Annotated in this window: 48 protein-coding genes and 13 pseudogenes; 29 read left to right on the forward strand and 32 right to left on the reverse strand. The window is 68.7% G+C overall.

Annotated features, from left to right (window positions below; genetic code table 11):
- Together ACWC09_RS35975 and ACWC09_RS35980 are read right to left on the reverse strand one after the other, a co-directional pair.
- Positions 1 to 639 (reverse strand): annotated as a pseudogene (locus ACWC09_RS35975) (IS256 family transposase); the annotation flags it as partial.
- Positions 640 to 952: 313 nt separating this feature from the next.
- A complete protein-coding gene (locus ACWC09_RS35980; RefSeq protein ID WP_450855208.1) occupies positions 953 to 1366 on the reverse strand; it encodes a helix-turn-helix domain-containing protein in 414 nt (137 codons plus the stop codon).
- A 288-nt stretch (positions 1367 to 1654) separates the two neighbouring features.
- Between ACWC09_RS35980 and ACWC09_RS35985 the strand changes: the two genes are divergently transcribed.
- Entirely contained in the window at positions 1655 to 2065 is a 411-nt protein-coding gene (locus ACWC09_RS35985) for a peptidase inhibitor family I36 protein (RefSeq protein ID WP_450855209.1), read from the forward strand.
- Positions 2066 to 2087: 22 nt separating this feature from the next.
- Positions 2088 to 3008 carry a hypothetical protein gene (locus ACWC09_RS35990; RefSeq protein ID WP_450855210.1) on the forward strand — a complete coding sequence of 307 codons (921 nt, stop codon included), beginning with the start codon at positions 2088 to 2090 and terminating at the stop codon, positions 3006 to 3008.
- A gap of 255 nt (positions 3009 to 3263) precedes the next feature.
- Here ACWC09_RS35990 and ACWC09_RS35995 read toward each other — a convergent pair whose 3' ends face one another.
- Positions 3264 to 3551, reverse strand: coding sequence for a hypothetical protein (locus tag ACWC09_RS35995; protein WP_450855211.1), 288 nt, complete (start codon positions 3549 to 3551; stop codon positions 3264 to 3266).
- Positions 3552 to 3887: 336 nt separating this feature from the next.
- Here ACWC09_RS35995 and ACWC09_RS36000 point away from each other — a divergent pair, with 336 nt between their 5' ends.
- From ACWC09_RS36000 to ACWC09_RS36010, 3 genes are all read left to right on the forward strand, one after another.
- Complete coding sequence (locus tag ACWC09_RS36000; protein WP_450855213.1) at positions 3888 to 4073, forward strand: hypothetical protein; 186 nt, start codon at positions 3888 to 3890, stop codon at positions 4071 to 4073.
- Between the two features lie 648 nt (positions 4074 to 4721).
- Positions 4722 to 4973: a hypothetical protein gene (locus ACWC09_RS36005; RefSeq protein WP_450855214.1), complete on the forward strand. Its 252-nt coding sequence runs from the start codon at positions 4722 to 4724 to the stop codon at positions 4971 to 4973.
- A gap of 143 nt (positions 4974 to 5116) precedes the next feature.
- Positions 5117 to 6328 (forward strand): ISL3 family transposase, encoded by a 1212-nt coding sequence (locus ACWC09_RS36010; RefSeq protein WP_450855216.1) that lies wholly within the window; start codon positions 5117 to 5119, stop codon positions 6326 to 6328.
- 71 nt (positions 6329 to 6399) lie between these two features.
- On the opposite strand, the gene ACWC09_RS36015 is transcribed toward ACWC09_RS36010, so the two are convergent.
- Positions 6400 to 7281 (reverse strand): SDR family oxidoreductase, encoded by an 882-nt coding sequence (locus ACWC09_RS36015; RefSeq protein ID WP_450855218.1) that lies wholly within the window; start codon positions 7279 to 7281, stop codon positions 6400 to 6402.
- 87 nt (positions 7282 to 7368) lie between these two features.
- Here ACWC09_RS36015 and ACWC09_RS36020 point away from each other — a divergent pair, with 87 nt between their 5' ends.
- The 3 genes and pseudogenes from ACWC09_RS36020 to ACWC09_RS36030 all read left to right on the forward strand — a co-directional run bounded on the left by ACWC09_RS36020 (position 7369) and on the right by ACWC09_RS36030 (position 9994).
- Complete coding sequence (locus ACWC09_RS36020; protein WP_450855220.1) at positions 7369 to 7947, forward strand: TetR/AcrR family transcriptional regulator; 579 nt, start codon at positions 7369 to 7371, stop codon at positions 7945 to 7947.
- Positions 7948 to 8293: 346 nt separating this feature from the next.
- Positions 8294 to 8572: a hypothetical protein gene (locus ACWC09_RS36025; RefSeq protein WP_450855221.1), complete on the forward strand. Its 279-nt coding sequence runs from the start codon at positions 8294 to 8296 to the stop codon at positions 8570 to 8572.
- A 784-nt stretch (positions 8573 to 9356) separates the two neighbouring features.
- Positions 9357 to 9994 (forward strand): annotated as a pseudogene (locus ACWC09_RS36030) (HAD family hydrolase).
- Between the two features lie 52 nt (positions 9995 to 10046).
- Here ACWC09_RS36030 and ACWC09_RS36035 read toward each other — a convergent pair.
- The 3 genes and pseudogenes from ACWC09_RS36035 to ACWC09_RS36045 all read right to left on the reverse strand — a co-directional run.
- A pseudogene (locus ACWC09_RS36035) lies at positions 10047 to 10266 on the reverse strand (ATP-binding protein); the annotation flags it as partial.
- Positions 10260 to 10436 carry a hypothetical protein gene (locus ACWC09_RS36040; protein WP_450855223.1) on the reverse strand — a complete coding sequence of 59 codons (177 nt, stop codon included), beginning with the start codon at positions 10434 to 10436 and terminating at the stop codon, positions 10260 to 10262. The gene ACWC09_RS36040 and the pseudogene ACWC09_RS36035, both read right to left, overlap by 7 nt.
- A 173-nt stretch (positions 10437 to 10609) precedes the next feature.
- Complete coding sequence (locus ACWC09_RS36045; protein ID WP_450855224.1) at positions 10610 to 11485, reverse strand: hypothetical protein; 876 nt, start codon at positions 11483 to 11485, stop codon at positions 10610 to 10612.
- Between the two features lie 1016 nt (positions 11486 to 12501).
- On the opposite strand from ACWC09_RS36045, the gene ACWC09_RS36050 reads away from it, so the two are divergent.
- The 6 genes from ACWC09_RS36050 to ACWC09_RS36075 all read left to right on the forward strand — a co-directional run bounded on the left by ACWC09_RS36050 (position 12502) and on the right by ACWC09_RS36075 (position 18242).
- Positions 12502 to 13545 carry a Rieske 2Fe-2S domain-containing protein gene (locus ACWC09_RS36050; protein ID WP_450855226.1) on the forward strand — a complete coding sequence of 348 codons (1044 nt, stop codon included), beginning with the start codon at positions 12502 to 12504 and terminating at the stop codon, positions 13543 to 13545.
- Positions 13546 to 13554: 9 nt separating this feature from the next.
- Positions 13555 to 14520: a PDR/VanB family oxidoreductase gene (locus tag ACWC09_RS36055; protein ID WP_450855228.1), complete on the forward strand. Its 966-nt coding sequence runs from the start codon at positions 13555 to 13557 to the stop codon at positions 14518 to 14520.
- Between the two features lie 48 nt (positions 14521 to 14568).
- On the forward strand, positions 14569 to 15672 hold the full coding sequence (locus ACWC09_RS36060) for an ABC transporter substrate-binding protein (RefSeq protein WP_450855230.1): 1104 nt from the start codon (positions 14569 to 14571) through the stop codon (positions 15670 to 15672).
- 82 nt (positions 15673 to 15754) lie between these two features.
- A complete protein-coding gene (locus ACWC09_RS36065; RefSeq protein ID WP_450855231.1) occupies positions 15755 to 16636 on the forward strand; it encodes an ABC transporter ATP-binding protein in 882 nt (293 codons plus the stop codon).
- Positions 16633 to 17412, forward strand: coding sequence for an ABC transporter permease (locus ACWC09_RS36070; protein WP_450855233.1), 780 nt, complete (start codon positions 16633 to 16635; stop codon positions 17410 to 17412). Before ACWC09_RS36065 ends, ACWC09_RS36070 begins: the two co-directional genes overlap by 4 nt.
- Positions 17409 to 18242, forward strand: coding sequence for an ABC transporter permease (locus ACWC09_RS36075; protein ID WP_450855234.1), 834 nt, complete (start codon positions 17409 to 17411; stop codon positions 18240 to 18242). Before ACWC09_RS36070 ends, ACWC09_RS36075 begins: the two co-directional genes overlap by 4 nt.
- Before the next feature lie 1514 nt (positions 18243 to 19756).
- Here ACWC09_RS36075 and ACWC09_RS36080 read toward each other — a convergent pair.
- From ACWC09_RS36080 to ACWC09_RS36105, 6 genes and pseudogenes are all read right to left on the reverse strand, one after another.
- Positions 19757 to 20653, reverse strand: coding sequence for an aminoglycoside phosphotransferase family protein (locus tag ACWC09_RS36080; RefSeq protein WP_450855236.1), 897 nt, complete (start codon positions 20651 to 20653; stop codon positions 19757 to 19759).
- A 105-nt stretch (positions 20654 to 20758) separates the two neighbouring features.
- Complete coding sequence (locus ACWC09_RS36085; protein WP_450855293.1) at positions 20759 to 21001, reverse strand: hypothetical protein; 243 nt, start codon at positions 20999 to 21001, stop codon at positions 20759 to 20761.
- Between the two features lie 36 nt (positions 21002 to 21037).
- A pseudogene (locus ACWC09_RS36090) lies at positions 21038 to 21525 on the reverse strand (winged helix-turn-helix domain-containing protein); the annotation flags it as partial.
- A 350-nt stretch (positions 21526 to 21875) separates the two neighbouring features.
- Positions 21876 to 22166 carry a hypothetical protein gene (locus ACWC09_RS36095; protein WP_450855238.1) on the reverse strand — a complete coding sequence of 97 codons (291 nt, stop codon included), beginning with the start codon at positions 22164 to 22166 and terminating at the stop codon, positions 21876 to 21878.
- An 80-nt stretch (positions 22167 to 22246) separates the two neighbouring features.
- Positions 22247 to 22495, reverse strand: a complete 249-nt coding sequence (locus tag ACWC09_RS36100; protein WP_450855240.1) for a hypothetical protein — start codon at positions 22493 to 22495, stop codon at positions 22247 to 22249.
- A 386-nt stretch (positions 22496 to 22881) separates the two neighbouring features.
- Positions 22882 to 23514 carry a type III effector protein gene (locus ACWC09_RS36105; protein ID WP_450855241.1) on the reverse strand — a complete coding sequence of 211 codons (633 nt, stop codon included), beginning with the start codon at positions 23512 to 23514 and terminating at the stop codon, positions 22882 to 22884.
- A 128-nt stretch (positions 23515 to 23642) separates the two neighbouring features.
- On the opposite strand from ACWC09_RS36105, the gene ACWC09_RS36110 reads away from it, so the two are divergent.
- From ACWC09_RS36110 to ACWC09_RS36120, 3 genes are all read left to right on the forward strand, one after another.
- Positions 23643 to 24074, forward strand: a complete 432-nt coding sequence (locus tag ACWC09_RS36110; protein WP_450855243.1) for an Hsp20/alpha crystallin family protein — start codon at positions 23643 to 23645, stop codon at positions 24072 to 24074.
- A gap of 98 nt (positions 24075 to 24172) precedes the next feature.
- On the forward strand, positions 24173 to 24568 hold the full coding sequence (locus tag ACWC09_RS36115) for a DUF2267 domain-containing protein (RefSeq protein ID WP_450855245.1): 396 nt from the start codon (positions 24173 to 24175) through the stop codon (positions 24566 to 24568).
- A 56-nt stretch (positions 24569 to 24624) separates the two neighbouring features.
- Positions 24625 to 25062: a DUF2267 domain-containing protein gene (locus tag ACWC09_RS36120; protein WP_450855246.1), complete on the forward strand. Its 438-nt coding sequence runs from the start codon at positions 24625 to 24627 to the stop codon at positions 25060 to 25062.
- A gap of 1083 nt (positions 25063 to 26145) precedes the next feature.
- Here ACWC09_RS36120 and ACWC09_RS36125 read toward each other — a convergent pair.
- From ACWC09_RS36125 to ACWC09_RS36160, 8 genes and pseudogenes are all read right to left on the reverse strand, one after another.
- Positions 26146 to 27105, reverse strand: a complete 960-nt coding sequence (locus ACWC09_RS36125) for a hypothetical protein (RefSeq protein WP_450855248.1) — start codon at positions 27103 to 27105, stop codon at positions 26146 to 26148.
- A gap of 1004 nt (positions 27106 to 28109) precedes the next feature.
- Positions 28110 to 28488 (reverse strand): annotated as a pseudogene (locus ACWC09_RS36130) (zinc ribbon domain-containing protein); the annotation flags it as partial.
- 156 nt (positions 28489 to 28644) lie between these two features.
- Positions 28645 to 29184, reverse strand: coding sequence for a GNAT family N-acetyltransferase (locus ACWC09_RS36135; RefSeq protein ID WP_450855289.1), 540 nt, complete (start codon positions 29182 to 29184; stop codon positions 28645 to 28647).
- Between the two features lie 199 nt (positions 29185 to 29383).
- Positions 29384 to 29977, reverse strand: coding sequence for a DUF4291 domain-containing protein (locus ACWC09_RS36140; protein ID WP_450855291.1), 594 nt, complete (start codon positions 29975 to 29977; stop codon positions 29384 to 29386).
- A gap of 41 nt (positions 29978 to 30018) precedes the next feature.
- Positions 30019 to 30153 (reverse strand): annotated as a pseudogene (locus tag ACWC09_RS36145) (IS5/IS1182 family transposase); the annotation flags it as partial.
- Positions 30154 to 30430: 277 nt separating this feature from the next.
- Positions 30431 to 30742, reverse strand: a complete 312-nt coding sequence (locus ACWC09_RS36150) for a transposase (protein WP_450855250.1) — start codon at positions 30740 to 30742, stop codon at positions 30431 to 30433.
- On the reverse strand, positions 30670 to 31224 hold the full coding sequence (locus tag ACWC09_RS36155) for a transposase (protein ID WP_450855251.1): 555 nt from the start codon (positions 31222 to 31224) through the stop codon (positions 30670 to 30672). The genes ACWC09_RS36150 and ACWC09_RS36155 overlap by 73 nt, the downstream gene beginning before the upstream one ends.
- Before the next feature lie 138 nt (positions 31225 to 31362).
- Complete coding sequence (locus tag ACWC09_RS36160; protein WP_450855253.1) at positions 31363 to 32145, reverse strand: phosphotransferase enzyme family protein; 783 nt, start codon at positions 32143 to 32145, stop codon at positions 31363 to 31365.
- A gap of 291 nt (positions 32146 to 32436) precedes the next feature.
- Between ACWC09_RS36160 and ACWC09_RS36165 the strand changes: the two genes are divergently transcribed.
- Both ACWC09_RS36165 and ACWC09_RS36170 read left to right on the forward strand, forming a co-directional pair.
- A complete protein-coding gene (locus ACWC09_RS36165; protein ID WP_450855255.1) occupies positions 32437 to 32937 on the forward strand; it encodes a MarR family winged helix-turn-helix transcriptional regulator in 501 nt (166 codons plus the stop codon).
- A complete protein-coding gene (locus tag ACWC09_RS36170; RefSeq protein WP_450855257.1) occupies positions 32928 to 34184 on the forward strand; it encodes an MFS transporter in 1257 nt (418 codons plus the stop codon). The genes ACWC09_RS36165 and ACWC09_RS36170 overlap by 10 nt, the downstream gene beginning before the upstream one ends.
- Positions 34185 to 34393: 209 nt before the next feature.
- On the opposite strand, the pseudogene ACWC09_RS36175 reads toward ACWC09_RS36170, so the two are convergent.
- A pseudogene (locus ACWC09_RS36175) lies at positions 34394 to 34654 on the reverse strand (ester cyclase); the annotation flags it as partial.
- The gene (locus ACWC09_RS36180; RefSeq protein ID WP_450855259.1) at positions 34627 to 34803 is read right to left on the reverse strand and encodes a hypothetical protein; all 177 of its coding nucleotides are present in this window, start codon (positions 34801 to 34803) and stop codon (positions 34627 to 34629) included. The gene ACWC09_RS36180 and the pseudogene ACWC09_RS36175, both read right to left, overlap by 28 nt.
- A gap of 99 nt (positions 34804 to 34902) precedes the next feature.
- Here ACWC09_RS36180 and ACWC09_RS36185 point away from each other — a divergent pair.
- Positions 34903 to 35151 (forward strand): annotated as a pseudogene (locus ACWC09_RS36185) (helix-turn-helix domain-containing protein); the annotation flags it as partial.
- Positions 35152 to 35273: 122 nt separating this feature from the next.
- On the opposite strand, the gene ACWC09_RS36190 reads toward ACWC09_RS36185, so the two are convergent.
- Both ACWC09_RS36190 and ACWC09_RS36195 read right to left on the reverse strand, forming a co-directional pair.
- The gene (locus tag ACWC09_RS36190; RefSeq protein ID WP_450855261.1) at positions 35274 to 36011 is read right to left on the reverse strand and encodes a class I SAM-dependent methyltransferase; all 738 of its coding nucleotides are present in this window, start codon (positions 36009 to 36011) and stop codon (positions 35274 to 35276) included.
- Positions 36012 to 36744: 733 nt separating this feature from the next.
- Positions 36745 to 37482 (reverse strand): SAM-dependent methyltransferase, encoded by a 738-nt coding sequence (locus ACWC09_RS36195; RefSeq protein ID WP_450855263.1) that lies wholly within the window; start codon positions 37480 to 37482, stop codon positions 36745 to 36747.
- A 984-nt stretch (positions 37483 to 38466) separates the two neighbouring features.
- Here ACWC09_RS36195 and ACWC09_RS36200 point away from each other — a divergent pair.
- Both ACWC09_RS36200 and ACWC09_RS36205 read left to right on the forward strand, forming a co-directional pair.
- Positions 38467 to 38763 carry a hypothetical protein gene (locus ACWC09_RS36200; RefSeq protein ID WP_450855264.1) on the forward strand — a complete coding sequence of 99 codons (297 nt, stop codon included), beginning with the start codon at positions 38467 to 38469 and terminating at the stop codon, positions 38761 to 38763.
- Positions 38764 to 38794: 31 nt separating this feature from the next.
- Positions 38795 to 39083 (forward strand): annotated as a pseudogene (locus tag ACWC09_RS36205) (BRCT domain-containing protein); the annotation flags it as partial.
- Between the two features lie 491 nt (positions 39084 to 39574).
- Here ACWC09_RS36205 and ACWC09_RS36210 read toward each other — a convergent pair.
- Positions 39575 to 41173: an alpha/beta fold hydrolase gene (locus ACWC09_RS36210; RefSeq protein ID WP_450855266.1), complete on the reverse strand. Its 1599-nt coding sequence runs from the start codon at positions 41171 to 41173 to the stop codon at positions 39575 to 39577.
- Entirely contained in the window at positions 41170 to 42705 is a 1536-nt protein-coding gene (locus tag ACWC09_RS36215) for an alpha/beta fold hydrolase (RefSeq protein ID WP_450855268.1), read from the reverse strand. Before ACWC09_RS36215 ends, ACWC09_RS36210 begins: the two co-directional genes overlap by 4 nt.
- A gap of 703 nt (positions 42706 to 43408) precedes the next feature.
- Here ACWC09_RS36215 and ACWC09_RS36220 point away from each other — a divergent pair.
- Positions 43409 to 45085, forward strand: a complete 1677-nt coding sequence (locus ACWC09_RS36220; RefSeq protein ID WP_450855269.1) for a RecQ family ATP-dependent DNA helicase — start codon at positions 43409 to 43411, stop codon at positions 45083 to 45085.
- A gap of 589 nt (positions 45086 to 45674) precedes the next feature.
- Here ACWC09_RS36220 and ACWC09_RS36225 read toward each other — a convergent pair.
- Entirely contained in the window at positions 45675 to 47429 is a 1755-nt protein-coding gene (locus ACWC09_RS36225) for an esterase (RefSeq protein WP_450855271.1), read from the reverse strand.
- Between the two features lie 810 nt (positions 47430 to 48239).
- Positions 48240 to 48368 (reverse strand): hypothetical protein, encoded by a 129-nt coding sequence (locus ACWC09_RS36230; RefSeq protein WP_450855295.1) that lies wholly within the window; start codon positions 48366 to 48368, stop codon positions 48240 to 48242.
- 51 nt (positions 48369 to 48419) lie between these two features.
- On the opposite strand from ACWC09_RS36230, the pseudogene ACWC09_RS36235 reads away from it, so the two are divergent.
- The 3 genes and pseudogenes from ACWC09_RS36235 to ACWC09_RS36245 all read left to right on the forward strand — a co-directional run.
- Positions 48420 to 48797, forward strand: a pseudogene (locus ACWC09_RS36235) (transposase); the annotation flags it as partial.
- A 410-nt stretch (positions 48798 to 49207) separates the two neighbouring features.
- Positions 49208 to 50122, forward strand: coding sequence for an ABC transporter ATP-binding protein (locus ACWC09_RS36240; RefSeq protein ID WP_450855273.1), 915 nt, complete (start codon positions 49208 to 49210; stop codon positions 50120 to 50122).
- Entirely contained in the window at positions 50112 to 51785 is a 1674-nt protein-coding gene (locus ACWC09_RS36245) for an ABC transporter permease subunit (protein WP_450855275.1), read from the forward strand. Before ACWC09_RS36240 ends, ACWC09_RS36245 begins: the two co-directional genes overlap by 11 nt.
- A 316-nt stretch (positions 51786 to 52101) precedes the next feature.
- Here the strand turns inward: ACWC09_RS36245 and ACWC09_RS36250 are convergent.
- Positions 52102 to 52801: pseudogene (locus tag ACWC09_RS36250) on the reverse strand (transposase); the annotation flags it as partial.
- A 119-nt stretch (positions 52802 to 52920) separates the two neighbouring features.
- Between ACWC09_RS36250 and ACWC09_RS36255 the strand changes: the two are divergent.
- From ACWC09_RS36255 to ACWC09_RS36265, 3 genes are read left to right on the forward strand one after another with little or no spacing between them, the layout of a single operon-like run.
- On the forward strand, positions 52921 to 53349 hold the full coding sequence (locus tag ACWC09_RS36255) for a hypothetical protein (protein ID WP_450855277.1): 429 nt from the start codon (positions 52921 to 52923) through the stop codon (positions 53347 to 53349).
- On the forward strand, positions 53343 to 53576 hold the full coding sequence (locus tag ACWC09_RS36260) for a helix-turn-helix transcriptional regulator (RefSeq protein WP_450855278.1): 234 nt from the start codon (positions 53343 to 53345) through the stop codon (positions 53574 to 53576). The genes ACWC09_RS36255 and ACWC09_RS36260 overlap by 7 nt, the downstream gene beginning before the upstream one ends.
- The gene (locus ACWC09_RS36265; RefSeq protein WP_450855280.1) at positions 53573 to 54547 is read left to right on the forward strand and encodes an NAD(P)-dependent alcohol dehydrogenase; all 975 of its coding nucleotides are present in this window, start codon (positions 53573 to 53575) and stop codon (positions 54545 to 54547) included. Before ACWC09_RS36260 ends, ACWC09_RS36265 begins: the two co-directional genes overlap by 4 nt.
- A 518-nt stretch (positions 54548 to 55065) precedes the next feature.
- Here the strand turns inward: ACWC09_RS36265 and ACWC09_RS36270 are convergent.
- Both ACWC09_RS36270 and ACWC09_RS36275 read right to left on the reverse strand, forming a co-directional pair.
- Positions 55066 to 55308 (reverse strand): annotated as a pseudogene (locus ACWC09_RS36270) (integrase core domain-containing protein); the annotation flags it as partial.
- Between the two features lie 7 nt (positions 55309 to 55315).
- Positions 55316 to 55798 (reverse strand): annotated as a pseudogene (locus ACWC09_RS36275) (IS30 family transposase); the annotation flags it as partial.
- Between the last annotated feature and the right edge of the window lie 434 nt (positions 55799 to 56232).

The raw sequence follows: 56232 nt of genomic DNA on the forward strand, positions 1-56232 counted from the left end.
AAGCCGTTCTTGCGGGTTGTTCGACCAGATCTGCCGCCAGATCTCGCGCGGGAATGCGGTGAACGCCAGGACGTCCCCCTGGGCGGCATCCAAGTCGGCCGCTGCTTTGGGAAACCTGGCGTCCAGGGCGCCGAGGACGTGCCGCATCAGGGCCTGGACCGCGTCGGTGTCGGGCTGTTCGAAGAGGGTCCGCAGCAGGGTGGCCACCCACGGCTGGGCCGATTTGGAGACCTGGCTCAGCAACGCGCGGGCGTAGTGAGTACGACATCGCTGCCAGCTCGCGCCGGGCAGGGTGGCGCCGATCGCGTTGACGAGGCCCATGTGTGCGTCGGAGATGACGAGTTGGACGCCGGACAGGCCGCAGGCGATCAGTGAGCGCAGGAAGGCCAGCCAGTCGGCGCCGTCCTCGGCGGTGGCCACGTCCAGGCCCAGGATCTCGCGGTGGCCATCGGTGTTGACGCCGACCGCGATCAGCGCGTGGACGTTGATGATCCGGCCGCCCTCTCGGACCTTCTGGGTGAGCGCGTCGACCCAGACGAACGCGTAGGGGCCGGTGTCCAGGGGGCGGTTGCGGAACGCGGCGACCTGCGAGTCCAGTTGCTTGTCGGGTGCGGTCATCGTGCTGATCTCCTTCGAGCTTCGGCACCTCGAAGATCAGCCGGTGGCCGTTCGTCTATGCGGGCACCATCCCGATGCCGGGACAAACCCCCGTATCAGATCAAACCCGTACAGCACTTCCCTGGACGCAACCCGCGCCGCGTTTGACATACCGTCAGCGCACGCCAGGAAGTTGCAGGCCTTCTCGGCAGAGCGCCGGTGCGGCAACTCCGTCCGGTGCACCAACTCGGCACGCTCGGGCTCGGACAGCGTGATCTCCACAGCAGAATGTCCCGGATGCGACATACCAACAGGGCAGTAACCAACCCTCAGGACGGGGCGGCCCACTCCTGCTTCACCTCAGGTGCAACGGCATCCGGGGCTGTCGGCCGCGAAGGACCGCGAAGGCGGCGGTGAGTGCGACCGCCGCCGCCGCTACCCGCAGGACCCATCGCCACAGCATGGGCGCGTCGGTCGCCGGCGTGGCCTCGACGGGTTCCGTGGCGGGCGCGGTCGCACTGCGCCCGGCATCCGCGAGCGCCCACAGCCGGTGTGCCTCCCGCAGTTCCCCGTGGGTCGCGCCGCAGGCCGTGCCGAACGCGTGCACAGGGCCGAAGCCGATGGGTACCTTGTCTCCCGAGCAGTAGCGGTGGAGGGCGGAGCGGCTGGTCCCGGTCCGCTGCGCCAGGGTCGCGTAGCTCACCCCCGCACGGCTCTTCAGCATCCGCAGATGCGCCGCTAATCGCTCAGCCGTATCCGATCGTTCCATGATTGCTCCCCCGTCAGCAGGTCGATGGAGCCGGCTCATGGAGGTGAACCGACCTTCGAACGAAGCGGCTTGTGAGCACCAGTCCGACGCGCGAACGGTGTCCAGGCCGTGTCCCACTCCCGTCCCAGCAGGAGGCCAAGTGCCGCGCTGAGCCGCCTGCCCGCGTCCCACCATCCCACCGAGGGCCGGTCCGTTGCCAGCCGTCGCACCCCATTGAAACCGTCTGCGCGGGCCGCCGGAGTCCATCTGTCACCGGCAGCCTCACAAGACCGTCGAGAGGGAGAATCGATGCGCTACACCAAGACCCTCGGCACCATCGCCGGAGCACTCGTGCTGGCGGGCGGATCCATGCTCGCCGCGTCCCCACCCGCCTCCGCACTCGCCGCGGCCCCCTCGGGCTGTCCGTCCGGGGCGCTGTGCGTGTACAGCGGACTGAACTACACCGGCAGCCACTCTTACCTGCAGGACTGCAACCGCTACTGGTCGGCCTTCGGCCGCGACAACATCAGCGCCTCGTGGTTCAACAACGGCACCAGCGGACGGTGGTCCCGCATCTGGGTGGACCCCAACTTTGGCAGCGCCAACTGGAGCGCAGACGCCCGCGGAACCGGTGACCCCGACGGGCGGGACCGCGTCGCGTACAACGCCGGCAGCAGCAACGACTGGCCGTGGAGCCCCAGCGACGCCGCGGCCTGCTGAGATGCGTTCTCACCGATCACTCGTGGGGGCATGCCTCGCCGTGGTGATCGCGACGGCGGCCGGCTGCTCCACGCCGGCCGCCCTCGGCCCCAGGTCCGCGCCCAACGGGCCCACCAGCACAGGGCCGTTGCCCAGGGCGCTGACCCCCGCAGAGGACGCCCGGCTGCTGTACGCCGAGGACCTGATCGTGCACGCGTGCATGGCCCGCTCCGGTCTGCGGTTCGTCGCCGAACCGCTCGCCGCCTCCTCGCGGCCCGCGGCGGAGCAGCGCTACGGCACCGCCGACATCGCCGCCGCCCGCGCCCACGGATACGGTTACAGCGAGACCCCCGCCGGACAACGGCGGGCCGACTCCACGTCCGCCGACCCGAACGAGGCCTACCAGCACACGCTCTCGCCCGACGCCCAGCGGGCCTACGAGACCGCCCTGTACGGCACTGCGGCCAGCCGCCCACAAGTCGAACTCCCTGATGGGCAGGGCCTGGTGATCGCCACGGAGGGATGCGTCGCCGAGGCACGCAAACGCCTGTACGGCGACGACCTGCGCGGCTATCTGATCAGCCAGCACGTCACAGCCAACCTGGAGGGACACATCGCCCAGGACGTACGTGACTCCAAGGCCTACCGGTCGGCGCTGGGCGGCTGGCGTACCTGCATGGCGAACCGCGGCTTCTCCTTCGCCACCCCGCAGGAGGCCAGGCAGGGTGGGGAGACCGCCGCGCACAAGGGCGGCCGGGCGGCGGAGATCCGCGTGGCCACGGCCGACGCCGAGTGCGGATGGGATCATCGGCTGCTCGCCACCGCGGTAGACCTGGAACAGGACCGGTTCGCGGATACGGGCCCCGAACTCACCGGCTGGATACGAGAGTTCCGGTCCCGGCGGCTGGCCGCACTGTCCAAGGCGCGAGAGCTGATCCGGGCCGAGTCCCGGAGCCGGGGATAAGGGGACCAGGGGAGAACCGCGTCGCGCTCGGCCGCGAGGATGACGGCTCGATGGAGAGCGGGCCGCACGAGGGGTTCGGCGACCTCCGGCCGACGCTCTTCCTCAGTCGCCGGGACGAGCCGGAACGGGGGAAGTCCCGGCTGCACATCAGGCGCGCGGCAGTCAACCGGAACCCGGCGTCAGGCACGGACGGGCCTCAGTCCTGCGCCGGCGGGGCCGACCCGACGTCCGACGGCCGCGACGTCGGCCAGCGGGTCACGAGCGGTTGATGCGCTTGGCCACCGAATACGCCAAGGCGAGGTACACCACGGCGGCCAGGCCGTAGTTGATCAGGATGCGCAGCCAGTCCGTTTGCAGTATGAACAGGTCGCGGGACCACCCGGCGAGCCAATCGGCAGAACTGTGGACGAACTTGACGAGCTCATTTGCCCGGTTCGCGCCCAACATATACAACAAGATCCACAAACCCAGGATGGCTGCCGCGACATCGGCGAGGATGGTTATGACGACCGCGGCTTGATTGCCACTGTATCTACTGGACATAACCGATATCGTACCCCCTAAGATCATCCCACAATCGAGTTGATCCTGAGCGTACGGAGAGTCCGCGGAAGACTACGCCTCGTTGATGCGGCCCGCGCGCCTGTGGCCGATGAAGTGGCAGGCAGCAGTGGGACAGACCGTGCTGCTCCGCCTTCGCCGTATGGCCACACCGCTGCCGCTATTCTTCCTCGCCGGCTCCAGCGCGGCCCGCAGCGCGACCCGGGCCAGGTCGACGCGCGACACCCCGCCGCCGCTCATGACCGCACCCGGGTGGTGTAGCCGCGAGCCAGGTGCCCCAGGCCCGACAGGCGGGTCACCTGGTCGACGAACACGCTGGTGAACAGCCCCCGCCGACACCTCGCCGTACCGGTCGATGTGCGCGAACACGATCTCGTGGTGCTTCGCCGCGCCGGTGCGCCAGTCCAGGACCTGCTCGCCGGTCAGGTTTTCGAGGACCAGCTCCTGATCGACGACGTCGGTTCTCCGGTTCCGGTGCGACGGGTGCGCAGGAGGCGGGACTAGGGATCTACGAGGTAGGCCTTCTCCCCCATCATCAGCGGTGCGTCAGCGGGCCACCGCACGCGCGACCACGCCCACCACCACGACGAGATCCGCCGGCTCAAGGTCGCCGCGTTCAGCCACCTCGACTACCCCGGTACCCGCCAGGCGGTCCAAGTCGTGCGGTGGCGACGCGACTTGAGCACGATGGCGCGGGCGGCTTTGATGGCGATTCTTGAAATCGGCTCTGGCCGCAGTTTCGTGACGGCCTTGAAGCTGGGCTGGACACTCCTACGGCATCCAAGCCGCCGTGCCCCGCACAGCAGGACCCCGCCACCCCCTGTGCGCGGGCAGCCTGTGGGGAACCGAATAAGGTGGGTGGGCGTCCTGAAGGCCATGATCAACGGTCCGAGGATGGCGGCACACGGGTGGAGACGCGGGGTGGCGGCTTCCGTAGTCGTGGTTGCGGCAGTCGTGGTTCTGGCCGGGTGCGGGAGCAGCACGCCGCAGCCCGTCGGGGATCCTGATCCGGGCGGACGGTTGCTTGCGGCAATCAAGCCGGTGCTTGCCGTCGCTCCGGCGGGGGCGCATATCTCTTCGAGGTACGCGACCAAGCCGACGTGGGACTCCTGTGATGGGATTGAGTCCACTTACGGCTGGGACGAGCCGACGGTGAACCTGGAGTTCACCGGCGGAGGCACGGACGCGCAGGTCGTCGCGCATCTGAAGTCAGCCCTGCGAAAGTCGGGCTGGATCTTCGACACCGCGAACTCCGCCCCCACCGGGCCCTGGTACTGGCACAAGACCGTGGCCAGGAACGTCCAGGGCACCGTGCAACTGCTGGGCGGTTCGGCCTTCGACCCCTCCGACTGGGACCTCCAGGCCACCACTCCCCCGGCCACCCACCCGATCACCGGCTGTTGAACTGTTCCCCACCTCCAACAACCGCTCACATTCGTCGAGCAGGTGCCGGGACTGTCCGAGCGGCACCGCCGCTCCAGCACCGGGCTGACAGGCTGGCTGCGGTCGATCGCGATCGAACTCGGCGGCCGTCCGGCCGCGCGGTTGTGCCGCTGTCTGCGGCTGGCCGCGGGCCGGACCCGGCTGCTCAGGCTTCTGACGGCGCCGACGGTGTCGGACCGTGCGCCGCGGGTGCTGGGGGTGGACGAGTTCGCCTCCACAAGGGCTGCACCTACGGCACCGTGCTGGTCGATGTCGAGGCCGGCCGGGTCGTGGACGTACTGCCCGACCGCACCTCCGCGACCTTCGCGGCCTGGCTCACCGAGCATCCCGGAGCCGAGATCATCTGCCGCGACCGGGCCAGTGCCTACATCAAGGCGGTCAAGGGAGCCGCTCCTCATGCCCTGGAAGTGGCTGATCGCTGGCACCTGTTGCAGAACCTGTCCGCTGCGATGGGGAAGACGTGTCATCAGCACCGCGACTGCCTGCGCAAACGTGCCGAGGAGGAGCCGGTGACCGAGGTGCCGGAGCTGCCTCCGATGCTGTTACCGCCCGGAACTGCCCCGCACCCAGATCATCGGACGCACCCGCCACCGCTACGAGGACATCCACCGCCTGCTGGAGAAACGCTGGACGATCAGCGCCATCGCCCGCCGTCTGAACCTCACCGCAAGACCGCGCGCCGCTTCCGCGACACCGATCTCGACGAGCTGCTGGCTTCCGCCCGCGAGCAACGCCCCAACGGCGTCCTGGGGCCGTTCAAGTCATACCTCAACGCCCGCTTCACCGAAGCCCAAGGCCAGGTCAGCGGCACCCGGTTGTTCCTGGAGATCCAGGCTCGCGGTTACCGCGGCGGCCGCCAGGTCGTCCGCGAACACGTCGCCGCTCTCCGCGCGGGCACCGCCGAACCGGTCCGGGCCGACATACCCAGCCCCCGCAAGAGCGCCTCGTGGATCATTCAGCCCGGAGGAACGCTCACCGAAAGCCAGGACGAGCGACTCCTCCAAGTCCGGCTCACCTGCCCGGACATCACCCGGGCCTGCGACCTCGCTCGGGCGTTCGCCGACCTGGTCCGCCACCAGCGCGGATACCTACTGCTGCAGTGGATCCGGCAGCCCGAGCAGGACGCCCCGAAGGCCATGAAAGGCTTCGCCGGCTTCCTCCGCCAAGACCTCGACGCTGTCACCGCCGACCTCACCCTCCCGTGGCGTTCCGGCGTCGTTGAAGGTCACGTGAACCTGGTGACAACGCTCAAGAGGGCGATGTACGGCCGAGCTTCGTTCGAACTCCCCCGGACCCGCATCCTCACCCAGCCATGAGATTCACGGATCAGGGGCGGGAACGGGGGATCGTTTCGGCAGAGGGCCTGCCCGGACGTCCCAGTCGCCGGTCAGGGCTGGATGTTCTCCAAGTCCTCCAGAAGGCTGGGGTGCTTGGGCTCCCAGCCGAGCGCCCGCCGGGTGTACGCGCTGGACGAGGGCTGGTCGCTCGCGAAGATCTGGCCGAGGGGGCCGAAGGTCTCCGCCGATACCGACTCGACCGGCAGGCCCAGCCGTCGGCCGATGACCGTGGCGATATCGCGAACCTTGTCCCCCTCGTCGGCCACGGCATGCCAGGAGGTACCCGCTTCCGCCTGTTCCAGGGCGAGCCGGAAGAGGACTGCCGCGTCGAGCGCGTGCACGGCCGGCCAGCGCTGTGCGCCGTCACCCGGGTAACCGGACACCCCGGTTCGGCGTGCGATGTCGGTCAACAGGCCGGCGAATCCGCCGGAGCCCTGGTTGTGAACCGTGCGCGGCAGGCGTACGGCGCTGCTGCGGACCCCGCGCGAGGACAGGCCCAGGACCGACGTCACCGCACGACTGCGACCGCCGACCGGCCCCTCGGTCATCAGCGGGTCGGCCTCAGTGGAGGCGCGGCCGGGTACGTAGGGCGTACCCGAGCAGGTGACGAAGGGGCGGTCGCTGCCGACGAGTTCCTCGCCGAGGGCCGCGAGGGCGGCACCCTCCTCCGCGACCGACTTCGCGAGGGTGTCGGGGCTGCTGAAGTCGTGGTCGAACGCGAGGTGGATGACCCCTTCGGCCCGGGCGGCGCCGGCGCGAAGGGTGTCCAGGTCGGCGAGGGCTCCCCGGAGGGGCTCGGCACCGGCCGCCTCCACGGCCTGCGCGGATGCGTCGGAGCGAGCGAGAGCGAGGACGGTGTGGCCGTTGTCGAGCAGTTCGGCGACGACAGCGGAACCGATCAGACCGGTGCCGCCGGTGACGAAAACGCGCATGGAAAACTCCCCACGAGTGATGGGACTCTTGTCCCATCACTCTACTCCAGTGATGGGACAAGAGTCCCATCGCTTAGGATGGTGACCATGGGTAGATGGGAACCAGGCGCACGCGAACGCCTCGTCGTGGCTGCCGTCGACCTGTTCACCGAGCAGGGGTACGACGCCACGACGGTCGCGCAGATCGCCGAGCGCGCAGGGGTCACCAAGAGCACCTTCTTCCGGCACTTCCCCGACAAGCGCGAGCTGCTGGTGGCCGGACAGGAGACGCTGAGCCGACTGCTGACCGAGGGGATCGCCGACGCGCCCGCTGACGCCAGCCCGCTTGAGGCGGTCGCCGCCGGTCTGGAGCGCGCGTCGAGCGCGATGGGCCCCATGAGCCGCGAGCTCGCGCCTCGCCTGAAGGCGGCCGTCGCCGCCAGCGCCGAACTCCAAGAGCGTGACGCCCTCAAGAGCGTCAGCCTCGCGGCCGCGATGACGAACGCTCTGGTCGCCCGCGGCATACCCGATCCAACCGCGGCTCTGGCGGGCGAGCTGGGCGTCCTCGCCTTCAAACGGGGATACGCCCAATGGTCCGAGGGCGACCGTGACAGCAAGGACGACCTCGCCGGGTACACCCTGGCGGCCCTGAACGAATTGCGTGCAGCGAGCGCCTCGCTGGGCTGACTGGCAACCTCACCCGCAGTTCACGGAACTGGAACGCGGGATCGTTTCGGCAGGGTGTTTCCTGCCGTGGCGAGCAAGACGGTCAAGGATGTGCCGTTTCCCGGGATCGATGTGTGGGTGGGGCAAGTGAGCGATGCCTCCGGCGTCCTGGTGGTGGAGGCGGTGTCGACGGCTCGTCCGGGCCAGTGCCCGGACTGCCAGAAGCAGGCGAGGCGCGTACACAGTACCGAACCAACGCACGCTGGATGAGCGGCCGTCGGGCTCTCCCCGGGTCAGGGTCCGGCTGCGGGTGCGCCGTTACTTCTGCGACCGGAAGAGCTGTTCCCGTAAGACGACCTCGTGGAGCATGCGGCCCCGTGCGAGGCTCACCGACAGCCAGAACGAGCGGCTGCTTCAAATCCGGCTCGCCTGCCCAGACATCACCCGGGCCTGCGATCTCGCTCGGGCGTTCGCCGATCTGGTTCGTCACCAGCGCGAATACCGGTTGCTGGAGCGGATCCGGCAGGCCGAGCAGGACGCCCCGAAGCCCACGAAGGGCATCGCCGGCTTCTCCGCCAGGACCTCGACACTGTCACAGCCGGGCTCACCCTCCTGTGGAAATCGGGGGTGGTCGAAGGCCACGTGAACCGGGTGAAAACGCGCAAGCGATGTATGGGCGGGCCTCGTTCGACATCCTCCGCACCCGCATCCCCACTCAACTATGAGACGTCATGCCGACGGTTCCTGCTGGCCCTCTACGCTCCTCACGTGCGCTATCTGGCAGAGTCCTTCGCCCTGGGAACCTGAGACGGGGTCGGCCTGTCGAGCAGTTCCTTGGTCCTCCCGGCTCACCCGAGCATCCCGGCATCCACTACGTCGAGATCAGGCCGGCCAAGACCCACTACGACATCTTCCTGCACACCCTGGAAGATGTCGGTCACGACAGCTTCGCTGACCTGGTTGAGTTCCCTCCCCTGACCCCGACGACGAGGAAGAGGAGTTCGGCCGCCTTGTCGCGACTCGCGACGACCCGCCCGTCGCCCTCGCAGCCGCTGAAGACATCACCGGAGCAGTACGCAGAAGGTGGGTCCACGCAGGTGTGGTTCCAGGATGAGTATCGCGACTACGTGATGGCCGGACGGCCAGCAAACAGCTCACCAGATGGACACCCCTGGCCGGTGCCGCCGTCCAGGTCTTGACGATCAAGTCGGATCACGGAACTGCGGACAGAGCCAATCTCGAGGCCACCAGTGGGGCGCTAAATGGCCGCACACGGGGAGCTCGGCATGGCCGCCGCCACAACAGGGCTGCCACAAGCTTTCGAGATCGCTTGACCTTGCCCCAGAGGGAAGGGCGACAGTGTCTCCGTAGATCACACGAGTGAGCGTCGTGCGCTCGCCAGCCGCGCAGGACGAAGAGGGGGAGTTCAAGTGACGGCGACCGGCGTCATCCTCGATATCGGTGGCGTGCTGGAGATCACGCCGGAAACGGGGTGGGTGCAGCGGTGGGAAGAGCGGCTGGAGTTGCCGCTCGGTACTGTGCATGAGCGGATGCGCGACGTGTGGCAAGCCGGGAGCGTCGGGAGTATCAGTGAACGAGAGGTCCACGAGCAGGTGGCAGCACGCTTGGGCCTCGACGCGCCCCAGGTTGAAGCCTTCATGGCTGATCTCTGGGCGGAGTACTTGGGAACGCCTAACGAGGAGCTCATCGCTTTTGTGCGTGGGCTGCGAGGTAGCTGCAGCCTCGGCATTCTGAGCAACAGCTTCGTCGCGCCCGGGAGCGGGAGACGGCGTTGTATCACTTCGACGAACTGGTCGAGCAAATCGTGTACTCGCACGAGATCGGCGTCGAGAAGCCGGACCCGCGTGCTTTCGAGGTCGTATGCGCCAGCCTGGAGGTGCGGCCGGACAGCTGTCTGTTCATCGACGATTTCACAGTGAACATCGAGGCTGCTCAGGCAGCGGGCATGCAGGCGCATCTGTTCGAGGACAACGCCCGGACGATTGCGCGCATCGCCGCCCACTTGGAGGCTGGTCCCCGGCTTGTAGGGCCTGTCCCGCTCGGATGATGTCGGCCTGGCCGGCCTTCAGCGGTTGCCGGCCAGGCGGTGGAGCGGTTGGTCAGCCCGCTTCCGCATGTTCGGCACAGGCTCGGGTGCTGGCGAGGCGGTAGGAACCGGTGCCGGTGTCGATGAATGGTGTCGTTGGAGGTGAGGCGGTCGACGATGGCCGCGCAGAGACGAGGATCGGTGATCGTCTTCGTCCAGCCGCCACACGACTCGTTGGAGGCCATCGCGACGCTGTTCTTCTCCTCACGCTCGGTCAGGACCTGGATCAGCAAAGATCGACGCGGCTGTAGCGGGCGATGGTCTTGTCCTCGGTCTGAGCGGCTCTGCAGGCTTCCAGGGCGACCGCGTCCGCGGTCAGGGCCCCGGCCCGCAACGCTGTCGCCAGGCCGGCGACCACGTGCTCGTGCGGGATGTGCCGGGCCATCAGGAGCACCTCGATCAAGGCCCGGGTGCCCTCAGTGTCGCCGTGTGCCTTGACCGTTGCGGCCCACCAGGCGTCATGGACAGGGTCGTAGTAGTCGGTGAGTCACCGAGCCCCGGCCGCACCGCCGCCCACGTCCCCTCCCCGCAGTGGGCCGCTCCGCCACCGCCGACCACCGAACGCTCCGGCGGGTCTCAGGCCCGCATGGGTGCCAACCACCGTTCCGCGCGACCCTGCTTGTCGGAGTCCCCAGAGCGGCGCGCGTGCGCCAGCAGACGGGCGCGCAGCGCTTCGGGCAGTTCGGCGACATCCCGCTTCTGGCGCGGGCGGGTCTTCCAGCCCACCAGGTGCCGCACGGCCCCGGCATCGTGCCGATCCTCGGCCCGCGGGTCGGCCAGGGCGGCGAGCAGGCCGGCGATCGGCACCCTGCCGAGCAGTTCGCCAGGCACGCCCTCGTGGACGGGGTAGCCGGAGCAGCGCCCGCTGCCGGATCCGTACCAGTCGAGCAGGGCCAGCACCCGCTCCAGCGGGTCGGGGAACGTCAGCTGCAGTCGGTCCGTGAGTTCCACGAGCAATTCGGAGGAGGGACTGCCGCCGACACGGGAGAGGTCGAGGATTCGGTCGGCGATCCCCTCCAGTCCGGCGGGCATCGCGGCCAGCCAGTTGCGCTCCTGTTCGGCCCCTTCCTCCGCCCGTAGCCGGTCGGCCTCGAACTGCTGCATGGGGCCGGGCATGCCGTGCCCGTCCAGCCACGCCAGGAGCAGGCGGCCATCGGCGAGGACAGCGTCGCTCTCCCATTGGCCCCACCTCAGCGTCGCCCCGTGGTGAAGGACGACGACTGCAAGCCTCCCACCGGACCGGTCGAACAACTCGAAGCGGACATCGCCGAGACACATGCAGTGGAACCCAGGCAGCGATTCCACGGCCATGGCCGTCCTGAGCCGCGCCAACCTCGCCGGATCGGAGAGGTCCACCCGGATCTCTCCGTCCACGCCAACCCCGCCCACCGAGCTCACCTGGACCAAGTGCGCCTGCTGCAGCAAGCTGTCCAGCGCTGTCGTCCCGTCCACAAACCGATCCCTCCCCGCCCCGGCCGCAGGCCACCGCTCCACAGCCCGCCCGATTCCACCGCAGCCCCGACCGCCTCGCAACCCGGTTCCTCCGCGCCCGCACTTCAGCTCGTGTGGACTCGCGAGAGCTGCGGCCGCAGCTGGGCTGTTCGGCGAGGTGCCGCGGGAGTTCGGCGAGCCGTGGAGGCAGCAGCACGGGGGCCCGCATCGTCTTCGCGTCGAGGCCCTGTCGGCCGATCCCCGGGAACCGGCTCGACAGCGGCTCTACCGGGCGCATCGCCTCGTCCAGAAGAATCGGCGTGCCCGTCGAGGTCGTCGCCGCTCAAACGGCTTGCTGAGGTCTGTAGGGCGAACGTCGGCCACGTCCCCTGCCTTCCAGACCTTTCGGCGGTCTGTGAAGAGGAGTTGCACCGAGCCCCAAGGGACCAGACACCTCGCGGGATTGAGGAACCAGTCAACCACCCTGCCTGACCAGCTGGGCAGCGGTCACACGCGGCTCTCAAGGCCGCCCGTAGGAGGACAATCCATGTCACGGCGCCGCATGGTTCCCGTCCCTGCCGCAGTCCTGCGGGCGGGCTCGATTCTGCGCCCTGGGCCAGATCCGGGCATGAAATCCATAAGTAACAATCAAGGAATGGATGGGCAATCTGCGTGAGCCACTCTCGCCTTGGTCGTCCGGCGATTCGTAGTCGGCACTGAATGCGGAGGGGAGCACGATGCGCCTCGTCAGCGAGCGTTTCACGGACCTCCGGTGCCGTGTGCATCAGTCGGCCTGGACGCGTGGGCGCGTGGCTCACGGCGTACATCCGGCCTCCGAGGGCTCGCATGCCTGACCGCGTGCCGACGACCCGCGGCCGATCCCCCCGCCCGGCTTGCAGCTCCGCGGCGTCGCTTTCCTGAGATCGGCCCTTTGCCGGTTGTCTCTCCCACGCGTTTTCCCGTGTCGGTGTCCTGGTCCGTGCCTCCGCGCGCGCATGCCGGGTCGTCCGGCGGCGTACCCCTAGAAGGACCTTCGCATGACGACTGCCCTGCCCCGGCCTGCTCTGCCCAGGGACTGCACATTCGACCCCGACGACTGGGCGATCCTCGCCCAGCACTGGTATCCGGTCGCCCTGTCGAGCGAGATCGGCGATGCCCCCACCGCCGTACGCCTGCTGGACGAGACCCTGGTCGCCTATCGGGTGGGCGGCAGCGTGGTCGTGGCCCACGACATCTGCCCGCACCGGGGTGTACCGCTCAGTCTCGGCGCGGGCGACGGCACCGGCATCACCTGTGCGTACCACGGGCTGCGTTTCGGTGACGGCGGGCGGTGTGTGCAGGTGCCGGCCCATCCGGAGTCGAAGATCCCGTCCCGGCTGAACCTGCGGACCTACCCCGTCGTCGAGCGGTACGGACTGGTGTGGACCTGCCTGCGGCCGGCCCCGGACGTCGTCCCGGTGATCCCGGCCATGGCCCACTGGGACGACGAGGGATTCCAGCAGATCAACTGCCCCAGCATCGACATCGCCGCGTTCGCCGGCCGCCAGGTCGAAGGCTTCCTGGACGTCGCCCACTTCGGCTTCGTGCATCTGAATTCCTTTGGAGACCCCGGCGACACCGTGGTGCCCGACTACACCCCGGTCCGCCACGAGCACGGGTTCTCCGTGGACTACTGGAGCACCGCCTCCAACTACCCGCACGGCAGCGACAAGCAGGCCCCTCCTGGCTTCCGGTGGTTGCGCCACTTCGACGTCCACCTGCCGTTCACCGCGACGCTGGTGGTGCACTTCCCCGGCGGAGGGCTGCTGAACATCATGAACGCCGCCTCGCCGGTGTCGACCCGTCAGACGCGCATGTTCGCCCCGATCGCCCGCAACTTCGACACCGACCAACCCGTGCAGGGCGTATACGACTTCAACCGCACGGTCTTCGAAGAGGACCGGGCCATCGTCGAGGTCCAGAAACCCGAGAACCTCCCCCTGGACCCCAAGCTCGAAGTGCACATCCCGGCCGACCGCAGTTCCATCGCCTACCGCCGCGGACTGCGCGACCTGGGCCTGAGCCACTTCTTCACCGCGTAGGGGCCCGCGGTGAAGAGCCTCGACGTCATCGTCCACGCGATCTCCCTCGCCTCCGCCACCAGCCACAGTTACGAACTCCGGGCAGCGACGGGGGAAGCCCTGCCGTCCTTCGAGGCAGGCGCTCACATCGACGTCCACCTCGGGCCCTCCCTCATCCGTCCGTACTCGCTGTGCAACTCCCCTCGGGACAGCGGCCGGTACCTGATCTGCGTGCGGCGCGACGATGACGGCCGGGGCGGCTCCCGCACCCTGCACCGCGAGCTCGCCGTCGGCCGGCGACTGCGGATCTCGCCCCCGCGTAACCGCTTCCCGCTCGTGGTGGCCCGGCGCCACGTGCTGGTCGCGGGCGGCATCGGCATCACGCCCCTGCTGTCGATGGCCGAATCCCTGACCACGCGAGGGGAGGCGTTCGTCCTGCACCACTACACCTCCAGCGCGGCGGAGTCCCCGCTGCTGGAAAGGCTCCAGAGCTCCGCCTTCGCCGAGCGGACCGTGGTCCACCACAGCGACCAGGGGGACAGCGTCCGCACCGGGCTGCCCGCCGAACTGCTGACCCCGGACCCGCACACGGCCGTGTATGTCTGCGGGCCCGACGGCTTCATGGCCCATGTCATGGCCGGGGCGACCGCCGCCGGCTGGCAGCCCGGCCAGATCCACACCGAACGCTTCGCCCCGGCAGCCCCCGTGCCTGGCGGAGACGAAGTCGCTGCCGAATTCACCGTACGGATCGCCAGCACCGGCATCGGCTACCCCGTTCCTGCCGACCGCACCATCGCCGACGTCCTCACCGCCAACGGCGTCGAGGTCGAACTGTCCTGCGAGCAGGGCATCTGCGGCGCCTGCCTGACCCCCGTTCTGGCCGGCGAACCCGACCACCACGACGAGGTCCAGACCCCGGACGAGCGCGCCGCCAACGACCGGATCACCATCTGCTGCTCCCGCGCCCGCACCCCCGAACTCCTCCTCGATCTCTGATCCGACCGAGCCCCGCCGCTCGGCACCACGCGAAAAGGAACCACCCCGATGACCCACAGCATGAGCAGTGACGACAGAGCGTTCGCGGCCACCGGCCGCCGGCTTTTCCTCAAGCGGGGACTACAGCTGGGCGGTGCCGTGATGCTCGGCGGTCCGCTGCTCGCCGCATGCGGTGACTCCGACTCGTCATCCGCAGCCTCCTCCGCGTCTTCCGGTGCCAAGAGTTTCGGTGAGCTGACGCTGCGGCTGTCCTGGATCAAGAACGTCGAGTTCGCGGGCAGTTACATCGCGGACAGCAAGGGCTACTACACGGACGAGGGCTTCTCGAAGGTCACGCTGATCGGCGGTGGTCCGTCCGCGACGCCGATGGAGACGGACGTCGTCACCAAGAAGGCGCTCGTCGCGATCAGTGCCCCCGACATCACCGGCGCCGCCGTCGCCAAGGGCGCGCCGCTGAAGATCATCGGAGCGCAGTACCAGAAGAACCCGTTCTGCATCATGTCGATGGCCAAGGATCCGATCGCCAAGCCGGAGGACATGTACGGCAAGAAGATCGGGGTCCAGGCGGGCAACGAGTCCGTGTGGGCGGCGTACATCAAGGCCACGGGGCTGGACGAGTCGAAGATCACGAAGGTGCCGGTGCAGTTCGACCCGCTGCCCCTGACCCAGGGCACCGTGGACGGCTGGTTCTCCTTCGTGACCAACGAGCCGAACACGCTGCGCCTGAAGGGCTTCAAGGTCGCGACAATGCTGCTCGCCGACACCGGCTACCCGCTGGTCTCGGAGACGTACATCGTCCGCCAGGACACCATCGACAAAAAGCGTGACCTGCTCAAGGCGTTCCTGCGCGCGGAGATCAAGGGCTGGAAGGCGAGCATCGCCGACCCGGCGCTCGGCGCGAGGCTCGCGGCCGAGACGTACGGCAAGGGGCTCGGGCTGACGACCAAGGAGCAGACCCTCGAGTCCGCGGACGAGAACAAGCTGATCGTGAGCGCCGACACCACGAAGAACGGCCTGTTCACGATCACGCCGAAGCTGATCGAGGAGAACCTCAAGACGCTGAAGTACGGCGGCCTCGACATCACCGCCGCCAAGCTCTTCGACCTCTCGATCATCGAAGAGATCTACAAGGAGAACCCCAGCCTCATCTGAGGCTCCGCCGGTACCGGTGCGGTCCGTCGGCCCGCCGGTACCGGCTTCCCGTACCCGCACCGCACATCGAGGTCGCCAACTGATGAGTTCCGCAGCCGCTGTTCCCGAAGCATCCGAAGACGCATCCGACGACGCGTCCGACCACTCCGCACCGTCCGGGACCGGCACCGGGCTGTCTCTGCGCGGGCTGAGCAAGGAGTTCAAGCTCGGCCGGCGCCGCGTTCCCGCACTGGCCGGCGTCGACCTGGACACGACCGAGGGCCAGTTCCTCGCGCTGCTCGGGCCATCGGGCTGCGGCAAGTCGACCGTTCTGCGGATCCTCGCCGGGCTCGACAGCCCCACCTCCGGTACGGCGCTCGTGCACGGCGAGGACCCGGAGGCGGCCCGCAAACGGCACCACCTGGGCATAGCCTTCCAGGACGCAGCGTTGCTGCCGTGGCGCTCGGTCGCCGCCAACATACGGTTGCCGCTGGAGATCAGCGGCATCAAGGCCGACCCGGCGGCGATCTCCGACCTCATCACGCTGGTCGGCCTCGAAGGCTTCGAGAACGCCCGCCCCGCCCAGCTCTCCGGCGGCATGCGGCAACGCGTCGCGATCGCCCGCTCGCTGGTCGTCGACCCCAAGGTTCTCCTGCTGGACGAGCCGTTCGGCGCGCTGGACGACATGACCCGCCAGCGGCTCAACCTCGAACTCCAGCGCATCTGGCAGGCCCGCGCTGTGACCACCCTGCTGGTCACCCACTCCATCAACGAAGCCGTCCTGCTCAGCGACACCGTCGCCGTCATGTCCCCTCGGCCCGGCCGGATCGTAGAGGTCGTCACCATCGACCTGCCCCGGCCGCGTACCCCGGAGATGATGCGCTCGGCCGAGTTCCACGCGTACGCCGACCAGTTGTCGGAACTCCTGTTCGGCCGCACGGACGCCCCCGCCGGCGCCGCCGAGCCCGCGGCGGAGGCGTCATGAGTACGGGACGTTCCGCCTGGACCGGCGGGGCCGTCGGCATTGCGGCTCTGATCGGGGTGTGGTCGCTGCTGTCCACCACGGTCTTCGGCCCCGGGGACGGCGTACCCACCCCCTGGGCGGTGGTGGCGAGCGTGTTCGACGACGGCTGGACCTTCTACAGCCCGCATGTCACGCAGACCGTGGGCGAGGCCCTGACCGGGTATCTGATCGGCAACGCGCTGGCGCTGGCCCTGGCGGTGCTGGTGCTGATCGTGCCCGTGCTGGAGCGGGTGATCACGCAGATCGCGGTGGCCTCCTACTGCCTGCCGATCGTGGCGATCGGCCCGATCCTGTCCCTCGTCCTGGACGGGGACAAGCCGATGTCGGCGATGGCCGGGCTGTCGGTCTTCTTCACCACCCTCATCGGCGCGCTGCTGGGACTGCGCTCGGCCGACCCCGCCTCGCTGGACCTGGTACGCGCCTACGGCGGCGGCCGCTGGCAGCAGATGCTGCGGGTCCGCCTGATCGCCGCACTGCCCAGCACGCTGGCCGCCCTCAAGATCGCCGGGCCGGCGGCGCTGCTCGGCGCGATCATCGGTGAGTACCTCGGCCGCGTCGACAGCGGCCTCGGCATCGCCATGACCATCGCCCAACAGCAGCTCGACGTGCCCCGCACCTGGGGCATCGCCCTGGTCTCCGGCGCGGTGGCAGGCATCGCATACGGCACGGTCGGGCTCATCGCCCGCTACGCCCTGCCGTGGTCGCGCACGACAACAGTGGAAGGCGGAGGCGCATGAGCACCGCGACACCGACGCAAACCGCCCCCGCCCTGCGCTTCGCGGCAGGCGTGCTGCGCCCGCTGCTGAACGTGGTCGTGACGATGGCGGCCGTCATCGTCCTGTGGATCGTCTTCCTGCAGGTCTACGACCTGGACCCGCTGGTGGCCAAATCACCGGTCGACATCTTCCACTACCTGTTCACCGGCGCGGACGCGGGCGCCCACCGCTCCCTGGTCTCCTCCGGCCTGGGCCGCACGCTGCTCGACGCCGGGTTCGGCTTCGTCGCCGGGCTGGCGGCGGCGGTGGGCGTGGCGGTCGTCTTCGTCCTCCTGCGGAGCGTCGAACAGGCCCTGCTGCCGATGGCGGTCGTCGTACGCTCAGTGCCCCTGGTGGCGATGACCCCGCTCATCACCCTCATCTTCGGCCGCGGCCTGATGGCCACCACTGTCATCAGCGGCCTGATCGTCTTCTTCCCCGCTCTGGTCACCATGACCTTCGGCCTGCGCTCCGCCTCCCGCCAGGCGGCCGACCTGTGCCGCGCGTACGGCGCCGGGAGCTGGACCGTCGCCCGCAAGGTCATGCTGCCCAGCGCGGTCCCCGCGTTCTTCGCCAGCGCCCGGGTCGGCGTCCCCGGAGCCCTGATCGGCGCGATGCTCGCCGAATGGCTCTCCACCGGACAGGGCCTCGGCTACGCCATGCTCAAGGACTCCTCCACGTTCGACTACGACCACCTGTGGGCGTCGGTCGCAGTCCTCACCGCCGTATCCGCACTTGCGTACAACATCATCGCGGCCATCGAGACCGTCGCCCTCGCCCGCTTCGCGCCCAACATCCGCCCGGGCAGATAACCCCGACCGGCCGGGCAGCCTGCTCCCCTTCCTGCGGGCCAGCCCTCCTCTTCAGCCTGTGACCCCGTCCTGCTGACAACCGGAGACCTGCTCATCGGATGCCTCCGCCCTCGCCACCACGTCCGGCGCCCGACTCCCCGCATGGGTACTGTCCCAACTGGCCGACGTACCCGAGCACCTGCCCACCGACGAGGACCGTGTCCGCCTCACGAACCGTCTGGCCGAACGCCACCACCGCGAGGACACCGGCGGGCCGTTCGCCGCCCTGGTCGTGGAGACGGCGCCCGGACGGCTCGTCTCAGCCGGAGTCAACCTCGTCCTGTCCTCCGCCCTTCTCCTCCACCCACGCCGAAATCGTGCCACTTTCCCTCGCCCAAACCCGCCTCGGCGCCTGGGAACTCGGCACCCCAGGAGCCCCGGACCTGGAACCGGTCGTCAACTGGCGCCCCCGCGCCATGTGTGATGGCGCCGCGATGTGATCCGGAATCCGGCGCCTGGTCATCGCCGGAGAAGGTCCTGACGCGGAGCAGCTCACCGGCTTCGACGAAGGCCCCATGCACGAAGACTGGGCCAAGCAATTCGAGCAGTGCGGGATCCACGTCGTCAGCGATGCTCCGCGACGAGGCGGTCGCGGTCTTCCGGGCCTACGGCGAACGCACGGACGCCGTCATCTACAACGCACGCGGAGCCGTGGCCCCTCCCACTCCATCGCGCGCCCGTCGCAGAACTCCCTGGGTACAGAGGGAGTCCGTCGCCTTCATTCCTCCTGCTGGGCGTGGCGCTGCCCCTTCACGTCAAAGGCATCGAGGACGGCAGGGGGCGGGACGGTGTTGCCCGGCAACTCAGTCACGCCGGGCATCCTGCCGACACCCCCTTGCCCAGTGCACCTTCTTTTCGCCCAGCACCGGCCTTCACACCGGCTCGCACAACTTTTCCGGGTGAAGTGCAGAGAAGTCAGCCAGAGAGAAAGATCGTGACCGCAGTAGTCCGAGGGTTCCCATGCCCGACTGCGCCATGAGCCGTCTACCCCACCAAGACCATCAAAGCCCACCGCGCCTTCATCACCCGCCACCGCACTCTGCGCCCCGCCGAGGAGCACCGCACCCCACCGAGGCCGAATGGGAGGACTTCCTCGGCCACTTCGAACGCCGCAAGCTCTCCGTCGGCACCTGCGCCCGCGCCTACGGCACCGCCTGCATTCATGAGCACGCCTGCGTCAGATGTACGCTCCTGCGACCTACTCCGGCCCAACGGGCGCGGCTTGCCGAGATCCGCGACAACTTGATCGCCCGAACGCCCGAAGCCGAGGCGGAAGGCCCGCTCGGCGAGGTCGAAAGGTCTCCAGGTCAGCCTGGCCTGCGCCGAGGACAAGCTCCGCCGGCTCGATCGGGGCCACGGGCAGCATGCGGCCGTGCCTGGGCATCCTCGCCACGGGTGGTGACCGATGAACCCACGAAGGTGGACTGCCGCACCGCCCTCAACCAAGATCGAGAAAAAGGTCAAAGAAGCGTGCATCAAACGCCCTTCAGAACACGATCAAGTGACGCCCGGCCTACAGGTCCCCAGTGCGGCTTGCCGCCGGGAAGACCTCGATCTCCGTTCTGCCCCATCAGCATGAGGAACAGGCTTTTCATGGCGGCCAGCCCGCGGGCACGCCGGATCGCCGCCTCGTCTGCGTGCGCGTACGTGTCGAAGAAACGTGAGGCCGTGCCATCGGGTAGCAGTACCCATGCGGCGGCGAGGTCCAAGGCCGGATCGCCGGCGAACATGTCACCAAAGTCGACGATGCCCGAGAGTGTTCCGTCCGAGACCACGACGTTCGCGGGATGGAGGTCGCCATGCACCCAAAGCGGTGGCCCCTCCCACTCGGGCGCTGCGACGGCGTCGTCCCAGACGGCCCGGACATCGTCGGCGAGGTCGTCGAGGGCAACGGCGCGGAAGAAATGGTCGAAGCCGTCCGTACAGTCCCTGGGATGCGCACCGCGGTCCGTAGCGATCGGCGCCTCGGCGGGCGCCTCCACATGGAGCGCCCGGAGGAAGCCCGCCAGCGTGTCGGCCGCGTGGGCGCCGCGGCTGATCGAGCCGTGGTCCAGTGGCTCGCCGGGAACCCACGTCATCACGGTCCAGTGCTTGGGGAAGCGCCCGGACGGTTCACCGAACCGCACCGGGGTCGGCACCGGGAGCGGCAGGCGCGGGGCCAGCACGGGCAGCCACCGCCGCTCCTTGAGCTGGAGCTCCGGGGTGGGGTCCCTGCGCTGCATGCGCACGGCCAACTCGTCCCCGAGGCGCCACATTTGGTTGCCCCAGCCGCCCGCCACCTCGCGGATGGCCAGCCCCGCAAGGTCTGGATGTTGCTCCTGCAGCAGGTCGCGGACCAGGTCTGCGGTGATCTCGATCTCGGTGTCGGTCATGCGAAGTCACAGTACTGAGGCGGAAGGTGGAGCGGCTCTCGCTCTCGGGAAACGTCTCGCTGTTATTCCTCTGGCATCACCGATTCAGTTTCAGAGAGCTGCAGATCAGAGGCTTTGGGAGGGAACAGCCCCAAAGTTCAGAGAAGCCTGCGTCAGGTGCTCACTCCTTCGACCCGATCCAAACCAGCGGACACGGCTCGTCGACATCCGCGACAGCCTCATCGCCCACATCGCCGAGCCGAGCACGAACGCCGGCTCGGCGAGATCGCGGACCTGCAGGTCAGCCTCACAGGCGCCCAGGACAAGCTCGCGCAGCTCGATATCAAGACGCGCGGTCAGCCTCGGCATGCCGAACTTCCGCCACATCACCCTCGGCACGCGTGAGACGAAAGAGCCCTCTCCAGCCGCTGACCAGGCCGCGGCCGGTAGTTCAGAACTCATCGCGCTCCATGCCCGGCGGGCGGGAGACTGCCAGGACCAGCTCGGCGGGCAGCAGCCGCCCTACCGCCGCCATCGAGCAGTCGATGCGAAACTTCCAGGCGATATCAGGACTCTGATCCGTACCAGAGTCCACCGCCGGTCCTCCCAGTCGTGCTCAGCGGGGCCGAGAACCAACTCCTTCTCCAACTCGGCGAACTGATCCTCGGACAGCTTGGGCAGCTTCGGCGGCCCGGCAGTGGCGAGGGCGTCTCTCCCGCCCTCCCGGCAGGCACGCCAGGCACGCCAGCGTTCCACCGACCGCTCACTCACCCGCAGATCCCTCGCGATCACCGCGGCTCACCGCGGGCGAACCGCTCGCCCGCCTCGTACCGGATCCGCTCACGAAACTGTCGTCGCTCCCCGGTCAAGCCGACGCCCTGCGCGTACCGCATACCACCGGCCTGCCGCAGGCATCAGCACCCGACAACAACCCGAAGAGATCCTTAGTCCCCGGCCTCACTCGGCACGCTGTCCGACACGAAGGACGCTCAGACAACGGCGTGATGCCCGACCGACCATCCGCGTGCGGATGCGCTCGGCGACGGCCTCGAGCAGAGGCTCACGGACATCCAGGCCACAGGTGAGATCGTCGGCGCTCCGGCGCCGCTCCATCACAGCCCCTTATGGCTGGGCGGGTCCGGCTGATGGGACGCGTTGTCGGCGCAGGAGTAAGTCTGTGGGCCGCCGTCAGGACCACGACTTCCCGTCACCGACAGGGCCAGCGGCGCAGGCCAACAGCAGCTCAGCACGCAGAACTTGACTGGGAACAGACCCGGTCGGTGTACAGCTTGGTGATCAGCTGAAGGCCGCAGCCTCCGGGCGGCAGCCCGCACCAGAACGTGTCGCGCTCATGACGGCGGCGGGCGTCCAGCTCGATCGCCTCCAACGGCAGCATCAACGACTCCTCCGAGTCCGCACTGCCCAGGACCGCCGTCTGGATCTGCCGCCTGTCACCACGCGCGAGCCCCTGCCCTTCCTCCCAACTCATCGTGCAACCCCGGCCGTTGGCCTCATAGACGGTCGATGTCTTCATGCCGTCGTGTGCAGCAGGGCAGGGCTCGGCACCAACGGCCGGCGCGTCGGCTGACGAGCCGGCTGGGAGCCGGGCCGGGCTCAGGCGTGGACGGACTCCTTGAGCATCTCCTCCAGCTCGGCCAGCGTTTCGGTGACCGGCGTCCCGTAGCGCGCCGCGCGGATGGTGATGCGGGTGGCGGCGAAGTCGGCGAGTTCGAGGATCAAGGCGAAGAATTCGACCTGGTCCCGGGCAAAGGTGCCCCCGAGTACTTCGCCCGCGCTGGCCTGGTACGCGAGCAGTGCCCGGATGACCGGCAGCGCGTTGAGCTTCGGACCGCCATCTGCCATGCCGCGTTCGGAGGCTTCCTCGAGGACGGTGAGGAGCTCGTCGACCGTGGTGCGGCGCGCTGTGGGCGTGCCGCTGTTTTTGTTCCTGGATCCGTGTGGTCTGTGCCTGCCGCGGGAGCGGCTGGTCGACGCCCTGGCCCGGCAGCGGTCGCAGCGCCGGCCGGCGACCGAGCTCTTGATGAATTTCAGCGTGACGGCCGTACGCCGCCCGGGTGGACACGTGCGCTCCCCCAGGGGCAACGAGAAGAGGCTCCTGCGCAGCAAGCGCGCCCAGGCCCACCGGGCCGCCACAGGCGGTGTGGACCTGGGCATACCCCCGCGGCCCGGGGCCCGAGCGGGAACGGGAACGGGAACGGGAACGGGACAGGGAACCGGAACAGGTGGGTTCAGGAGTGCATGAGGGTGTCGAGCTGTACTGCGAGGTCAGGGTGGGTGGTGGTCAGGTGGGGGCGAGTGGCGTTGAGAGGGCGGATGAGCTCGGCGGGGTCGTCGTGGGCGAGGGCCGCGTGGAGCTGGCTGAACGGGAGGTGGGCCGTGGTGGGCAGGTCGGTGAGGGCGGCGATCTGGCCGGCGATGCGGCGCAGGTCGGCTGCGTTGCGGCGGGCCCAGGTGGCGGTGGTGCGTTCGGCGGCGCGGCGTTCGCGGGTGGCCTGGACGCGTTGTTCGCCGGTGGTTCCGGCGGGGCCGGGGCGGCCGCGCAGGTAGCGGCGTTCGGCGGCCTGGCGGCTGGCGACGCCGAGGGGGAGGGCAAGGTCGGCCCAGCTGGCTCCCGCGTCGCGGGCGGCTTCGATCAGGCCGGTTTCCCATCCGGCGAGTTGCTCGCGCACCTGCCGCAGCAGCATCAAGGAGGCCAGCGCCTGCTCCGGTTCAGGACCGGGCGCATCAGGGATGTCCAGGGACTCTTCCTGGGCGTCGCGTAGGGCGTCCTCTATGGCGTGCAGGGCTACCGCGGCGGCGAGGAACGACGCCGGGCTGTGGGCGTTCGTGCTGGTCGTGGGCGATTGGTCGGCTGCGGTCACGGGCACCTCCCCCAGGTTGTCATCATGTCGACGACATCATGTTTGTCATCCATTGGATGACATGTTACAACGGTGTCAGTGAGGCGCATTGGCAGCAACTGCCTGAACCTTCCTGGAGGTGTTTTCCGATGTTGATGCGCACTGACCCCTTCCGTGAGCTGGACCGGCTGGCACAGCAGGTGATGGGCCCGGGTACCTGGTCGCGGCCGTCGGCGATGCCGATGGACGCCTACCGCGAGGGCGACGCGTACGTGGTGGCCTTCGCCCTTCCCGGTGTTACCGCGGACGCGATCGACATCGACGTCGAGCGGAACATGCTCACCGTCAAGGCTGAGCGGCGGCCGGTGACGAAGACCGCCGACGTGCAGATGGAGCTGTCCGAGCGGCCGCTGGGCGTCTTCTCCCGCCAGATCGTGCTCGCCGACACCCTCGACACCGAGCACATCCGGGCCGACTACGACGCGGGCGTGCTCACCCTGCGCATCCCGATCGCCGAGCGCGCCAAGCCCCGCAAGATCTCCATCGGCGTCGGATCCGGCCGCAAGGAGATCTCCGGCTGACACCGGCCGGACGGGTGCGGAGGGCGGGCACTCGGTCTCCCCCTCACCCCGCTCTCCGCACCCCCGTGGGCAGTCCGAAGAAGAAGGGGGCCGCCGTGATGACTCTGCGACGCGAAGCGTTCCTCGGCCATGTAAAGGAACGCGGCGAGTACGACACCCTGCAGGAAGCCGAGCGCGCGGCCCGCGTGGTGCTCGCCCTCCTCGGCGCGCACCTGGTCGGCGACGTACGCGCCCAGCTGGCGGCGCGCCTGCCGGAGGAGTTCGCCCTGATCCTGCTCAACCCGCTGCAGAGCACCGAGCCGCTGCCCCCGGAGCGGTTCGTCCGCGCAACCGCCGCGTGGATCGACGGTGCCACCGAGCAGACCGCGGCCTGGGACGTCAGCGCCGTGCTGTCCACCGTCGCCGACGCCGCCGACGAGGACCTGCTGGGCCAGATCCTGCTCCAGCTCCCCGCCGGCTACGACCTGCTCTTCGGCCGCCCCCAGCCCACCTGACCATCCCGCACACCAGTACCCGAACACCGGCCACAGCAAGAAAGGCAACCACCCCCGTGATCTCCGACCGGCACGCACCGACCCAGCAGCCGTACGGGACGGCATACGAGCAGATGCTGGAGAAGGTCCGCTACGAGGGCGCCTACCCCACCCGCGAGCGAGCCGACGAAGCCGTCCGTCTAGTCCTTGCCGGACTGGGACGCCAGGTGACCGGCGACGAACGCGTCGACTTGGCAGCCTGTCTGCCCCTGGAAGCCGCACGCATGCTGACCGCGCAGATCCCCGACACCCAGCCGCTGACCGGCTGGGCCTTCGTCAAAGACCTCGCCGCCCGCACCGGCGCCTCCCTGGCCACCACCCGCTGGGACACCGGATCCGTCTTCTCCGCCGTCGCCGCCTACGCCGGCCCCGACCTGATCACCCGCATCCTCCACCAGCTCCCCACCGGCTACGCCCTGCTGTTCGGCCGCGCCGAACTCACCCCCGCCGCGTAGACGGCAACGTACGTGCTCGGGGCGGGCGCGACCACCGGCGCATCGCTGCCCGCCCTGCGCCCCCGAGGCGTCGCCTTCCTGGCCTGGCTTTGTTTGAGTTTCGACAAACGACAGCACCTTTCACGCGGCCGCTTCGCCTGGCCCGTACCGGCCGCGGACGGGCCGCCGTGAGTGACGACTGAGCATCCCGGGGCGGCTGGCGAAGTGTCCCGAAACTGAGCCGTGAGCAAGGCAATTGGGCTGACGGGCCTGGCCGTGGAAGAGGATGCGCCGGCTGAAGGACCTGTCGTTCCCGTCGATCGCGGACATCGCGGTGCTGTCGGTGGACGTGAATTTCGCGATCGTGCGCGTCGACGCTCAATGCACCACGGCCAGCTCCAGCTGCCCGGGAGGCGGAGCTTGGTCGACCCCGGCCTGTCGAAGATCATGTCCAACCGGATCAAGATGCTCAAGCGCCAGATGTTCGGTCGGGCAGGCCTCCAACTCCTGCGGAAACGTGTCCTGCAGTCGAGCTGATGTCGCGACTCGTCGGTCGGCTGTCAGGACTCTCACACACCGCTGAGCACAACAGTCGGATGTCGTACTCGGTCCAGCAATCGGAGATCTCGATGCCGACCTCACTGCCGCAGCGGGCACACAACAGATTCGGCCCGTTGAGTCCGTCCAGTCTGCAACACCCGTGAAGCCGAGCCGAGTCCATATGGGGCCGCAGCAGCACACCGTCCAGCGGGTTGATCACCCAGGTGGCAGTCGAACCAGCAGAAGCGTACGCATCCGGGTCAGCGGAAAAGGAACCCACCCGCACTGTCGACGGGCCGTACGTGTAGTGCTCTCTACCACTCACTGGCGGCAGGGGCTTCCACTCACATTGCCTCAGCGGATTGGACAACGGAGCGTCGCACCGCCGACATCTGAAAACGATCAGCACCCTCGATGTTGCTCCCTTCGATGGCTCATCCACTGTTGCCATCCAACACCCACACACGCGGAGAGACCAGAGTCAGCTTCAGACGCAGGTCACGCTCTGTTGCGAACCGAGAGCGCAGCACTGAAGCCGTGCAAGAACCGAGACTGCCGAACGCCTCAGTCAGCCATGAAGTCGTTCTCGACGGCGGGGGCGATGCGGGTGAGCCAGAATTCCGCCTCGTCCGGTCCCAGGACCCGATCAAGGCTGAGGGTGGGGATCATGTTCTGAAAGACCCGGCCGACGCCCATGCCATAGTCTCCGTTCGGTGGGTGCAGTACCAGCACGCGGGTGCCCTCGAGCGGCTTGACGTCGGCGGGCACCCCCTCCGGGTACACGTAGGCGCCATGGCCGTCGAAAAGACGGAAACGCCGGAGCGCCGGATGATCGGGGCCCAGGTACGGGTCGGCGTCCGTCGCTGCGTCGACCCACAAGCGGTCGGGGCGCGGTCCTGGAACCATGCCCTGGTCGGAGTCGCCGATGAGCCGGTCCGCGAGCAGGGTGTGCAGCTGGAAGTTGTCCCCGACACCGCTCATCGTGAGGGCATACCCCCTGCGCGCCCGGGGATTGAGGACGACCAGTGGCTCGTTGTCGAGGACGGCAGCCAGGTCTCTGACCCAGACGGCGCGCTGCGACCGGTCGGCGACCGCTGCTGCGTACTCTCGCAGCTTGGCCTTGACCTCGGTGGGCACCGCTGCCCGGAAGGAGCCGTGCCCCAAGACGGTGATCAGCGCGTTGAGCCAGTCCTCCATGTCGAACCAGGACATGGCGATCCGGGTCATGTCCCCCTTGTCCGGGCGCCCGTTCGGTCTGGCCAGGGTGACAAGAGCCTGCACCAGCTGCTTCGTACTGGCGCTCACCTGCTCCGGCAGCGGCCGCCCGGGAGCCGCTTCGGCCCAGCACCCCGGGACCAGATCGTTGAGCATCATCGCCTCCGCGGCGCGCTGTGGCAGCACGTCGGCCAGCGCCATCGGTGAACCGCCCCACTCGACGCACGCCCCCGCCAGGACGGCCGTCTTGGCGAAGTCGCCGGCCAAACCCGGCAGCCACGGCGCAAGGGCCTCGACCGCGGCGGTCAAACTCGCGGGACCTCCCGCACGTGCGGTGTCCCCCAACCGCGACAACGCCCGCCTGTAGCCACGAGCCGAACCAGACCTCATCTGCGCGACGAGCTCGTCCACGAGTTGGGGTATCTCCGAAGGCACGGCAGTACGCTAGCAGGCCCAAGACCCCCGCTTCACGGCTGGTGTCCGAGCCAGGAACTCCGGGGCCATCTCCGCGTCGAGCGCTCGTCAGCGACACGCCGCTGACGCTGTGAACAGCCGATGCGCATCGCCATACGTACCGACGCCAGCTAGCACATGGACGTACTCCGCATCGCCCATCCGGCTGGCTACGACGGCTGCTTCCGCTCCACCGCGGCGCCTCCAGCAGGCCCCAGCTGGCGAAGCTCGGACTGGGACGGCAGGAATCGGCTCCACCGGTGACCAGCGGCAGGAAACCAAGTGGGCCTGTTTCAGGCCGCCTTCACGAGCATTGATCTTCACAGATCGGGGCCGCTTGGAGACGCCTCGGTGGTCCCACATGGCGTCGCCGTAGCCACATCCGGCCGGTGAACCCGTACGAGGCCGCGTTGAACCGCTTCTGCTGGCCCGTCACACGGTCCGAGGGGCGCACCATGGAGGTGTAGCCACCCCTGCGGCAGACATCGACTTCGATTCGTCCGCGTGAGTGGCGGGGAGACTGCACCCGGCGTGCACGCCGGGTGCCCGGTCATCAGAGTCCAGTGCCAGGGCCAACTGCTCGTCCGCTACCCGCCGCAGTTCGATCGTCGCGTGCGAGTCTCGCCGCAGCACAACCCGCCGCCCGCAGCCCCATATCCCATGGCCCCCACCACGTTCACCATCTGCTCCCGCTCCCCTCGGCCGTGGCCGAGCAGCCTGACAGACTTCGGCACGGCAAACGGCCGATGACTGAAAGTAGTCATTCGGCGGGCTCCTGCGGAAGAGCACCGGACGGACGGTTGTGGCTCCGTTGCGTGACTCCTCCCCCGGATGAACCCGGGGGCTTCTCCTGTCGGTGGCTAGGCCACGTCGGGAAGGACCAGCCCGGCCCTGATAGCTACGTTCAGTGCACCGACGCGGTCTGCGTGGTCGGTGTATCCGCACCGGACGCACGGGAACTTCTCCTGTGTGGGGCGGTTCTCCGCGGCGACGTGTCCGCAGTTCGGCCGCGGACACGTGCGGGAGGTGTTGCGGGCGTCCACGGGAATCAGTACACGGCCGGCGCTTTCAGCCTTGCTCGCGAGGATCCCCAGGGAAACACCCCCAACCCGCGTCCAGAATGCTCTTGCTCAGCCCTGCCTTGGCGGCTGCACCGTTGGGCAGGTACGCACCCGAAGTCTCAGGGTCCGGTTTCGGCTTGGGCGCACGGACCATCCCGGCAATGTTCAACCGCTCGTGCCGATGAGTCGTAGTCCCGCCCGGAGCGCTTCACCCTAGCCCATGGGTGTCGTAGCGGTTCCGATCTCGTCGGTGGTTTCGCCCGTTGTCCACGCGGCGTCAGGCCAACCGGCCAGTCAGCTGTCGAGTTGCGGATCCACACCGTCGAGCACGAGCTCAATCGAACGGCGTGACCGCGGACCGCATGCCGAGCCACTGCTCAGCATCCCAGGCCCGGAACCGCTCTACCTCGGTGAACCCCAGCTTCGCCGCGAGCCGCATCGAGCCGACGTTGGCGGTCTGGGTGGCGAGAACCACCGGCTCACCGGGAAGGACGCCGTCGAACCAGTCAAGGGCCGCCGCGCACGACTCGGCGGCATACCCGAACCCCCACGCCCGCGGCAGGAACAGGTAACCGAGATCGGCCTTCCCCGCGGCAGCCGGGCGATGGTGCCCCGGTGCTCTCCGGAGCAGGATCTGGCCGATCATCACCCCGTCGAGATCAACGACGAAACTCCCCGGCCACCGCTCGGGCATCTCGGGCATCTCGCGCTCAAGCTCGTCACGCGGCCGGGGGCCGCCGAGGTAGGTGTGCACCTCGGGCGAGGAGAGCAACTCGATAAACGTCGCACGGTCGCGGGCCTCGGACTCACGGAGCACGAGCCGCTCCGTCTTGATCGGGTCAGGTGGCCAGGCCACGGGGCCAAGTTCTGTCATACCGCCAAGCCAATCAGCGGGCTCGGCAGCGATCAAGACTCGCGGACCGAACAACCCACCATCCCAACCCCCAATCCGCCAGGGGCCGGGCCCAGCACCGCATCGTCCTCCCCAGCCGTTCGAATCCTGACTCGGCAGAACACGCACGCTGGAGCATCAGGAACAGGCACCTCAAGCTCATCTCATTTGGCGGTCTGGCTCATTGGTGCAGGTGAGTCAGGACCCCTTCGTTCACGGGGTAGGGACCTTCGCGGGGTAGCAGTTGCCGTGCTGCGTCGAGCTCGGCGTCCTGTACATGCGCGTGGATGGTCTGGGCGAGCGATGTGATGTCCGTGATGGAGACGGTCCACGCATCGGCGTAGAGGCGTGCGGCTTCGCCGGCGAGGCCGAGCTGGAGCGACCGGTGGGCGAGCGGCTGAAGGTGCAGGTCACGTTCGGGGTCCCATTGCACCCGGGCCGGAGCCCGCTTCAATTGGCGCTTCCACGTGGCGCGGTCGGCGTGGAGCCCGTGCTCGTAGTGGGACAGGCAAGCGTGTTTCAGTGCCCACTCGAAGCCTTCACGGGAGATCTCGACGGCGAGGACAGTCTCCTGTCCTTCTTTGGTGCCCCACCCGCAGCGGTACATCATCCACAGGAACGACGGCTTGATCCACGTCATCCGGTCCCGCTGCCACACCGCCGGGAAACGGCCCTCCCGAGCCGCTGGCAGGCCAATCTCCGGGGCGTACGCCTGGTAGACGGTGACCGTGGAGTCCGTGTGCAGGGCTCGAATCTGGTATTTGGGTTCTTCCACGGGGACCAGGGTGGGCACACCCTTCCGTACGCGCCATCGAATTACCGCGGCGCGAGACCGTCGAGCCCGCGGTAGCAGATGAGGACGGCGGCGATGCCGGCGAAGGCGAGGAAGCGTGCGGCCTTGCGCTCGTAGCGGCGGTGCAAGCGGCGGCATCCGGCAAGCCAGGCGACCGAATCTCCTCAGGAACGCCTGCCAGCGCACGTCGGCGTCCTCGCTGTTCAGGCCGGTGGCGGACGGCCAGAGCCAGAGCGGGAGGGGATTGCCTCCGCCGGGCAGGCGGTCGACCTGGAGGCGGATCAGCGTGCCTTCGATGATGGGGAGTTCGCCGGTGTGGTCGATCCAGGCGGAGCGGGTGGTCAGGCGGGGGTGGATGCGGTCCCAGGCCATCGCGCGGGCGGTGCCGTACCGGTCGGTGACCTGGACGGTGGTCGCGTCCGGCTCGCCCCAGGTCTACGGCCTGGCGAAGCGGAACTCCTTGCCGTGCTTCGGCGGTCGCCCGCCCTGGGAATAGGACAGGGCGTAGTCCTTGAGCGAGGGCGTCGGCCGTCGCATGACGCGGTCGCAGCGCATCCGTCCCAGTACCTCGACCGGGAGGCCGGTCAGGAGGTGGGCCATGCGCGGGGCGTCGTAGCCGGCGTCGAAGACGATGAGGATGTCGCGGTCGCCCAAGTGCCAGCGGCCCATCTCGATCAGGTCCTCGACCACCCGGTGGAGCTGGGCGGCAGTGACCTCGGCGACGTCGTCCTCCGGTCCGAGACGCACGGCGTCCAGGATCTGGCACCAGGATGTGCGGCCCGATTCGAGGGCGGCGACGAAGGAGTACGTCCAGCCGGGGATGAACTGGTCCGAGGAGCGTCCGCTGCGGCCGTAGACGTGGCAGAACAGGCGGTCCGCGCTGGTCGGCGCGTCGGGGCGGAGCCAGTTGCTGACGTCGGCCGCCAGGACCAGGCGGCCGTCGGCGCCCGCGGCATCGGCAGACCGGCCAGCACCTGCCGCAGCCGGGGCACGTCCACACTCCCGCAGTTCAACGCCTCATACATAGCGCCGTGCCCACGCCGGTGCTCGGCCACCAGCGTCAGGTCCACCGGCGAGGTCACCGGACCGTCCGCGCACAACAACGCGTCCACGAGGTCGAACAGTTCGTCCCCGCGCGCGGTCAGGCAGCAGAATAAGTCCTCCGGGAAGCGTGACGCTTGCGCGAACGCCTCCTTGGGACCGGTGGCAGGCAGCAGACTCACCCTCACGGCCTTCGTCTCGATCGGTGCACCTTGGTCGGAGCACGTGATCAGGCGAAGGCCGCTTCAATGTCCGGCGAATGCCCAGGTGAGTGATCCAGTTCGAGATGTCGTTCGATGCCAGGAGCCAGGCACGGCGCTGATGCCTCAGCCAGCGAGCAGGGCCTGCATCCACTGGTCTTCGCGTTGCTCGATGTATTCGGCGTCGTTTCGCCAAGCGTCGCCGTGGCCTTCAGCCCACAGCCTTGCCCAGGGCTGGGCTCCTTGGGCTGCCTGGTCGCGCAGGAAGTCGTGCATGGAACGCGTACGGCGCCCCAGTAGAGGCACCAACCGACGGCGTTCGGACTCAGCCAGACCGTAGGCGTCGGCGAAGACTCGCAGTCGGTCCGCCGCGTCCGGGCTCTGCCAGTCCGGATGCGCGGACAGCGGGATGAACCCGTGAATGGCGTATGCGACATCCCACAGGCGCGAGCCGGGACCTGCAGCGTCCCAGTCGATGAAGGCCCACCGCGCCTCGTCTGCGACCACGAGGTTCCAGGGGGCCAGGTCGTTATGGGCGATGATGTCACTGCCCTCAGCGGGGATCAGCGTCTGCCACCGCGCATCGGAGGGCGCCGTGAAGTCCTGCACGGCGTCGTGGAAGTCCCGGACCAGCTGTGCCACGCGAGCCAGTTGTCGAGCGGGTTCCATCAGCGAGAACCGGTCGGGCCAGACCACATCTCCCGGCATGAAGGTCAGGACCTCACGCCCCTGATCGTCAATGCCGAGCGGACGAGGCGCCGCGCCGAATCCCACCTCGTGCAGGTGGGCAAGCAGGGCATGCACAGCGGGAGTCCATGGTCCGGTCGGACGGCGAACGGTGTCCCCGACGCGAACGACACCATCACTGACGTTGCCACCGGACAAAGGCTGTTCATCATCGTGCCGCATCGAACCAGTGTGTCGGATCAGCTCGTCATGATCACCCCATTAAGGGGGCGCGCCAGAGTAGGGACGGAGGTTAAAGAAGCTAACGCGATGATCCGAGTTGGCGGTGGGTGATGAGGGAGCTTGACGTGCTGAGCCAGTTGTCGCCCTCCGGCATAACCCGGAAGCCGCGGTCTTGAACCACCGGGAATCGCACCCTGCACGGTGACCACCCATGTGTGTTCGAGGTTCTCGTCGACAGCCGAGAGCCAAAAAAGCAACAGTGCTTATATAAGTGCTGTTACGATGCGTGGCATGGCTGACACCCCACCACTCGACCCGACGCAGCAGAGCCTGTGGCGGCCCCTGCGTCTGCTGCAGGCATCGTTGGACGCCGCCATCGCCCGGATCTATTCCGAGCAACAGATCGAGGGGCTCAAGCCCAGCTTTGTCATGGAGTTGCTCCGGCTTCACGCCTGTGGACCCATGACCATCGCGGAACTGGCCGAATCGGTCCAGCATTCACATTCGGCACTCAGTCAAAAAGTCGCCGCGATGCGCACGGCCGGCTGGGTCCAGACCGTCGTGGGCGAGGACGCACGCACGAGGAAGGTGACGCTTACCGACAAGGCGCGCCGCGTCGCGGATCGCCTGGCAGCGGAATGGCGGGCCACCGAGGCCGCCGTCGCTGACCTGGAGGCCGAGATTCCCTACCCGCTCTCCCAGGTCGTCACCGATATCGAGCGGGCTCTGGAGCGCAAGAGCTTCCACGACCGGATCACCGAGAAGCTGGCCGAGGATCCCGCATGGGGCTGAAGCGCACGCTGATCGACGTCACTCCGTTACGGTCGTCACCACCCTTCCGGCGGTTGTGGATCGGTCAGACCCTGTCCGGCTTCGGCGGCCAAATGACCCTCGTCGCCGTCATGTTCCAGATCTGGCAGATGACGAAGAGCCCCACGTGGACGGGCGCCGTCGGGCTGGCCCAAGCGATTCCACTCACCGCGCTCGGACTCTTCGCCGGCTCGCTCGTCGACCGGGTGGACCGCCGGAAGTTCTACCTGCTCGCGACCAGCGGACAAGCCTTGTGTTCGCTGCTGCTCGCGCTCCAGGGCTTCCTCGGGCATGTTCCTGCCGCCGGTGTTCTGGGGCTGGTCGCGCTCCAGTCCTGCTTCGGCGCAGGCGGTGGCCCGGCCTCGCGCACCTTCATTCCGCACCTTCTGCCCCAGCATCAACTGGCCGCAGGACTGGCGTTGAGACGCATCGCCTTCCAGGGCGCCATGCTGCTCGGCCCCGCGCTCGGCGGATTGATCGCGGGCGGGCCGGGAGTCGGCGCCTGCTACCTGATCGACGCCTTGACGTTCGCCGCCGCGTTCTACGGTGCCTTCGGCCTGCCGCGAATGAACCCGGCAGACGAGCCCGCACGGCCCGGCCTGCGGGGGGTGCTGGACGGCCTTGCTTTCCTGGGGCGCACCCCCGTGATTCGCGGGGCCCTGCTCACAGACCTGGCCACCACTGTGTTGTCGATGCCCATCAGTCTGTTCCCCCTGATCAACGCCGAACGATTCGACGGCAACCCACGCACCCTCGGACTGTTCCTCACCGCCATCGCTGTCGGCGGCGTGACAGCGTCGCTCTTCTCCGGAACCTTCACCCGCTTCCCCCGCCACGGCCTGGTCATGCTCGGTGGCTCCGCCGCCTGGGGCGCAGCGTTGACGCTGTTCGGCATGTCTCCCAACGCATGGATCGGTCTGGCCTTCCTCGTGATAGCCGGCGCCGCCGACACCGTCTCCGTCGTCTCCCGCAGCACCGTCGTCCAGATGCACACGCCTCACGATCTACTGGGCCGCGTCAGTGCAGCTGAACAGATCGTCGGGCAAGCCGGGCCCGACATCGGCAACATGCGCGGCGGCCTCGTGGCCGATGTCACCTCGGGAACAGCAGCCCTCGTCAGCGGCGGCCTGCTCTGCCTCGGCGCCGTGGCCGTGGTGGGCGCCACGACGGCAGACCTGCGCAGTTCCTCCGCGTCCTCCTCTGCCCGTGCAGCCTCGGCCAGCCCATGAGCCTGTTTCCGGAGCGACAAGACAAAACGCCTGGCGGGAGCGGCCCTTCGACATCCCGACCGGCTTCCCCACGGAGCAGTCAAGCCGTGCAGCTACGAAGCCATCGGTCCGTGGCCCTCTACGCGGGCCTGCCTAGTGCCGCATCAGGCAATGTTCGCACCTGTCCCGTGACCGTCTTGTTGCGAGCGATTGGATCTGGTGCCGTCCGACTAGAGGGGCGGGACCTGCGCGGGTACGCGTCCAGCCTGGCGGAGGAGGCCATAGAGGTCGGTCTCGCCCCAGAACTCGACGATGCGTCCATCCCGGAGTCGGTAGGACGTGATGCCGATCATTGTGAGGTCCTGGCCGCTGCGGTCGTGGGTGTGGGTGAAAGCCGCAGTGACCCGGTCGCCGGCCGCGAAGAGATCTTGCACCCGAACGCGGCAGTTGGACAGCCCCGGAGTCAGCACTGCTCCCTCGGGGTAGTGCCGGCTCTGGCCGTGAAAGCCCGCGCCGTGGACGAGGACGTCCTCAGCGACGAGTTCTTCGACTCAGCGACCTGCTTCGTCTCGAAGACCCGAAGGTAGCGGCGGACGACCCCGGCATTGCGCTTGCTGATGGCTTCGGCTGAGTCGGACATGAAAGGACGGTATCCGTCAGCTGATCGGACTCGCCAGGGAACGTCCCTGGCCTCCGCGCCTGTGCCACACAACCCATCCGCAGCATCCAAAATGACCCCGTGGCCGGGAAAGTGAGGGTCCGTGAGATCGACGGTAACGAGGGCAGACGGCTGCTGCGGATCATCCGCCGTGGCAGCGGCTCGGTGGTGACCTGGCGGCGGGCCCAGAGGGTGCTGTTGTCCGCGCAGGACATGACCGTGGCGAAGATCGCCGAGGTGACGTTCACCAGCGCGGACCGGGTCCGGGACATGATCCACAACTTCAACGCCGACGGTTTCGAGACGCTCTACCCAAAGTACAAGGGCGGGGAGATCCACGGCACCGGGACCGGCTTGCGCATCACCCGGTTCGTGCGCATCCGGCCCAGGACCTCCACCGGCAGCCCGGCCAGGAGATCCAGAGTCCGAGGAACAGCTCAGACCGCGCAAGGTCACGACTTCAAGGCGATGAGCTGGTACAGCGGGTCCGGGCGTGCCTTGTCCTGGTCTGGAAGCTCAGCGAGCCGGCTGCGTACGTCGGTTACCTGGTCCGCGGTCGCATGCGAGCACCCGGGGATACGCCCCGCCTCGATCACCTCCCGCCACCTGCGCGGGCTGCGACCCTGCCCCGTTCCGGGGAACACGGTCCGCCCCGCGAGACCCAGCCCCCGCCCTGCCGCCCAACCCAGCACCTGGGCGGAACCGTCCGGGACCCGGGGTGCGTACTGGCGCCGCAACTCCGCCGTGACCTGCGCGATGTCGCTGTCCTCGACGAAGTAGGCGTCGTCCTTGTCAACGGTGGTGATCAGCATCCCGCCGGGCCGCAACACCCTGGCCGCCTCGGCAAGCACCGATGCGGGGTCCGGCAGCAGATGCAGCAACCACACGATCACGACGGCGTCCACCCCGTCCGACACGAAGGGCAGCCGCATGGCGTCGCCGCGCGCGACACCTCCCGGCACCCGCTGCCCGGCAAGACTCAGCATCCCGGGCGAACGGTCAACACCCACCACCATCCGCTCCGAACTCAGCAGTCTTCTGGTCACCATGCCCGTGCCGCACGCGATGTCCAGGATTGAGCAAGGCCCTTGGGGCAGCAGTAGTTTCACCGCATCTGCCGCGGCCAGGGCTCTCGGTTCACCGCCTCGGGACGCGTCGTAGTTCAGGGCCTCGCCGTCGTAGTCGATCACTCGTCCATCCTGTCCGAAGGTCTGCCGCGTGGCGCACCTTCTACAGCCATCCTCAGAGCATCGTCCGAGGCCAGACCATAAAGAACTGCAGGAGCATCTACCCGGTCAGGCCCCATCGGCGGCCGTTGATGTTGGCCCGCACCTCGCCAGGCGGGATGCCGCGAGTGAGCAGGGCGGCGTCGACGGCCTGGACGTAGGGCCGGTGCGGAAGGCTCTGGGGCCGCCCGACCGGCCAGGTCAGGCAACACCGGCACTCACCTCTGCAGGCCAGCACCGGTCGGTCGGGAGGGTCAGGAGGCGTTACGGAAGACGGCGGCCGGACCGATGACGGCCGGGCCGAACTTCTCCCGGACGCGGTCGATCGCTGCTTCGGCCGCCGGGCGGGCTTCGCGGGCGTCGTCGAGGCTGATCTGAACAGGATGGCGACCGTCAGACGACCCGGCTGAAGGTCGACGCGCGTGGCGTGCGCGACCTGGGCAAGGTAACAAGCGCGCTGCTGCCGTTCCTCAACAATCGTGATGGACGCCGGCCGCGCACCGCCCGGGCCCGCTGGCGAGCCGTGAACGCACCCCACCTCGTCGCCCTCGTCCGTGCCGGAGCCCGCTTCGAACGCGGCCACCTCGTCGAACGCCCCGAGCGCCTCGCTGCCTGAGGACGAGAGACGAACCCACGAGACACCGGCCGAGGAGTGCTGCGATCTGCCAGGGCAGGGCTTGGGCTGCCCCGAGGTCCGTCAGCCGGACGTCTGACGCAGGACCAGGGAGACGAAGCCCCAAGTGTCCCGGTAGACGCGCAGCCATTCGGAGCGCCGGGCGTTGGCCGTCGCGAGCACTTGGGAGCTGTCCGGATCGGCAGGGTGGTCCAGGGCCCATGAGGCCAGTGACCCCCAGCAGGCCCATTCATAGTCGTCCAGTTCGCGGCGCGTGCTGACGTGCCCGTCGACAGGAATCCAGCCGTCGGCGACGATACGGTCCACGGTGGTCGCCAGGTCGGTGAAGTCTCCGAGCATCTCGACGGCCTCCTGGGAAGGCTCGCGGTCCCAGAACCCCTCACCGATCAGGACGCGGCCGCCGGGAGCCAGGTGCTTGCGCGCTGCTGCGAGGGTGGGGAGCAGACCGCCGAAGGCATGCGTGGCCCCGACACTGAGCACCAGATCGAACGAGTGCGAGGAGACGAAATTCGCGGCCTCCTGATGGTGGAGAACGAGGCGCTCCTGGACCCCAAGGTGGCTCGCCGCCTGGCTGGCCTGCGCCAAGGCGTCCTCGGAGATGTCGACGCCCTCGGCGTGCAGCTGCGGGCGCGTGGCCAGGGCGCGCAGGAGCCATTCCCCGGCGCCGCAACCAAGGTCGAGCACACGCTCGTCGCCACGCGGGACGCCGCGTTCCAGAAGCCGGCGCACCGAGTCGTCATCGAGCGGAGATTTTATCGGGTGATCAGCATGGGCGATCGCGGAGATCTGTTCACGATTCACCGGCGCAGCTTGTCAGCGCCAGAGGATGCTCGCACCTCGTTTTCGGTCGCGGGCTGAAGCCCTCCGGGGCAACCGTCGATCCACAGACTTGACAATTACTCGGCATCTTTCCCGGCCATCCCGAACGTTGTTGCGTGTGGCCAGGCATGCAGATGGATGAGGGGAAATACGTCGCGGTGCACGCGGGGCCGCCCTGTGATCGCGCCGGGATGGTCGCTCGGCACAGAGAGGGCTACTGATGGGCAAGAAGGTTGTGAAGCTGCCGGAGATCCCCGGGGTGTGGACGTTCGCGTTATTGGTTCAGTCCGCGATTCCGTGAATCCCCAGGTGGACGAGCGAGTGCGGGAACATTTCTCATGGGGATTGCCCCGGTATGGGGGTTGCGGCGATCGAGGATGTGCTGTTTCCCGGGATCGATGTGCAGGTCACGGTGGTGCACGCCGCCGCGGACTGGGGTCGTTGTCGAGGCTGCGGCCTGCGGACCCCCGCCCAACTGTCCGAGCTGCGGCTGGCCGGGGCGGCGCGTGCACTCCCGTTACCGGCGCCGTCTGGCCGAACGCCCGGTCGCGGGACGGCCTTTGGTGCAGGACGCCACGGCCCCCGGTGTGCTCGAACTGCGTCACGCTTGGATCGCCTTGGCATCACCCGGCACTCCCCCGTTCCCCGTCACGCCAACCTGACCTGCTGGTCGTTCCTTCTGGAGAAGATCGACAGCGGGTACGCGGGCAACAAGATGCTTATCGCCGGGGGTTTGAGTGAGTGTCAGGTCCATCATGCCTGGTCGGAGAAGCTTTCGGTAGGACGAAGCGCACGCCTGTGCGGCCTTGTTGTGGGTGGTGCCATGCGCGCAGACTCGTCGTCATCCGCTCTCCGGCCAACGTGCCGGCATCCGTCATCGGCTGCCGGCACGTTCGCTGTGCTGTCTCCCGTGTGACATGCGCCGGCCAGGGAGGGGCAAGGCGAAGGGGATCGATGGATCAGGACATGGTTGTGCTGGCGAGGGTCAGGCTGCTCAGTGCCAACCGTCGGGTGGTGCGAGGCGTGGAGGGGCTGTGGATCTACCGACTGCTGACGCAGGTCGAGCCGGAGGTGTACGGATCGAAGCTGGCGTACGTCCTGGTGGAGGAGAGCAGCTCACCCCTGGTGCGGGAGTTGCCTGAGCGCAGGCTGGCCCTGCTCGACGAGGCCGTGGAGGTGGCGAAGGCCCTCAGCTCGGCAAACCCGTACCGGGAGAAGGTGCTGGAGCGGGCACTGGCCGCGCGAGCTCGCATGATGCCGTAGCCGAACGTGGGGTCCCGGCCGAGGCCGGGGCCCCACGCCCGCCTCGCCCGACAATGACACCGGCGGCCACGAGGACAGCACCGGGGGTGCGGAGGGGCCGCTGGCTGGGATGACCGTGGTCGTCACCGGTGTGACGACAGCCCGCTGCGGGAACTCAACCGCAACCAGTGACCGAACTCGTCGAACGCGCCCGCGGCCGCTCCTCCTCCAGCGTCTCCAAAAAGACCACCTTGGTGGTGGCCGGAGAGTGCACGGGATCCAAGCGGGCCAAAGCCAAGGACCTCGGTGTCCGCCTGGCCATCCCGGACGAGTTCGCCGCCTGTCAGCGGTCATGTAATTGGTTCAGGCCGCGATTCCGTGAATCCCCAGGCGAGCGCGCGAGTGCGGGAACGTTTCACGTGGGGATTGCCCCGGTATGGGGGTCGTGACGATCGAGGATGTGCTGTTTCCCGGGATCGACGCGCGGGTCACGGCGGTGCACGCCGCCGCGGAGGGGGTCATGATTGAGGCGACGGCCTGCCGTCTTCCACCGGACCGTCCGAGCTGCGGCTGGCCGGGACGCCGGGTGCACTCCCGTTACCGGCGTCGGCCGGCCGAACGTCCGTTGGCGGGGCGCCCGTTGGTGATCACGTTGTGGGTGCGGCGGTTCTTCTGCGAGCGTGCCGGGTGCCGGCGGCGGACGTCGGTCGAGCAGGTCCCTGACCTCAGCGACCGGTACCGGCGTCACAGCGTCGGTCTGCGGCAGTGGATGCGGCCCACCTCGCCGGCGCCCGCCAGTTCCACGCCCTGCCGGGACGGTGGCTGAGGAGGGCTACGGGGCGATCTCGAAGGCGGGCGGTCGCAGACCCGCGAGGCATCCCGTGTTCGGCTTCGTCGGAGTGTCGAAGAACGAGCGGGTGATCGTCTGGGCACACGTGGAGTCGGCGAAGACCACATGGGCGACGTACGGGATGGTCACCGCAGTGGACCGGCTCAACGTGCGCGCGGCGTAGGGTCCGTTGCTCGGAGCGGTCTGGGCGTCGAATCCGCCGGACAGCGCGAGGGTCGGGATGTCGCTGCGGGTGACCTCGCGGATCGAGGGTGGGGCGGCGGGAACGTCCCAGGCGCGGCAGTCCGGGTGCATCCAGGCGAGCTGCGGGGCGTTGGCCAGAACCGAGCGCGGGAACGACGGGAACAGGCGCCGCCCCGCTCGCAGTACGTCGGCTTCACTCTCGTACGGTGTCCACTCGCTGCAGAAGACGCCGAAGGCGAGCCCGTGGGAGACCCGTCCGATGGCCTGCGGGCTGAGCTTGCCGCCCGCCCACTGCTCCGCGATCCGCTGCGGGTTGCCATGGGCCAGTTCATCGATGGAGCGCGGTACTCCGGCCGCCAGGTGGCTGGCGGAGGTCAGCCAGTTCACGAGGACTCCGCCGTCCAGGACGACCTTCACCGGCCTTGTGTGGCCCGGGACGGTGACCGAGGTGGTGACCGGTCGGGCCTCGAGTTCACTGACGAGGCGTTCGAAGGTGGCTTCGAGGTGGGGGTAGCGGGCGTTGCAGGCGGCCTGCTCGCGACAGGCACGGAAGATGCCGTCGAAGCCCTCGCGTGCGGCCTTCCAGGTCACGGCTCCGCCGGCCAGCGAGGGCGGCAGCACGCCGTCGATACCGACCGACCGGATGCCCTCGGGGTGCAGGCGCAAGTACTGCAGCGCCAGGTCGGTGCCGTAGGAGATGCCGAACACGTTCCACTGCCTGATGCCCAGTGCGCGGCGCAGACCGTCGTAGTCGGCGGAGCTTTCAGTGCCGTTGTAGGCGCTGAGATCGGCCCCGCGGTTCACCAACTGCTCGCGGCATTTGCGCGTCTCCTGGACGTGCAGGCGTCCGGTGGACGGTGCACCGAACACGAGGTCGAGGGCACGCGCGTTGAACTCATCGACGTTCGGGCAGGTGAGCTGCGGGTCGGCCGAGTAGGTCCCGCGCTGCGACATGAAGATGACGTCGCGGTCGTGGTTCAGGCCGCCGGCGAGGGCCAGCGGGATCTCGGAGACCGCGTCGTCGCCGGGGCCGCCGGCGAGCCACACGATCGGGTCGGGCGCCGGTCCCCGAGTGGCCGCGGGAATGATCGCGACCGCGAGAGTGATCTTGCGGCCCTTGTGCCCCGCCCGGGACCGTTTCTCAGGGACGGTGAGGGTCCCGCAGTGGGCCTGCTTCAGAGCGGGGATCGGATCCGCCGTCCTGGGGCAGGGGCCCGGCGCGAAGTGGGCGTCGCCCACGGTCCGGGCGAGCCTACCGAGCGGTGTCGCGCCACCTGACCCGGCTTGTGCGGGCATCGCGGCCAGACCGGCGACGAGGACACCGGCCGTGGCGCCGGCCAGCGTGGCGGGGAGCCGGCGTGACGGGCGCCGGTGGCGGGACATGCCCAGGGACATCATGTGCTCTCCGGGGTGGGGGTGATGGTGAAGGGTGCCGGTGCGAGGCCTGCCACGCACCGAGTGTCGGGCGCGGTCGGATGCGCGAGGAAGGAGGCAAGGACGTCTTGCGCGCAGGGCGACTGGGGGACGACGAAGTGGCCGATCCCGGGAATCTGCACGGCAGTCGAACGAGCCAGCGTGCGGCCGGTGTACGGCCCCCAGCTCGCCCCGGTCTTCGCGTCGAACGTTCCGGAGATGATCAGCGTCGGCACCTTGCTGAAGGTGGCCTTGCGCTGGATCGCGGTGCGGTCCGGGACGTGCCAGGCGCGGCACAGGTCGTACTCGAAGGGAAGCTGGGGCGCCTGGGCGAGCACCGTGTCCGGCCATCCGGGGAAAGCCCGGCGTCCTGCCGCGAGAAGGTCGGACTTCGTGGAGCCCGGCACCCACTCGGCGCAGGCGACCGAATGCGTCAGTCCGTATGCGAACTCGCCGATGGCGGCCGTCGCACCGGCCGCCTGCACCTGCGCGATGCGCCGCGGATTACCGCGGGCGAGTTCGTCGAGTGCCGCCGGCACGTCGACGGCAGGCAACGCGCCGCCGTCGGCGACCAGGAGGTTCACCAGCGTGCCCCCGTCGAGAACGACCCTGACCGGGTTCCCGTCTCCGGGCGGCGGCACCGTCAGCGTCAAGGGGTGGGCCTCGAGGCGCCGGACCTGCTGCGCGAGCGTGTGCGAAAGGTGCGGGTAGCGACTGTTGCAGCGCGGCTGTGCCTCGCACGCCTCGAAGATCGCCTCAATCCCCTCCCGGGCACTGTCCCAGGTCCACGGCAGGCTCACGATCTGCGGCGGGGCGACCGAGTCGATGGCCACCGAGCGGACGCCCTCAGGGTGCAGGCGCAGATAGGTGAGGGCCAGATCGGTGCCGTAGGAGTATCCGTAGACGTTCCACTTGCTGATCCCCAGCGCCTGACGCAGGGCGGCGAAGTCGGCGGCGTTCTCGGTGGTGTTGTAGGCGCTCAACTCGACACCCCTGGCCGTCAGACGATCCCGGCACTCCTTCGCCGCGCGCACCAGGAGCCGCCCGGTCGAGGGCGCGTCGTACGGCAGCCCCACAGCCTTCGCGTTAAACCGGTCGATCTCCGGGCAGGACAGGTGCGGCTGGGAGTAAGGCCCGCCACGCTGGGTCATGACGATCAGATCGCGGTCCTGGTTCACGTGCGAGGCGACCAGAAAGGGAATGGCCCCGATCGCGTCACCGCCCGGGCCTCCTTCCATGAACACCACCGGGTCCCGGGCCGGCCTCTTCGACGTCGCCGCCACGATGGCGACGGTCAGCCTGATGGTTCGCCCGCCGCCATGGGCTCGGCTCTCGGGCACCTCCAGGACCCCGCACCGCCCGGGGATCGGCTCAGGTGTCTTCGGACAGGGGCCCGGTACGAACCGCGCCGGGCCTCCCGCGCCTCCCCCGGCGATGGGCGCGGGTGCGGCGCTGCCCGGTGTCGGACCGGCGGCACCCAGGAGTGCCAGGCCAGCGGCGGCGAGGGTCACTGCCATGCGTGCGCCCCGAAAGCGGCAGTTCGCGTGCTGGGCCCTCCGCTGCCGCAGCAACCCCCCGCTGTCCCCAACCGACGGCAGACGGCCCGCTGTGTTGCCCTGTTCGCTCATCCGGTGTCGTCACTCCTGCCTACTTGACTCCCGGCGTCCCGTCGTGAAAGACACCGTCCGGCTGCGCCCGCCGCCGCATGATCAGCGCGAGCATGGCCACGAGCGTCAGCCTGTGTTCGACAGGGCAGGCACGCCACCGGTGGACTCCACTCGGAGCAACCCGGCAGGCAACGGCCGCGGGCCCGTCCGAAGCGGTCCGGCTGGGAAGGAGAAACCGCTGGGCAACGAGAGCCGGATGTCGGCCCGATGACAGGGCCTGGCCAGTCGAGGGAGCCATGCTCACGACCTGTGGATCGAGCTCGGGGAGCACGCGAAGGGCGTACCGTCCCGAGTGATTGCTTGTGTCGAACCAGATCTGCGAGTCGTTCCTTGACCAACGGGCACTTGTACCCACGGCGCAACATCGGTTCCTCGACATCGGGTGACGGCCGTGCGTGGCCGCCCGAGGCGGACGCCACAGGGGACGGTCCGCCTCCTGCGTTACTGTCACCGGGCGGATCGCCGCGGCCGCAGCGGCCCGCCGCAGAGCCGTAGTAGACCGAAGAACGCGCGGTCGGGTCACCCCGGCGCGCTGGACTGCACAGGGAGTTCCATGCTGACCAGGCTGTTCGCCGCCCGCCGGCTACGCAGAGCGGCGCGAAGGGTCTTCGGGTGGGACCAACTGCGCCCCGGCCAGCTCATTGGGATGAAGGCGGTCATGGCCCGCCGGGATGCCATCGTGGTCATGCCGACCGGTTCAGGCAAGTCGGCCGTGTATCAGGTGCCGGGCACACTGCTGCCCGGTCCGACGCTCGTGGTGTCTCCGTTGATCGCCCTCCAGCGGGACCAGGTCGCCGGGCTGCTACGGAGAGGTGGCCAGACCGCGGCGGCGATCAACTCGTCGATGAGCCAGACGCAGAACGAGCGGGCTTGGGCGAGCATGAGCAGCGGCGAAGCGCGGTTTCTGTTTCTGGCCCCGGAACAGCTGGCCAAGCAGGAGGTGTTGGAGCGACTGAGCGCACTGAAGCCATCCCTGTTCGTCGTGGACGAGGCACACTGCGTGTCGTCCTGGGGTCACGACTTCCGGCCCGACTACCTCAGGCTTCGGCAGGCCGCGGAGAGCGTCGGGCGCCCTCCGATCCTCGCGCTCACCGCCAGCGCCGCGGCACCGGTGCGCGCCGACATCGTCGAACAGCTGGGCATGCGCAAGGTCCGGGAGGTGGCGGCGGGCTACGACAGGCCCAACATCCGCTTGGAGGTGACCCACTTCCTCGATGACGCAGCCAAACGACGATCGGTGGTGGAGCGGGCGGCCGCCGAGCCCAAGCCGGGCATCGTCTACGCCGCGACGCGCAAGGACGCCGAGACGTACGCCGCGGAGCTGAGCCAACTCGGCCTGGCCGCGGCCGCGTACCACGCGGGAACCCGCTCGTCCGAACGCGCCGCGGTGCACGACCGTTTCCTGGCTGGAGAGCTGGACGTGGTGGTGGCCACCTCGGCGTTCGGTATGGGGATCGACAAACCCGACGTGCGGTTCGTCCTGCACGCTTCGGTGCCCGGCTCGCTCGACGCCTACTACCAGGAGATAGGCCGGGCGGGACGGGACGGTGCGGCGGCCCGGGCGATCCTGCATTACCGCAAAGAGGATCTCGGACTGCAGAAGTTCTTCTCCACCGGCCGTCCGGATCCTGACACGGTCAAGAGGGTCGCCCGCAGTGTGTGGGAGCACAGGACAACGGTGACACCCACAGAGCTCCAGCAGAAGACCGGTCTGTCCGCCGGCAGACTGACCGCGGTGCTCAATCTGCTGGAGCAGGCCGGGGCCGTCACCGTGGAGCGCGGAAAGGTGTCCCGGGTGCCCGGTGTCGATCAGGGAGACGCAGTCGATCAGGCCGTGAGGCGTGGCGCCGCGCACGAGAGACTGGAACGCTCGCGGGTCGAGATGATGCGCGGCCTGGCCGAGACCACCGGCTGCCGGCGGCGATTCCTGCTCGGTTACTTCGGCGAGCAGTTGCACACCCGCTGCGGCAACTGCGACAGGTGCCTGCAGCAAGCGGGTGCCCGGGCCGAAGCCCTTCCAGACCTGCCGCGCCCACGTACCGCCTCGCCCGAAGGCCGCGACCACGCGTTCGCGTCCGGTGCCCGGGTCCGCCACCCCCAGTGGGGGGACGGCGAGGTCCTCAGTGAGGAGGACCACCGGATCACCGTACTGTTCGCCTCGGTCGGCTACCGCACCCTGTCGCTTCCGGTGATCCTGGAGAAGTCCCTGCTCACACCGATCCAGGAGTGACCGACGGCTGCGGGGCTCGCATTCCGTCGGTGCACATTCCATCGCATGCACATCAAGCCCGACATCCGGAGCAGAAGCTTTCGGCTTGACTGTTGCGGGCGGAGAGTCCCGTGAGAACCGGCAGCCTTTCAACGCAGGCTTGCCAGGAACTCCACGAGCCTGCGGAGGCGGGACGGACGGGGACCGGGCTCGGCGGTGCGTTCGTCAACAAGGTGGTAGGCCTGCAGCGCGTTGACGTTGATTGCGTGTGTGCCGCCCCACAGGAAAAGCCGGAACGCCCGGTAGGTCGGCTCCGAGCCGGTTGACCCTGGCCCGTTGCCAGGCGGCGGGGCATGCCCATGGCCATCGACCAATGGACCATCGCCTCGGCGCTGGTGGTGCGCCGCTGGAAGTCACGTGCCGGACGGCGGGTGCGCGTCGAGTGCGGGACCATCTGCCATCTTTGGCATGAAGCTGCCGGTGGCAGCTTGCGGAACAGTCAAGTCGCCGGGCAGTGCGGAAGGTTGTGCTGTCGGGAGCGCCTCCGGTTCGGTGCCGGGCGCCAGATCGAGGCTTATCGGTCAGGCGCCCGGGCTGTCCGAACTGACGATCACTTCTTGACGACGGACTCCACCCAGCTGATGAAGTTCGTCGTCGAGTCACCGGTGCGCTCGGCCTGGGTGTGTCCCTGGGCCCACACGGTGGCGAAGTCGACGTCGCGGATGCCGTAGTTCTGCAGGGCCAGCGCGATGTTGATCTCGGTCGTGTTGGCCGTGTCGCCCTGCATGATGCCGGTGCGGATGCGCCAGTGCCGCGCCACCTGCGACCGGCGGTAGCCGCCGAAGGCGGGCGAGAGGAAGTACAGCGGGTTGTACGCGTCGGCCCGCCAGGCCATGTCCTTGCCGACGCTGTCCTTCTGGGCGAAGTCGCTGTCGTACGCCGAGGCGCCGTAGGCGGAGTCCCAGTCGGAGTACGTGGCGTACGTCGCCTCGTTCGCCTTGATGACGTCACGGGTGAGCGGCGCGAAGTGCGACGGGGCGTTGAGCCCCATCGCGAAGACGCTGTTCTCGCCCTGCCCGCGGGAGTACCCGTCGAACGCGCCGACCGGCTTGTTCCCCGTCTTCTGGCTCTGCACGAAGCCCTCAAGGCCGGACACCGTCACGGTGTTGGTCGTGGAGTCGTACGTGACCCAGGTGCTGCTGGTGTTGAGGTAGGCGATGTAGTCGTCGACCGTCTCGTACGTGGTCGAGGACCCCGTCGAACCCGATCCGGGCGGGCCGCCCTGCGTCGTGATGGTGTACGGGAAGGTGTTGTCGGCCAGGAAGTTGTTCAGCGAGGTGGTGATCACCTCGATCAGGTGGTCGTAGTAGCTGCCGGCCAGGTGGATGCCGCTGCTGGACTCGGTCAGCTTCAGGCGCCTGCCGTGCTCGTCGCGCAGGCCAAGGCGGTTGAGGTACTTGGGCCAGGCCTTCGCGAGGTCCGTCGAGTAGGCGCTGGTCCAGGTGCCGGATGCGCGCGTGGCGGTCGAGGCGAACTGGCCCATGTTCCACTCGTAGGACAGGTTGGCCTCCTGCAGGTTGGTGATCGGGCACCAGGCCATGACGCCGGCGACCGCGTCGCTGAGGGGTCGGCCGTTGGCGTCTTCCATGGCCGCGCCGATCGTGCGCAGGTACGGGTGGTACAGGGGGCTGTCACCGGACGTGCCCGCCACGGTGTCCTGGGCGCCGCCGCCGCTCATGCCGAACAGGACGATGTCGTCCGTGCTGCCGGGCAGGACGTCCTGGTTGTACCGGAGGAAGCGGACCGCGGCCTTGAGGTCGGTCACGCCCCAGGGGGCCGCGTCGGAGCGGGTACTGGTCGAGCTGTCCCGGCCGCGCAGGCCCGGCCACACGTAGATGAGCCCGGCCGCGAGGTACTGCGACACGCTGCTGTAGCTGTAGGACGTGGCCGGCTTCTGCCCGGCGTAGCCGGGGGTGTTGACCGGGATCACGATCGGCGCCGTGCGTCCCGAGTAGGCGCCGACAGTGCCCTTCGGGTTGAGCGTCGCGGTGTACGTGGTGCCGTCGCTGTTCGGGGTGGCCTTCAGATAGGCGCCCGGCACGTAGATCGACAGGTTCTCGTAGTCCGTCGCGGCCGGGTTCGCGACGTACATCTTCCCTATCTGGTAGTACACGTCGTTGGTCGAGTCGTACGACCAGGCCGTGGAGTCGAACTCCAGCGAGTACGCCGAGGACGTACCCGACGAGCTGCTCGACGATGAGGTGCCGGCGAAAGCCGTGCCTGTCCCGCCCTCGGCGATTCCGAACGCGGCCAGGGCTGCGACGCCCGTGGCGCTCCGGATAACCGTTCTGCGGTTGATGTCCACCCGTAGACCTCCTCGTGAAGCGGGTTACGTGGTCACAGCCGTGCCCGCGCACCACCACCCGGGCGACAGCGCGGGCAAGTCAGGCTGTGCGGCTCATACGAGTCCAAGACTGTAGGGCGGGATCATAAGCCGGAGGCCATGATTGTTGACAATTTCGATGATAATTTTGTTAGAAGGCTCGCCGTGCGAGGGTGCCTGCCCGGTATGCCCCGTGGAGGCACACGATCAAGGCCTGTCCACAGAGGGCCGCAAGGGCCACCCCGACGAAATGGGCCACCCGCCCCACAGTCACCGCGCCGACGAACGGCTGCGGCAGAACCCCGCGCAAGACCGCGCCTGACTACGCCCTGATCGCCTTTCGCACCAAGCACCTGCACGTCACGGAGGGCGACTCGTTCAACGCCATCGTCCACGCCGACATCGTGACGGGCACGCGACGCGAGTACGTGCCCGGGCCGGGCCGCTTCGTCACAGATAGCGGCGCTCGGACCGGCCTCCCCCAGCCATGGAGGAAAGGGCGCAGGTCTTCTGGTGTGGGCGCCGGAGGCTCCAGCAGTCCTTGGTTCTGGGTACGGGGTCAATGCGATCGGCATAGGCCCGGGCCCAGGCGATCCAGGGAGCGGTTGCTCCAGCCGCCTCAGGAATGGGGTGAAGGTCTTCGAGTGCGTCGCAGTAGGCGCGGATCGCGGTGGCTTCCTGCCAGGCCTGTACCTGTGCGTGCAGGGCTTCGACTCCCCGCATGACACGGACGCGCACTACTGCGTCAAACGCGATGTCGACTGGAGCGGCTACCGGGTTCATGTCACCGAGTCATGTGATCAGGATCTGCCGCACCTGGTGGTACATGTGGCCACCACCATTGCTCCCGTCCAGGACGGGCAGCTGACCGAGAAGATCCACGACGATCTCGCCACGCGCCGCCTGGCTCCGGCCGAGCACATCGTGGACACCGCCTACCTCTCACCCGCCCACATCGAGCGGGCTCAGCGCGTGCACGGGATCACGCTGCTCGGCCGGTCCTTGCGGACCACAGCCGCCAGGCCACAGCGGATTCGGGCTTCGACAAGGCGGCTTTCCACCATCGACTGGGTCAACGAGCAGGCCATCTGCCCGCGCGGCGCGATGAGTGCGTCCTGGACCAAGCTGAACATCTCCGGTCACACCTACTTTCAGGCCCGCTTCGCCGAAATCGACTGCAGGCCCTGCCCAGGTCGCGCACGGTGCACCTCCTCGACCACTCGCTCCCGCTCGGTCGCGGTGCTGCCGCGGCTGCTGCACGAGATCCAGATGCGCAATCGGCTCGACCAGCAGACCGAGCAGTGGCAACGCCGGTACGCGATCCGCGCCGGCATCGAAGCCACCCTCTCGCAGAACGTCCGCCCACGGCCTACGCAGAGCCCGCTATCGAGGCCTGGCCCGCACCCACGTGCAGCACGTCCTGACAGCCATGGCCCGCAACCACAGCCGCCTCGCAGACTGGAACGACACCGCCCCATCGGCCCGCCGGGCACCCCGCTTCCGAACTCTCTGCACCACAGCCGGATTCGCGATCGCCTGACGCCCGAGATCACCAACAGAGTCACGGCATTGCCTCTCAAGGGGCGCTCTCCTCAGCGCTCGGCGCAGGAGCTGTACGGGCCGCCCTGCCCAGGGGTGCGGGGCCGTTCGGCCCTTACCGGCCGGAGCGCCACGCGACCAGGCTGGTGGTGTGAGTACCGGGCGGAGCCCGTCTTCGAGCCGGTGCCCGAGAAGGATCCATCGGTTGTCGGGAGGCAGCGATGGCGCTGGCAATCCGTACCACCGGACTGGCGAAGTCATTCGGCTCCGCGGTCGCCCTCCGGCCGCTCGATCTCGAGGTCACCGAAGGAGAGGTCCTCGGTTACCTGGGGCCCAACGGCGCCGGGAAGACCACCACGATCCGCTGCCTGCTCGGGCTGATCCGCGCCGACGCGGGACAGGCCGAGATCTTCGGCGTCGACGCCCAGGCCCACCCGGCGCAGGCACACCGACGCGTCGCCTACGTGCCCGGCGAGGCGAACCTCTGGCCGCAACTGACTGGTGCACAGACGCTGCACCTGCTGGGCCGGGTGCAAGGACGGGTCGACGAGCCATACCGGAAGGAGCTGATCGAGCGGTTCAAGCTCGACCCTTCGAAACGTGTGCGCGCGTACTCGAAGGGCAACCGCCAGAAGGTCCTGCTGATCGCCGCGCTGAGCTCCCGGGCCGACCTTCTGATTCTCGACGAGCCGACCAGCGGTCTGGATCCCCTGATGGAGGAGACGTTCCGGGAATGCGTCCGTGAGGCGCGTGACCGCGGGCAGGGGGTCTTCCTCTCCTCGCACATCCTCAGCGAGGTCGAGGCGCTGAGCGACCGGGTGGCGATCCTGCGCGCCGGTGAACTGGTCGAGGTGGGGACTCTCGCGGAGATGCGGCACTTGTCCGCATTGTCGATCGATGCCGATTTCGACACCGCGCCCCCGGACCTGTCGAAGATCCCGGGAGTCACCGCCGTGGCCGTCGAGGGCAACAAGGTCCGCTGCCAGGTGGTCGGCTCGGTCGAGCCGCTGCTCGGGGTGCTCGCCGCGTCCGGCGTGCACCAGCTGCTCAGCCGCGAGCCTTCGCTGGAGGAGCTCTTCCTTGCCCACTACGGCCGGGAACCCGCGGCACGGTCCGGTGAGTCCCGTGCGGCTTGAAACCGGATTCTGGGCCCACCCGGGGACCGTCCGGCGCACGGGCCCCGGCGAGCGCAGAGCTGCCCGCACCGTGGCGGTGCTGACCGCCAGGCGCGCGGCGCGGTCGGCCGCCGTGTGGGGTGCCCTGTTTGGTGTGCTGATCCTGAACGAGGCGCTCAGCTGGCGGCGGAACTTCCCCACGGCCTCCTCGCGAGAGAAGTTCGCCCACACCCTCGGCGCCAACAACGGCCTGGCCGCGATCATCGGCCCCGCCCGGCAGGTGGACACCATCGGCGGGTTCGTGGCGTGGCGCCTGTTCGGGCTGCTGATCATCGTCGGCGCCATCTGGGGGCTGCTCGCCGCCACCCGTCTGCTGCGGCGGGAAGAGGACACCGGACGCTGGGAGCTGCTCCTGGCCGGCCGCACCTCGCGACGTCAGGCGACGGCCCAGGCTCTGGCCGGAATCGGGGCCGGATGGTTCGTGCTGTGGGGACTGACCTCCGCCTTCACGGTCGTCGCGGGGCTCAACCGCAAGGTCGGCTTCACCGTCTCGGCATCGCTGTTCTACGCGACCGCGACCACCGTCGGCGCCGCCATGTTCCTCGCCGTGGGCGCACTCGCCAGTCAGCTCGCCCCGACCCGCCGTCAGGCCAACGGCCTGGCCGCCCTCGTCTTCGCCGCCTGCTACCTGATCCGCATGATCGCCGACGCCGGCACGGGGCAGTCCTGGCTGCGCTGGGCGAGCCCGCTCGGCTGGATCGAGAACCTCCGGCCGCTCACCGGCTCGCAAGCCCTCGCCCTTCTTCCCATCCTCCTGCTCACCGCCGGGGCCACCTGGGCGGCGATCGCGCTCGCCGGACGCCGCGACATCGGAGCGGCCGTACTGACCCGCTCCCGGCCGCCGAGGGCGGGCACCCGGTTCCTCGGCGGCGCCGGCGTCCTCGCCGTCCACCTGGAACGCTGGGCCGTGCTCTCGTGGACGGCAGGCCTCGGAGCGCTCGCGCTGGTCTTCGGCGTGGTCGCCCGATCCGCCGCGTCCGGGGAAGTCGCCGTCGGCTCGATCGAGCAGCAGCTGGGCAATCTCGGTGCACACCCCGGCGGCCCCGAGGCGGCGTGGATCGGATACGAGTTCCTCTACATCGCCGCCCTTCTCGCCTTCGCGGCGGCCGGTCAGATATCCGCCCTGCGCGGTGAGGAGGCCGACGGCCATCTGGACCACCTCCTCGCCCGCCGTGTCACCAGGACGGCCTGGCTGGCCGAGCGGCTCGGCTTCGCCGTGGTCTTCGTATTCGTTGCCGGCCTCGCCACCGCCGTCGGCGGCTGGCTCGGCCTAGCCTCCCGCCACAGCGAGGTCGACTTCCCCGCGATGCTCCAGGCCGGTCTCAACACCGCGATCCCGGCTCTGTTCGTGCTCGGTCTGGGAGCCCTGTTGTACGGGTTGGTCCCGCGGCTCGCCATGCCGGTCCTCTACGGCCTGGTCCTGTGGTCGTTCCTCATCGAGATCATCGGATCGAGCATCTCCAGCAACCACTGGCTGCTGGACACGGCCGTGCTCACGCACCTCGGCCCTGTCCCCGCCGCGGATCTGAACTGGACCGCCATCACTGCGCTCACCGGGATGGGCGTGCTCGCAGCGGCGGCCGGCCTCACCGCGTTCCGCCGACGCGACCTGATGGCCGCTTGAGGGTCAGGCCTCGCCCGCCCGCTTGACCCCGGACAGTCAGCCCGGCAGGTCGACCTCGGCACGGACGGTCTTCAGGCAAGGAGAACCACAACGACTGGCCGCGCAGCTACAGCAGCTTCCGCAACGACATGGCCAAGGCAGCCGGAGTCGGCGCAGCCAGGATCCGCTGCCACAACAACACCTGGTCCTACCTGGAAGAGGCCGTCCCCCGGGATGAACACCCGGGCGGCGGCGACGACCTCCGCCCGCCGGCGGAGGAAGAGATCGTGACCGAGAAGGACGGCATGGTCACCGTGCCGTTGTCCGGTACCAGCCTCGCGGCCGTACTCAGCTGGTGCTGCCGCACCACCGCGGGTGGACCGCGGACCCGTACCTTGCCCAGCACAGGGATGAACTGCGGGCTGTCCGCGGCCTGGCCCGCGGTCAGCACGAACGCCGGCGGGCGGCACGTGCGGTCGGCGGCGAGGTGGACCTTGCTGGTCTGCCCGCCCCTGGAGCGTCCCAGGAGGGCGGCCTTCAGGCGGAGGTCTGCGTCGGCGCCGGGTGCGTCGGCGCCCCTCCCGCTCGGGATCTGCTTCGGCGTCCTGCCCGTTTCGTCCTTCGGAGCCCCCCCCCTTTGGCTTGTCCTTCTCCTCCTCGGCGGCAGCCTTCTCCAGCGCGGTGAGGACGTCCTGGTCCAGGTGCATCCCGGCTGTGTCGTGGTGAGCGCGCGCGGTGGTGGAGGCGATGCTCACCAGGGACAGGTTCACCTCACCCCGCTTCGCCGCTTCCGCGATCAGGCCCTCCAGCAGGGCCTCGAAGACACCGGCGTCACGCCACTGCCGGAAGCGGTTGTGGACAGTCGACCAGGCACTGAACTCCTGCGGCATCTCCCGCCACTGCCCGCCCGTCTTGGCGCGCCAGATCACCCCCTCGAACTGCTGCCGCAACCGCTCGGGATACGGGCCGTACTCGCCGATCGGCAGATACGGCTCGATGAACTCCCGTTCCGCACCCGTCGGTTGCCCTCGCGTCACGCAAGACGATCTACCGGAGGCACTCGGTAGCGCCAACACCGATGTAAAGCAATCTTGACATCATGTCGCGGCTGCTTGACACTCGCTGGTGTCAGGTCCATTCACATGGGGAGCCGGTAGTGGCATTCGAAGAGAAACGGGCCTGGATCCTGGCCCTGGTCACGATCACGTCGTACGCCGCGTACCTGGCGGTCGTCCTCGGTCGGGGCGGACACGCGCCCCTCGCTCACACGCCTTATGCGGCAGCGCTGTTGTGGACGGTCGGGGCCTCAATCGCCGCGTCGATCGCGCTGAACGTCATCGTGTCGACCGTGTCGCCCGAGGGTGCGCACACCAAGGACCAGCGCGACGGGGAGATCCACCGCTTCGGCTCGTACATCGGCCAGTCGTTCCTGGTCATCGGCGGGGTAGCCGGGCTCGTCCTGGCGATGGCCCGCGCCGACCAGTTCTGGATCGCCAACGCGATCTACCTGGCGTTCGTCCTGTCCGCGCTGCTCGCATCCGGGGTGAAGATCGTCGCCTACCGGTTCGGCCTGCACCCATGGTGAGGCAGACCAGGGTCACCAACGCGATCCGGGCCCTGCGGTTCGCCCACGGCGAGATGACCCAGGCCGAACTCGCCCGCCGCATCGGCGTGACCCGCCAGACCGTCATCGCCATCGAGCAGGGCCGCTACTCGCCCTCGCTGGAGATGGCCTTCCAGATCGCCCGGGTGTTCGCCGTTCCGCTCCAAGATGTCTTCCAGTACCCCGAATCCGAGACAGAGGCGCCATGAAGGCCATCGTCCACAACAGGTACGGACCGCCCGAAGTCCTGCGCCTCGAGGAGGTCGCCAAGCCGGCGCCGCCCGGCAGCGGCGAGGTGCTGCTGCGCGTCCATGCCTCCGCAGTCGATCAGGGCGTGTGGCACGTCACGGCCGGGCTGCCGTACCTGATCCGCGCCACGCCCTACGGCCTGCGCGGGTCGAAGCCCCGCGTGCGGGGCATGGACGTGGCGGGTGTCGTCGAGACCGTCGGCCCGGGGGTGAGCCGCTTCCGGCCCGGCGACGAGGTGTACGGCACCTGCGACGGAGCATTCGCCGAGTACGCGTGCGCCAAGCAGGACCGGCTCGCGCCGAAGCCGTCGGGCCTGGACTTCGCGGCGGTGGCTGCGATCCCCGTGTCCGGATGTACCGCCCTGCAGGCCCTGCGGGACGCCGGACGCGTGCGGGCCGAGCAGCGCGTCCTGGTCATCGGCGCGTCCGGCGGGGTGGGCAGCTTCGCCGTCCAGCTCGCCAAGGCCTTCGGCGCGCACGTCACCGGCGTCTGCAGCACGGCCGGTACGGACATGGTCCGCTCCCTCGGCGCGCACGAGGTCATCGACTACACCCGCGAGGACCCGACGGACGGCACCCGCCGCTACGACCTCGTCCTCGATATCGCCGGAAACCGGCCGCTGCACCGGCTCCGCCGCGCCCTCACCCCACGCGGAACCCTCGTCATCGTCGGCGGCGAGGGCGGCGGCAAGTGGACCGGCGGCATCGGCCGCACACTGCGGGCGCTGACGCTGTCGCCGTTCGTCGGCCAACGGCTGCTGGGGCTCGTCTCCACACAGAAGCACGACGATCTTCGGCTCCTCGCGGACCTGGTCGAGGCCGGCTCCGTGAAACCCGTCGTCCACCGGACGTACCCGCTGGCCGACGTCCCCGAGGCCATCCGGTATCTGAGGGGCGGTCAGGCCCGCGGCAAGATCACCATCCGCGTGTGAGGAACGCCTCCAGCGGGCCCGGCTGTCCGGTTCAGCCCCAGCTGGGGGCCGGCGGCAGCGGTCAGGCGGGCGGATCGGGCAGCGGACGGTCTGCCGTGAGCTCGGCGGCGGTCGTACGGCCGCTCAGCCGGCCGGTGTTTCCGGCGCCCACCACGGTGGGTCCGATCGGAGGCACGGCCCAGAACCGACCGAGATCGACGGCCTCGACTCAGGCGACCGGGAAGCGACCGCAAGGCCTGGTGAGGCATCGCCACCCGGTACGACACGACCGGAAAGCTACCTCTCCAACCTCCACCTGCGCGCCTCGATGATCTGGATCAAAGACCTCACCGGCACCGCGGGGGCCTGTACTTCAATAAGTGCTCGGTAGAGGAGCGTTGGTGGGTGTCTGGGATATGGCCCCGTGTCCGTCAGACCGCGTCGCCGCCCGTGCCCTACGGGCCAAGTTCGAGCAGATCCTGCCGCACTTCGACGAGCGCCGCCGTCGGCTGTACCTGGCCAGCGAGGCCACCTCCATTGGGGCTGCGTTGTCCAAGGCGGGAGTGACGGCGTCGGGTGTTGTAGCGGTTGAGCCAGCCGAACGCGTCGAGGCGGGCATCGCGTTCGCTGTACCAGGTCTTGCGGCCCTGGAGCGTCTCGCGTTTGAACGTCGCGTTGAAGGAGTCGGCGAGTGCGTTGTCCGCGCTGGAGCCGATCGCGCTCATGGACTGGCGGACGCCGGCTATGCGGCAGGCGTCGGCGAAGGCCCGGCTGGTGTACTGCCTGGACTCAAGTGGTCGTCGCAACACCGGCTTGTTCGATCAACATTGGCTGCTGGTCGAGGGCTTCGGCTGGGGTCTTCCAGCCGAGGGTTTTGCGGGGCGGTTGTTGAGTGCGAGGGCGACGGCCTCAAGGACGCCGGCCTGCCATCGGGACAGATCGGTTCCCGTGGGGAAATACTGGCGGAGGAGTCCGTTGGTGTTCTCGTTGGTGCCTCGCTGCCAGGGACTGTGCGGGTCGGCGAAAGTAGACCTACAGCCCGGTGTCGATGCGGAGTTGGGCATGCTGGGCCAGCTCTGTGCCGCGGTCCCAGGTCAGTGTCCGGCGCAGGTTCTCGGGCAGTGTGGTGATCGTGGCGGCGATCGCATCCTTCACAGCCTCGGCGCCGCGGCCGGCCAGGGCCGGACCGTTCTTCGTCCGCGGTTCGACGCCGAAGCCGTCCATTCGGGGCAGGTGGAGCAGCATCGTGAACCTGGTCTTGCGCTCCACCACGTAGTCGAGGTTCCACCGCCAGGCCTGCTGGACCAGGATCCGGCGAGGTAGGTGCCGTGGCACGGCTTGCCCGTGTTGTTGCCGAGCCGCTCCGCACCCCGCCAGTAGCGTGAAGCCAAGCGACTCGACTCCACTCAACTCGGGACAGTCCGCGGACTCTACAGAACGCGGGACAGCTCATGGTGCTGTGTGAGCGGTGGTGGCTACTGCCGCACAGCTGTGTCGTAGCGACACTACGGAAGACATGCGCATTGCCCTCCACTGCCGTGGCTGAAATCTGACATGTGTGGTGTTCGGTCGTGGTCAGTGCACAGACCTGGTCTCCGCTGCGATCAGAGCCCCAGGTGTCCTCGACGATGGTCACTGGCCTCGGCCAGATAATGAATGACGTCAACCATTTGCCCGTATATGTACTTGTTGTACCTCTATGTAGT

The organism is Streptomyces sp. NPDC001617, from assembly GCF_053596855.1.

Excerpts from the sequence above, each read along its gene's own strand:
- ACWC09_RS36170 (WP_450855257.1), top strand. The coding sequence starts at position 32,928 with ATGGGGCTGAAGCGCACGCTGATCGACGTCACTCCGTTACGGTCGTCA.
- ACWC09_RS35980 (WP_450855208.1), bottom strand. The coding sequence starts at position 1,366 with ATGGAACGATCGGATACGGCTGAGCGATTAGCGGCGCATCTGCGGATG.
- ACWC09_RS36240 (WP_450855273.1), top strand. The coding sequence starts at position 49,208 with ATGGCGCTGGCAATCCGTACCACCGGACTGGCGAAGTCATTCGGCTCC.
- ACWC09_RS36065 (WP_450855231.1), top strand. The coding sequence starts at position 15,755 with ATGAGTTCCGCAGCCGCTGTTCCCGAAGCATCCGAAGACGCATCCGAC.
- ACWC09_RS36165 (WP_450855255.1), top strand. The coding sequence starts at position 32,437 with ATGGCTGACACCCCACCACTCGACCCGACGCAGCAGAGCCTGTGGCGG.
- ACWC09_RS36080 (WP_450855236.1), bottom strand. The coding sequence starts at position 20,653 with ATGACCGACACCGAGATCGAGATCACCGCAGACCTGGTCCGCGACCTG.
- ACWC09_RS36070 (WP_450855233.1), top strand. The coding sequence starts at position 16,633 with ATGAGTACGGGACGTTCCGCCTGGACCGGCGGGGCCGTCGGCATTGCG.
- ACWC09_RS36015 (WP_450855218.1), bottom strand. The coding sequence starts at position 7,281 with ATGCGCGTTTTCGTCACCGGCGGCACCGGTCTGATCGGTTCCGCTGTC.
- ACWC09_RS36095 (WP_450855238.1), bottom strand. The coding sequence starts at position 22,166 with ATGAAGACATCGACCGTCTATGAGGCCAACGGCCGGGGTTGCACGATG.
- ACWC09_RS36060 (WP_450855230.1), top strand. The coding sequence starts at position 14,569 with ATGACCCACAGCATGAGCAGTGACGACAGAGCGTTCGCGGCCACCGGC.
- ACWC09_RS36160 (WP_450855253.1), bottom strand. The coding sequence starts at position 32,145 with ATGCGGCACGATGATGAACAGCCTTTGTCCGGTGGCAACGTCAGTGAT.
- ACWC09_RS36260 (WP_450855278.1), top strand. The coding sequence starts at position 53,343 with ATGGTGAGGCAGACCAGGGTCACCAACGCGATCCGGGCCCTGCGGTTC.
- ACWC09_RS36050 (WP_450855226.1), top strand. The coding sequence starts at position 12,502 with ATGACGACTGCCCTGCCCCGGCCTGCTCTGCCCAGGGACTGCACATTC.
- ACWC09_RS36210 (WP_450855266.1), bottom strand. The coding sequence starts at position 41,173 with ATGATGTCCCTGGGCATGTCCCGCCACCGGCGCCCGTCACGCCGGCTC.
- ACWC09_RS36020 (WP_450855220.1), top strand. The coding sequence starts at position 7,369 with ATGGGTAGATGGGAACCAGGCGCACGCGAACGCCTCGTCGTGGCTGCC.
- ACWC09_RS36085 (WP_450855293.1), bottom strand. The coding sequence starts at position 21,001 with ATGCCGAGGCTGACCGCGCGTCTTGATATCGAGCTGCGCGAGCTTGTC.
- ACWC09_RS36180 (WP_450855259.1), bottom strand. The coding sequence starts at position 34,803 with ATGTCCGACTCAGCCGAAGCCATCAGCAAGCGCAATGCCGGGGTCGTC.
- ACWC09_RS35985 (WP_450855209.1), top strand. The coding sequence starts at position 1,655 with ATGCGCTACACCAAGACCCTCGGCACCATCGCCGGAGCACTCGTGCTG.
- ACWC09_RS36200 (WP_450855264.1), top strand. The coding sequence starts at position 38,467 with ATGGTTGTGCTGGCGAGGGTCAGGCTGCTCAGTGCCAACCGTCGGGTG.
- ACWC09_RS36265 (WP_450855280.1), top strand. The coding sequence starts at position 53,573 with ATGAAGGCCATCGTCCACAACAGGTACGGACCGCCCGAAGTCCTGCGC.
- ACWC09_RS35995 (WP_450855211.1), bottom strand. The coding sequence starts at position 3,551 with ATGTCCAGTAGATACAGTGGCAATCAAGCCGCGGTCGTCATAACCATC.
- ACWC09_RS36115 (WP_450855245.1), top strand. The coding sequence starts at position 24,173 with ATGACTCTGCGACGCGAAGCGTTCCTCGGCCATGTAAAGGAACGCGGC.
- ACWC09_RS36075 (WP_450855234.1), top strand. The coding sequence starts at position 17,409 with ATGAGCACCGCGACACCGACGCAAACCGCCCCCGCCCTGCGCTTCGCG.
- ACWC09_RS36100 (WP_450855240.1), bottom strand. The coding sequence starts at position 22,495 with ATGGCAGATGGCGGTCCGAAGCTCAACGCGCTGCCGGTCATCCGGGCA.
- ACWC09_RS36025 (WP_450855221.1), top strand. The coding sequence starts at position 8,294 with ATGCGGCCCCGTGCGAGGCTCACCGACAGCCAGAACGAGCGGCTGCTT.
- ACWC09_RS36220 (WP_450855269.1), top strand. The coding sequence starts at position 43,409 with ATGCTGACCAGGCTGTTCGCCGCCCGCCGGCTACGCAGAGCGGCGCGA.
- ACWC09_RS36135 (WP_450855289.1), bottom strand. The coding sequence starts at position 29,184 with ATGACAGAACTTGGCCCCGTGGCCTGGCCACCTGACCCGATCAAGACG.
- ACWC09_RS36215 (WP_450855268.1), bottom strand. The coding sequence starts at position 42,705 with ATGGCAGTGACCCTCGCCGCCGCTGGCCTGGCACTCCTGGGTGCCGCC.
- ACWC09_RS36110 (WP_450855243.1), top strand. The coding sequence starts at position 23,643 with ATGTTGATGCGCACTGACCCCTTCCGTGAGCTGGACCGGCTGGCACAG.